This window comes from Labrys sp. 22185, from assembly GCF_052045555.1.
Taxonomy (GTDB): Bacteria; Pseudomonadota; Alphaproteobacteria; order Rhizobiales; family Labraceae; genus Labrys; species Labrys neptuniae.
Genome location: NZ_JBQEPH010000004.1, coordinates 260,667 through 317,098, shown reverse-complemented (window position 1 = coordinate 317,098; position 56,432 = coordinate 260,667). Strand labels below are relative to the sequence as shown.

Sequence of the window (56,432 nt, the reverse complement as noted above, 5' to 3'; positions counted from 1 at the left end):
GGATTCACTGAGCACCCTTGCGTGACGAAAATACGTCGCACCGTCTACTCCAAGGCAACGCCTGCTCGGTTCTTCATCTTGGCGTAATAGGCAAAGAGCAGACGGGCGGCAACACTGCGCCAGGGGCGCCAGGCTTCGGCAATGCGGGCAAGCTCTGCGGCATCCGGGCGTTTTTCGAGGTCGAGCAGCATGCGCGCCGCTTCCTGCAGGGCAAGATCGCCCGAGGCGAAGGCATCGCCGTGGCCGAGGCAGAACATCAGATAGATGTCGGCCGTCCAGGGACCGATGCCCTTGACCCTGGTCAGTTCGAGGCGGGCCGCATCGGCGCCCAGCGCTGCGAGGGCGTCGAGATCGAGCCCTTCCAGCATCGCCTGGCCGAGCGCCCTGAGGGTGCGGATCTTCGGCATGGACAGGCCACCGGCCCGAAAATCCGCTTCGGGGGCGCTGACCAGTCTTTGCGCCGTGAAAGGATCGAACACCGCCTTGGTGCGCGCCCAGATCGCCCGGGCGCTGGCGACGGAGACCTGCTGGGACACGATGATCCATGCCAGTCCCTCCAGACCGCCCTCGTTGCGGCGCAAGGGCGGCTCACCGCACAGGTCATGGATGGCGGCCAGCCTGGGATCGAGCGCGCGCAAGGCCTCGACTCCGGCGAGGATTTCAGTGCGCGAACGGATGATCACGGTCATGCCCGTGTGTTACACCACAGGCGTGACAAATCAATCGATCCGCCCCCTCCTGCGCTTCGCTCCCAGTCCGACCGGCCATCTCCATCTCGGTCATGCGCTTTCGGCCTTCGAGAACGAACGCTGGGCGAAGGCCGCCGGCGGGCGCCTGCTATTGCGCATCGAGGATATCGATACCACCCGCTGCCGCCCGGAATTCGTCGCTGCCCTGCTGGAAGATCTCGCCTGGCTGGGCCTTCCGTTCGAACCCTCGCCGCGACGCCAATCCGAACATTTCGATGACTATCGCCAGGCCCTCGACAGCCTTGCCGGCATGGGGCTGCTCTACCGCTCCTATGCGTCGCGGGCGGAGATTGCCGCGGCCATCGACCGGCCGGGTCATCCCCGCGACCCGGACGGCACCCCGCTCTATCCCCGCGCCGCGCTCGCCCGCGCCGACGATCCTGCCGGGCGCGATCCGGCCGAACCCTTTGCCCTAAGGCTCGACATGACGGCAGCCCTGGCCAAGGCCGGACCTCTGGCGCCTGCCCTGTCCTGGCAGGAGCAGGCAGCGCCCCAAAGCGCGGGCTCCGAGGCGATTCCTGCCGCGCCGGAGCGCTGGGGTGACGTGGTGCTGGGGCGCAAGGAGTTTCCGGCGAGTTATCATCTCGCCGTGGTGGCCGACGATGCCCTGCAGGGCATCACGCATGTCGTGCGCGGGCGGGATCTCTACCATGCCACCGGCCTGCACCGCCTGCTGCAGGCCCTGCTCGGCCTGCCTGAGCCGGTCTACCATCATCATGGCCTGCTTCTCGGCCCCGACGGCGAGAAGCTGTCGAAGTCCGCCCGTTCCACCAGCCTGCGGGCTCTCAGGGCCGACGGCATCACGCCGGCGCAGATACGGGACATGGTGGCGGCGTGAAAGTGTGGCGGAATGGCGGGGGTCTTTCGTCATAAGCGCGATTTTAAGGGATTGGGCGAGATGAACCGGTTGGAGATAGAGCTCGACATATGAGCCCCCTCGCCCCGTTTACGGGGAGAGGATAGAGGTGAGGGGCGGCTCAAGGCCCGGTTTTTCTAGATTTGCGCAGCCCCTCATCCTTACCTCTGGTCAACTCAAGAGAGTTGACGACACCCCGTAAGAACGGGGCGAAGGGGTAGCTGGCGTCGCGCCTCCCGCTTTAACTTTGCGCTTCTGTGGATCGTTCCTCCCCTCACGCCTGCCTGACCACTTCTTCCACCGCCAGCCACCCACCCTCGACGCGCACCACCTTGATGCGCGCGCCGGTGCCCGCGTCAGTTCCCCGGACCTGCCACACCGTGTCGCCGACCCGGATGCGCCCCTCGCCGTTCACGATCGGCTCGGCCAGGGTGAAGCTCTGGCCGACGAGTGCATCGGCCCGGCGATTGAGGAAAGGCTGCTCCTTGTCGGATGCATCGGCCCTGCGAGCGAAATGCCGGCCGATCCAGGCGAAGACCACGCCGAGAGCCGCGAACAGCAGCAGGGCCAGCGGCCAGCCCAAGGGCAGGAAGAAGCTGATGGCACCGACAGCCGCTGCGGCGAGGCCGAGCCAGATCATGAACGCACCGGGCAGGAACACCTCCAGGCCGATCAGCACGGCGGCGAGCACGAACCATCCCCAGACATTGATGGACGCAAGTTCATTCATAGGCGCCTCCGTCTCAATCCTGCCCGGTACGCGGCACGCCGGAGCCGGCGCGCCTGGCCGGCGAGGCTGCGTCCCCGAAAGTGGCCTTGGCGATCTCGCCGATGCCGGCAAGCGAGCCGATCAAGGCCGTCGCTTCCATCGGCAGCACCATCACCTTCTGGTTCGGTGCCGTCGCCATCGCCTGCATCGCCTTCACATATTTGTCGGCGATGAAGTAGTTGAGCGCGGCGACATTGCCGTGTGACAGGGCCTCGGAGACGACCTGCGTCGCCGCGGCTTCGGCCTGGGCCGCGCGCTCGCGCGCCTCGGCATCGCGGAAGGCGGCTTCCTTGCGCCCTTCGGCTTCCAGCACCTGGGCCTGCTTGCGGCCATCGGCCCGCAGGATCTCCGCCCGCTGCTGGCCCTCGGCCTCGAGGATGACCGCCCGCTTCTCCCGCTCCGCCTTCATCTGGCGTCCCATCGAGGCGATCAAATCGGCCGGCGGCACGATATCCTTGATCTCGATGCGGGTGACCTTGATGCCCCAGCTGGTCGCCGCCGCATCGACCACGGTCAGGAGGCGATTGTTGATCTCGTCGCGATGGGAAAGCAGCTGGTCCAGGTCCATCGAGCCCATCACGGTGCGGATATTGGTCATCAGCAGGTTGAGGATCGCGCTGTTGAGATTGGCGACCTCATAGGCAGCCCTGGCGGCATCGATCACCTGGAAGAAGGCGACGCCGTCGACCGCCACCGAAGCGTTGTCGCGGGTGATGATTTCCTGGGTCGGAACATCCAGCACCTGCTCCATCATGTTCATGCGCACGCCGATGCGATGGAAGATCGGCGGTACGATGTTGAGGCCGGGCTGGATGGTATAGGCGTAGCGGCGAAAACGCTCGACCGTGTAGTTGTAACCTTGCGGTACGGTCTTCACCATCTTCATCAGGAAGAACAGCAGGACAATGGCCAAGACGATGACGGCTGTGGTTGCGGTGAGCGGAATATCGGGCATGGCGGTTTCCAGATCAGACTAGATCTCATCATGTCTAGCCGTGGCTGCGGGTGCTGCAAAGCGCTCTCGCGAGCTTGTGCAACCGGAAGATGCGAAAACGCACGATGGCCGCCATCCGCAACGCCATTGCACTTGCTACGCCGCGTGATATTGGATGTATCGAACGAAACGTTCGGCAAATCGAACGTATTTGTCGAACGGGCTTGGGCAACGGGGGAAATGCAGGCGCATGTCGGAAGGTGAGCAGCTGCGGGCAAGCTTCCCGGAACTGGCCCGCAAGCAGGCAGACCAGCCCGATGACAGCCTGGTCGTCGATTTCGGCTCGGAACGCCCGCTCCGCCTCGACAGCGGCATCGATTTCGCGCCGCTGCGCATCGCCTATACAACGGCCGGCAAACTGAACGCCGAGCGGTCCAACGCCGTGCTGGTCTGCCACGCCCTCACCGGCGACCAGCATGTCGCCAGCATCCACCCGGTAACCGGGCGCGCCGGCTGGTGGGACACCCTGGTCGGGCCGGGCAAGCCGATCGACACCGAGCGCTTCTTCGTGATCTGCCCCAATGTAATCGGCAGCTGCATGGGCTCTTCGGGTCCGGCCTCGACCAATCCGGCAACCGGCCGGCCCTATGGCCTCGATTTTCCGGTCGTGACCATCGCGGACATGGTGCGGGCGCAGGCCATGCTGCTCGACCATCTCGGCATCGAGAGCCTGTTCGCGGTGCTTGGCGGCTCGATGGGCGGCATGCTGGTGCTGCAATGGGCCGCCGCCTATCCCGAACGCGTGTTTTCGGCGCTGTGCATCGCCAGCGCCGCCCGCCATACCGCCCAGAACATCGCCTTCAACGAGGTCGGTCGCCAGGCGATCATGGCCGACCCCGACTGGCGCGGCGGCCATTATCTCGAAGCCGACACCCGTCCGGCCAAGGGCCTGGGGGTCGCCCGCATGGCCGCCCACATCACCTATCTCTCCGAAGACGCGCTGCAGCGCAAATTCGGCCGCAACCTGCAGGACCGCGCGGCGCGCACCTTCACCTTCGATGCCGATTTCCAGATCGAAAGCTATCTGCGCTACCAGGGCCTGAGCTTCGTCGAACGCTTCGACGCCAATTCCTATCTCTATGTCACCCGCGCGATGGATTATTTCGACCTCGCCGCCGAGCATGGCGGCTCCCTCGCCGCCGCCTTCAAGGGCACGCATACCCGCTTCTGCGTGGCATCCTTCACCTCCGACTGGCTCTTCCCCACCAGCGCCTCGCGCCAGATCATGCATGCGCTCAACGCGGCCGGCGCGCGCGTCTCCTTCGTCGAGATCGAGACCGACAAGGGCCACGATGCCTTCCTGCTCGACATTCCCGAGTTGTTCGACATGGTTCGCGGCTTCGTCGGCGCCGCCGCCCGCGAGCGAGGCGTGGCATGAACAGGTTCCGCCCGCGCGACACCAGGACGATGACGGCTCAGCGCAGCGCCACGGCCGCACCGGGCAGCCGCCTCGATTTCCTGCAGATCCGCGACATGGTGATCCCCGGTGCCCGCGTGCTCGACGTCGGTTGCGGCGACGGCGAATTGCTGTCCCTGCTGGAGGCGACGCGCGGCGTCGATGGCCGCGGCATCGAGATCAGCCAGCTCGGCGTCAACGCCGCCGTCGGGCGCGGCCTGGCCGTGATCCAGGGCGATGCCGATTCCGACCTCTCCGACTATCCCGACGACAGCTTCGACTATGTGATCCTGTCGCAGACCCTGCAGGCGACCCGCAATCCGCGCCAGGTGGTGGAAGACATGCTGCGCATCGGCCGGCGCGCCATCGTCTCCTTCCCGAATTTCGGGCATTGGCGCATCCGCAGCCAGATCATGTTCCGCGGCCGCATGCCCGTGACCGACAACCTGCCCTATGCCTGGTACGACACGCCCAACATCCATTTCTGCTCGATCCGGGACTTCGTCGAGATGGCGCGCGGCCTCGACGCGGAGATCGAACGGGCCGAGGCGCTGACGCTGTCGGGCCAGCCGGTCCAGGTCAGGGCGCCCTGGTGGTTCTGGAACCTGTTCGGCGAGCAGGCGGTATTCCTGCTGCGAAGGCGCTGAGATGTTGACTTCGCTGACGCCGTAGGCATCGTCGTGCCGCCCCTTACCGCACCCCTCCCGTAAGAACGGGGCGAGGAGGCGCAAGCGTTGCGATCGATCCTCGGACCTCTCATCTCGCCCGTCGGTTGGGCGAGATAGTTTGCTGTCAATATGAAACGCACCGCCGAAGTCCCCTCGCCCCGTTCTTACGGGGAGAGGTAAGGTGAGGGGCAGCGCAACCTGGACGAAGAATCGAGTAAGCGGCAGCGCAGGCTCACGCCCCGTCGGCAACCCGCCCTGCCGCCGGGCTCGGCAGCAGCACCGGCGTGAATTTCGGCGACACCGCCCGCTTGGCGCGCACGGTGATCGGCCGGAATACCTGCTTGGAGGCCTCCACAATGTGCACGCCGGCAAAGGGCGATGCAAAACGAGCCGCGAAGCGCTCATAAGCAGGCGCGGAACGCAGCGCCCAGCCATGGAACATTGGCGGCAGATAAAGGGCTTCCGTCCAGTTCACCGGCGAGAACAGCGCATCGCGCAGCAAGCGGGTCAATTGCGGGCGCGAGAAAGGCCGGCCATTGCCGAAGGGCGTGGCATCGGAGCGGGCCCAGACCCCGCGCCGGTTGGGTGCCACCAGCATCACCGTACCGCCGGGCGCCAGCACCCGCCAGATCTCGCGCAGCGTGTCGAGAGCGGAATCGGCCTCCTCGAGCAGATGGATGGCCAGTACCCGGTCGAGGCAGCCATCCGCCAGGGGCAATTCGGTCTCCTCGACCAGAGCAGCGGCAAGCGGGCCGTTTTCGGGCCATTCCAGCACGCCCTGCGTCGCCGGATTGAAGGAGACGACGCGCTCGGCCTCTTCGCGAAACATGGTGAGATAGGGTGCGGCAAAACCGATGCCGGCAACGCGCTGGCCGCGAAGGTCGCTCCAGCGCGCCCGGATCTTGGTGGCAATCAGGCGGCCGGCCACGATGCCCAGATTGGTCGAGTAGAAGTCGCGGAGATCGACGACATCGAGCGACATGGCATCAAGGATCCAGACGGTGGCGGCGAGATTGATTTTGCAACAGTTGGAGACTGCCTGTCACCCGAGGTGAGGCCGAAGCCTGGATATGGGCATGACGATCAGCCATCGGATCTCGTCACGCCCAATGAATGAGCCCTCTCCCATGCCGGGAAAGGGCTCACGGATCAATCGATCAAGAAAGATCAGGTCAGTTGGTCGCCGTGGCGCCCTGCTCGCCGCCCAGGCCCAGCCAACGCTTGTAGAAAGGCTGCTCGGTCGGAGGATTGGTGATCGCGGGCGGCAGCTCGGCCATCTGGGCGGCCGGCAGCGCCGTCGCTGCCATCATCGGCTTGTCCGGCGTCAGCGTCTTTGCCTTGCCCTGCTTGGGCTTGGTGTCAGGCACCGTGCCGGTCTGGATCGGGTCGACCTTGATCGCCGTAACCGGGGAAGCCGGCTGCTCGGTCGGCGCGAAGCCCAGCCAGCGTGCATAGAAGGGCTGGCCTTCCGGCGCGGCCGAGGCCACCAACTGGCTTGCCGGAGCACTGGACGAGACAGGCGCCGCGGCCACGGCCACCGGCTTCTGCGGTATCGGGGCCGGGAACTTGCTGCCCATCAGCCGGGCATAGACGGCTTCCTGGCGCTTGGCGACAGCCTTCGGATCCGCCCCCCCCTTGATCGGCTTGCGAGCCACGGCAGCTTCCGAATAGAGCAGGCTTTCGGCTGCCGCATAGGTGACGCGATGCGCGGCATCCGCGTCCGCGGCTGTCGCCGGAGCGCCCGCATCGTTGAGGGCAACCTCGGTCACGTCGACGCGCGAATAGCTGAAGGGGCGATCCTTGCCCGGTACCGCCGACTGATCGACGGCCCGCGCGGCGAACACCGGATTGGAACCGCCATCCTGATAGATATAGTTGACGGCCTTGGTGCCGGAGGCGACCAGCGCGGTGATCTTGGCATCGTCGCTGCGCCGCTTCTCGTAGACGGCGGCTGCCACATTCTGGCTGGCGGGAGCGATCCCGCAATCTGTACCGCCATTGCCGTTGAAGACATAGCGGCCCTTGCAGACATCGACCTTCACCGTCTGCTTGGTGACCTCGAAGTTGTCGGTGCCTTCCTTAAGGTTCTGCCAGAAGCCGATATTGGGGTTGCGGCGATTTCGGGCCATGTTCTCGGGCGTCATGCGGAAGGGCAGCGACTGCACCTGGAACGAAGCCTGGCCACCCTGCAGCGCCTCGCGCGCAACGGCATAGATCTCAGCCACCTGCTTGTCGGTCATGGCAAAGCAACCGCGCGAAGAGCAGGAGCCGTGCACCATGATGTTGCCGCCGGCCCGGCCGAGCTGGCGATCGAAGCTGTTGGGGTAGCCGATGTCGAAAGACAGGTAATATTGCGAATTCGGATTGAGGCTGCTCATGCTCACCGCATAGAAGCCTTCGGGCACCTGGCGGTCACCCTCGCTCTTCTTCGGACCGAGTTGGCCGGACCAGCGGCAGACCGGATAGCTCTTGAGCAGGGCATAACGTCCGCTCGAGGTCTGCTTCCAGAGCTCGAGCTCGGACTCCTTCTTGTAGATGCGCACCAGGATGGGCGCGGAACGCGCCATGCCCTTGGCCTGCATTTCGGCAATCAGGGCCTGCGGCACCGGGCTAGTCGAACGAACACTTGCGCCATTCTGATTGGAACAGGCTGCTGCCAGCAAAAGGACCGGCACGGCCATTGCAATCTTGCGCATCAACTTGAAGTGAGCGGTCATGAACCAGTGAACCCGTGCAAAGTCAGCAATACAGACTAAGGGACATTTACAGTCAACGACCACTCGCCGCAAGTCATGGGTCGATCGTGGTTACGCAACAGCGTGAACGAACTCTTAACGGCACAATGCCTGATTCCACGCCCTGCCGATAGAGGCCTTCCACCGGAAACTGGCCGGGGACCCTATAGACTTCCTCGTGGCTCGACAAGCATCGGCCACGACAAAACCCCGGATCGGACAGGACAGCGGGATGCGACATGGAGTCTTCGCCGCTCCCGGTGCCGATCGATCCATCCTCTATACTGCATGCGGAGCAGCCTGATCCTGAACCTGCTGGCTGTCATGGACCTGTCGCACGCGCTGGCTATCCCTAGCGCAAAGCGCGTTCAGGGGGAACGCGTTCTCCTCAAGCTCTTTGTTTGGACGCGTCCTTGCAAGTACGGCAGCTTGGCCACACCGCAAGACGCTTCGGCGACAAAGTCTGCTCGCATCGCGAAAGGATTGCCATGCGCACGCTCCTCGCCGCTCTTGCGGTCACCACCATGCTGATCGGTCCCAGCCAGGCCGCGGGCATCTATCCGCTCGACCGCGCCACCATCCTGGCCGGCTCGCCCTTCGACTTCAAGGCCGAGTTCGCCGGCACCGTGAAGCCGGAGGATGTGCGCGTCACTGTCAACGGGCAGGACTACAAGGGTGTGTTCGGCAAGGACGTCGAGTTCGTCGCCTCCGAAAAGGGCAAGGACAACAAGGATCTCGGCTCGGCAGTGCTGTTGCGCGGCCTCACCCTCAGCGTGCCCGGCAGCTACAAGGTCGAGGTTTCGGCCGGCGGCCAGAGCCGCAGCGTGACCTGGGACGTCTTCGGCACTGCCGCCACGCCCAAGGCCAAGAACATCATCTTCCTGCTGGGTGACGGCCTGACGGTCGCCAACCGCACCGGCGCTCGCATCATGTCCAAGGGCATGACCGAGGGCAAGGCCAATGGCCGCCTCGCCATGGACGATCTCGACCACATGGCCTTCATCGGCACTTCGTCGACGGATGCCATTGCCACCGACAGCGCCAACACGATGTCGGCCTACATGACCGGTCACAAGACGGCGGTGAACGCTCTCGGCGTCTATGCCGATCGCACGCCCGCCAGCCTTGACGATCCGCGCGTCGAGACCATCGCCGAGGCGCTGCGCCGCACGGGCAAGAAGTCCATCGGCGTGGTCTCCACCGCCGAGATCGAGGACGCCACCCCGGCGGCCGTGGTTTCCCATACCCGCAAGCGCGCCGACAAGGCCGAGATCGTCGGCATGTTCTACGACGTGAAGCCCGAAATCATCCTGGGCGGCGGCTCGGCCTATTTCCTGCCGAAATCGACCACCGGCTCCAAGCGCAAGGACGACAAGGACTATATCCAGCTCTTCAAGGATGCCGGCTACACGCTGGCCACCGACAAGGACAGCCTCGCTGCCGCCTCCGGCACCAATACCGGCAAGATCCTCGGCCTGTTCCACACCGGCAACATGGATGTGGCACTCGACCGCAACCTGCTCAAGAAGGGTACGGTGGGCAAGTTCCCCAACCAGCCCGGCCTGGTCGACATGACCCAGTCGGCCCTCGACCAGCTTTCCAAGAATCCGGAAGGCTTCTTCCTGATGGTGGAAGCCGCCTCGGTCGACAAGATGTCGCATGCCCAGGACGGCGAGCGCTCGCTCTATGAGACCATCGAATTCGACAAGGCCGTCGGCGTGGCGCGCGAATTCGCCAAGACCCATCCCGATACGCTGATCGTCGTCACCGGCGACCATACCCACTCCATGTCGGTGATCGGCACCATCGACGACAGCAAGCCCGGCACCGACATGCGCGAAAAGGTCGGCATCTATGCCGAGGCCGGCTTCACCAATTACGAGGACAAGGACGGCGACGGCTATCCCGACAAGATCGATCCCAGCAAGCGCCTGGCGGTCGTCTACGGAAACTATCCCGACCACTACGAAACCTTCAGCCCGAAGCTGGACGGCCCCTATGAGCCGGCCATCCAGAACGAGAAGAAGGAATATGTCGCCAATCCCGCCTACAAGGATGTGCCCGGCGCCGTCTTCGTCCAGGGCAACATCCCACGCAACAACGACAGCACCGCCCACGCCGTCGACGACGTCGTGCTGCAGGCCACGGGACCCGGTGCCGAAGGCTTCAAGGGCTATCTCGAAGAAAGCGACGTCTACCGCGTCCTGGCCGATGCCTTCGCGCTCGGCGCTTCCGGCGCCCAGAAAGCGCAGATGCAGTAAGGCTTTGCCTGAAATAAACGAGTCGAATTGGCTCAACCTTTGTCATTGCCGGGCTTGACCCGGCAATCCAGCCCTCCTCCCGGCACTGAAGACGAGGCGGTTGGATGCCCGGGTCAAGCCCGGGCATGACAATGGCAGCGTTTCAGTTGTTGCCGACAACGCCTAATGATCGGACGGCAACCATCGGGCGGCTAGCCGCCCGATGGCGATGTTTCTCGAGAGCGCCGACCTCGGCCCGCGTAAGAGCTCACCATGACGACCATCCCTTTCCTGTCCCGCCGCCATGTCGTGACCCTGGTCGGTCTGTCGCCGCTCCTTCTCGCGCGGCCGGCTCTTGCTGCCTCGCCGGCGACGCTCGGCTTCCCGGAACTCTATGGCAAAATCAGCGTGCTCGGCCTGGAATTCTCCGCCAAGGTCAAGGAACTCGACGGCAAGGACGTGGTGATGAGCGGCTTCATGGCACCGCCCCTCAAGGCGGAAGCCACCTTCTTCGTGCTCACCGAAATCCCGATGTCGATCTGCCCCTTCTGCTCCTCCGACTCGGACTGGCCCGACAATATCGTGGTAATCTATCTCGACGAGAAGCAGACCTTCGTGCAACCCGGCACCCGGATAGAAGTGTCGGGACGCCTGGAGATGGGATCCTGGACCGATCCGGAAACCGGCTTTCTCAGCCGGCTGCGCCTGCGCGACGCGCGCTACTGGGTGGTCTGATCCGGTGCTGGCACTCGACCTCGAAGATATCGCCGTCTCCTTCCCTGGCCTCGCCGCCCCGGTGCTGCGCATCGACAGGCTCGCCCTCACGGCGGGCAGCCAGCTTGCCGTGACCGGCCCGTCGGGCTCGGGCAAGAGCACCTTCGTCAACGTCGTCACCGGCCTCGAGCGCGTCGGCCAGGGTCGGATACGCTGGGGCGACACCGATATCGCCAGGCTGCCGGAGGGCGCCAGGGACCGCTGGCGCGGGCACAATATCGGCCTGCTCATGCAGGATTTTCATCTCTTTCCCGGCCTGTCGGCCCTGGAGAACGTGCTGCTGCCGCTGCGCCTGTCGGGGCGGGCCGGCAAGAGCGCGATCGAACGCGGCCGCTCCCTGCTCGAACGGGTCGGCCTGTCCAGGCCGGATCAGGCGATCGACGGCATGTCCCGCGGCGAGATGCAGCGTGTCGCCCTCGCCAGGGCCCTGCTGCGCCGGCCGGCCGTGCTGGTGGCGGACGAGCCGACCGCGAGCCTCGATGCCGAGGCCGGCGCCGTCGTGGGCGACCTCCTCATCGAACTCGCCAGCGCGGAAGGCTCCACGCTCATCGTCGTCTCGCACGACACTACTCTGACGGGGCGACTGGCACGACGGCTGACGCTCGCCGCCGGCCGCATCGCGTCGGACGAGGTTGGAAGGGCACAGGCCGCATGATCCGCTTCATCCTCGCCGATCTGCGCCGCGTCTGGCCCGGAGCGCTGGCCGTGGTGCTGCTGGTGGCGCTGGCCACCGCGCTCGGCGTCGGCGTGGTGCTGCAGGAACGGGCGATGCGCCTCGGCAGCGCCCGTGCGGCCGACAAATTCGACCTCGTCATCGGCGCCGCCGGCAGCGAGACCCAGCTGGTGCTGTCCTCCGTCTTCCTGCAGCCTTCACCATTACCGATGATGCCGGTGGAGACGCTGCGCAAACTCGCCGCCGATCCGCGCGTCGCCTGGGTCGCCCCGATCGGCTTCGGCGATTCCTATCAAGGCAAGCCGATCGTCGGCACTACGACAGCCCTGGTGAACGCTCTGTCCGACGGTCTTGCCGAAGGTCGAGCCTTCGCCGCCGAAGGCGAGGCGGTGGTCGGCGCTGCCGCCGGAATCCCCCTCGGCACCCGCATCAAGCCCTCGCACGGCATGGCCGAGGAAGGGGGCCATGCCCATACCGAACTCGCCTACACCGTGGTGGGGCGTCTGAAGCCGAGCCATACCGCCTGGGACAAGGCGGTCCTGGTGCCGATCCAGGCCGTCTGGCACCTGCATGGGCTCGGCCATGCCGAAGAAGCGGCGGATCACGATGTCCATTCCGAGCATGAAGGCTCCAAGCCTGACGATGCCGAGCACGGCGAGGCCGGGCATGAGGAGCATGAGCATGAAGGCGCGATCGATGCGGCGGCGCCGCTCGACGAGAGCTTCGCCAAAACCGCAGCAGGAGTCCCGGCCCTTCTGGTCAAGCCCCGCACGATCGCCGATGCCTACAAGCTGCGCCAGGCCTATCGTGGCGAGGGCACGCTCGCCGTCTTCCCGGCCGAGGTGCTGACGCGGCTCTATGCCACGCTCGGCGACGCCCGCACCGTGCTGGTGGCGGTCGCGGCCGGCGCGCAGTTCCTGGTGGCAGCAGCCCTGATCTTCGTGACGGTGATCCATGTCGGCCAGCGCCGCCGCCAGATCGGCGCACTTCGGGCTCTCGGCACGCCGCGCCTGACAGTGCTCGCCATTGTCTGGTCCGAACTCTTCGTCCTGCTGGCGCTCGGCATCGGAGCAGGCTTCGCGCTCGGCTATCTCGGCGCCCTGACCATATCGGGCTGGGTGACGAGCTGGAGCGGCATGGTCCTGCCGGTGGCCTTCACGCGGGCCGATCTCGGTCTCGCCGCCCTGTTGGCCGGCTTCGCCGCCCTGCTCGGCCTGGCCCCTGCCTTGCTGGCCTATCGGCAATCGCCGGCAGCGGCGCTGAGGGGGTGAGGCAGGCAGACCGGCTGGGAACCGCGGACGTCAGCGACATGCTTGCATGTCGCGATGTCCGCCTCTTGGAAACGCCGGAGCCTTGCGGATAGGAAGAGCGGACGAGACCTCCGCGGTCCCAGCCGCAGCGTTTCCCATGCAAACTCGGTCCGAAATCCTACAGGCTGCGGCCGATCATCAGATATTTGTCCTGACGCGCCCGGATCAGGGCTTCACGGGACTGGTTGAAGAGATCGCGCAGCGAATTCTGGATGAAATCGCCGGTTGTCTCGATCGCCTTCTCGGGCGAGCGATGGGCACCGCCTGTCGGTTCGGGAATGATCGCATCGATCACACCGAACTTCAGGAGGTCCTGCGCCGTGATCTTCATGTTGTTGGCGGCATCCTGCGCCTTGCTGGCCTCGCGCCAGAGGATGGAGGCCGCGCCTTCCGGCGAGATCACCGAATAGATGGAATGCTCCAGCATCAGCACCCGGCTCGCCGCCGCTACCGCGATGGCACCGCCCGAACCGCCTTCGCCTATCACCACGGCGACGCTGGGCGAACCCAGCCCCAGGCAGGCATCGGTCGAGCGGGCGATCGCCTCGGCCTGGCCGCGCTCTTCCGCATCGATGCCCGGATAGGCACCGGCCGTGTCGACGAAGGAAATCACCGGCAATTCGAAGCGGTCGGCCATTTCCATCAGTCGCACGGCCTTGCGATAGCCCTCGGGCCGCGCCATGCCGAAATTGTGCCGGATCCGGCTTTCGGTGTCGGAGCCCTTTTCATGGCCGAGGATGCAGACGGACTCGCCGCGGAAGCGTCCGAAACCACCGATGATGGCCTCGTCGTCGCCGAACTTGCGGTCACCGGCAAGCGGCGTGAAATCCTCGATCAGGGCAGCGATATAATCATTGGCATGCGGGCGCTCGGGATGGCGGGCCACCAGGGTTTTCTGCCAGGGCGTGAGCTGGGCATAGAGGTCGCGCAGCGCCTGGTTTGCCTTGGCCTCGAGCCGCTGGATCTCGTCCCCGATCGCCACTGCGTCACCCGACTCTCCCATCGCGCGCAGTTCCTCGACTTTGGCCTCGAGCTCGGCCACGGGTTTTTCAAAATCGAGATAGCTGCGCATGGGTGTCCAAATGACGACGAAAGGAGCCGGAAACTGGCGTCTCACGCCAGGGAAGTCAAGGAAGGGTTTCGCATATCTCCCCTTCGCACAGACCGTTCACGGCTTCATGACGAAGCGCTCGGCCCGGCGAAAGGCACTATTTCTGCCGTCTCTGCCGCTGGGCGCGGGCGAGAACGGGCAGTACCATCCGAGTCGGTAGGACCGACAGGATAGCAACCATCAGCCTCGGGATCATGCCCGGCACCACGACGGTGCGACGTCCGAAATAACCGGCGAGTCCGATATGGGCAACATCCTTTGCCGAAAGCGGACGCGTGATGGCAATGACACCCGACTTGCCGACCCCTGCCCGGGCGCCGAAGCGGGTCGGTACCGGACCGGGGCAGAGGGCGCAGACGCGGATGCCGCTTTCCCGCTCCTCGAAAGCCAGCGCCCGCGTCAATGACAGCACGAAGGCCTTGCTGGCGTAGTAGACGGCAAGGCCCGGCCCAGGCGTGAAACCGGCGACCGAGGCGACATTGAGCACGCCGCCCTCGTTCTCGCGGATCTCGGGCAGGAAGGCGAGTGTCAGCGCCAACAAGGCACGGCAATTGAGATCGACCATGCCGACCTGGCCAGATACCGGCAGATCCGCCATATCGCCCGCCAGGCCGAAGCCGGCATTGTTGACCAGATGCCGCACGCTGAGGTCCTGGTCACGCAGCACGGCCTTGACGGCCTCGGCCGCATCGGCGCGTTCGAGATCCAAGGCGGCAACCGCCACGAAGCGCCCCGTGGCTGTCGCGATCTCACTCTGGACGCGCAGTAATTCGCTCTGCGTCCGGGCGATCAGCATGAGGTCCTCACCCTGTTCGGCCAGGGCGTGGGCCAATGCTTCGCCGATGCCGCTCGATGCGCCCGTGACCAAGGCGACCGGGCGGCTCACTCGCCGGCTTCCGGCAGAAGCACGTTGTTCCGGGAGGCGGCCTTGCTGCGGATCGTGGTGCGCGCGGCTGACGGGACGTCGAGGGCCTCGGCGACGCGCCAGACGAGATTGTCCTCGAACTCGTGCAGGACGCCATCGGCGAACACGATCTCCCACATCATTTCGACGATGCGCTGGCGCCCGTCGACGTTGTAGGCGCGCTTCACCACGCCGGTGAAATCGTTGAAATCGAGAGCATCGCGATTACGCTCTCCTGCCGCCGCCAGCAGGGCACGGGTCTCGTCCTCATCGAGCGAAAAGCGCTCCTGCAGCAATGCGGCCACACGTGTTTTCTCGGCCGGACTCTCGACCCCATCCACATTCATGGCATAGACGAGCAGCCCGGCGGCGGCGACGCGATGGTCGGTCTCGTCGAAGACGTAGCGTGGCCGGGCCGGCCCGCCCGGCGCAAAACTGCGTATCAACTTTTGCAAGCGAGCCAACATTGCAACATCCCGCCTCAGAACCACAACCGTGCAGACTGCGCGTTCACGGCTGAACGCACCTTGCCCCAACTCTTCATCTCGACGCGTCTTTGCGGTTTCCGGCGATTCCGTCAAACGGCAAAGACCGTTTCCTGCGCTGGTTCCAGCCGCGCCCGCCCGGCATTACCCAGGAGGCGATAAATAGAACCTGAGTTCAATATGCGGGGGTCCGGCATGAGTTCAACCCGCCGACAATAAAAAAGCCGGCGACCCCGCAGGGTCGCCGGCTGATCAGATAAAACCGATCGATTTAGCGCCTATTCGCTCGCGGTTTCCGCGCTCGCCTCGGCCGTTTCACTTGCAGCGGCAGCCTTCTTCGAGACACGGCGCTTGCGCGGACGCGGAGCAGCAGCTTCGGCCTCCGCTTCGGCCGCTGCGGGAGCGGTAGTGGGGGTCGCTTCTACCGGCGCGGCAACAGCCTGAACTGGCGCCGGGGCAGCTGCCGGAGCCGCAGAGGCTACCGCCGGCGTGCCGGTGATGAAGGAAGGCAAGGTGGAAAGGGCATGATCGTCATGCAGATCCGGCTGGGGCTGGTCGACCGGAACCACCGGCGCCGGCTGGAACGCGCCGCGTTCGCCTTGCCCGCGCTCGCTGAAGAGCGGCCCGTCGCCGGCATTGGCGCGGTCACGGAAGGGACGATCGCCACGATCGCCGAAACGGCGGTCACGGCGGCCATGGCGCTGATTGAAGCGCGGCTCGCCACCGCCCTCGCCTTCGGCCGCCTGGCCGTTGGCCTGCCCGTCGAACTGGCGATCGCGCTGGCGCTCCTCGCGGTAGGGCCGGTCCTCGCGGGACTGCCTGTCCTCGCGCGGCTGGCGTTCCTCGCGCGGACCACGCTCGCCGTTGAAACGGTCATTGCGGTCACGGAAGCGGTGCTCACGCTCGCGGTAGGGCTGGCCGCCCTCGCCACGCTCGCCGAAATTGCGGTCACGTCCCGGCTGCACCAGGCGCGGCTGTTCGTCGAAGCCCTGGGAGCCGCCGAACTGATTCGCCGGCGTCCCGAAGCCCTGCGGCATCGAGGGGATCGGGCCCTCGAAATCGGCATCGTCACCATCTTCCTCGTCCTCGGCACCATGGCCGAAGTTCTGGTCGCTGGTGAACTGCGGCTGCGCCGCCGCGATGATGCGGAAATAGTGCTCGGCGTGCTGCAGATAGGACTCGGCCAGGATCGGGTCGCCGGAGGATTGGGCATCGCGCGCCAGCTGAACGTATTTTTCAGCGATATGGGCGGCGGTTCCACGAACCTTCACGTCGGGGCCGTTCGACTCATAGCTCCGGCTCAGCGGGTTCGGACCCTTGCCGCCGCGTGAACGACCACGCATACGCTTTTGCTGTCCCTGCCTCATAGATTGATCTCATTCTCCGCTATAAACATGCGCAATCTCGCGAAGCGACAGCGAACCTTCGTCATGGCCATTGCATCACATCAGTCAATGCACGGGTCAGGAAAACCATAGGTTCCGCCTGCGTCGGGCGCAGCAGCACACTCCGGCAGATCGCCACCTTGGCTCTTGGTACCGGAATAGGCATTTCCATCGTTAGGGCGAACGAGCGCTTCGCTCGATGTTCGACTGAAAGTGCATCTGCACTAGAGCCGGCTCGTACTATCGACGCCAGCCCCGAACGATTTGTGTATCTCTAGATAGTCGCTCGCGCGGCAAAGTCCAAGCCCTTTTTAAAAGGCCCAAATCTTTTTTCAAAAAAATCTTGGCGCTTTTTACAGGAAATATGCCGCCCAATCGAGATTTTGCGGCCTGTGAGGTTTTTTGGCGCCTCCGCTTGTCATTCGCGCGCCGATGGCCCATATACGCGGCGGGAGGTTGGCGGTGGACGCAACACTCGCCAACCGGGTCAGGTCCGGAAGGAAGCAGCCCCAACGAGACCGCTGCGGGTCTTCGTCCAACCTCCTACCTCATGGAACGGCGGATCGCACAGGTGGCCCCTTCGAGGGATTCGGGGGAATTGATGGAAGACGCGAACACGACGCCCTCCGATACCCAGCCCTATCGCGTTCTCGCCCGCAAATACCGTCCCCAGACTTTCGATGACCTGATCGGCCAGGACGCGATGGTGCGCACCCTGTCCAACGCCTTCGAGACGGGGCGTATCCACCAGGCCTATATGCTCACGGGCGTGCGCGGTGTCGGCAAGACCACCACGGCGCGCATCCTGGCGCGCGGGCTCAACTACGAGCCGCCGGAGGGCGGCGGCAAGCCGACCATCAACATGCCGGGCCTCGGCCGACACTGCCAGGCCATCATCGACAGCCGCCACATCGACGTGATGGAGCTCGATGCCGCCTCCCATAACGGCATCGAGAACATTCGCGAGATCACCGACGGCGTGCGCTACGCTCCGGTCTCGGCGCGCTTCAAGGTCCTCATCATGGACGAAGTCCATATGGTGACCACGCAGGCCTTTAACGCCCTTTTAAAGACGCTGGAAGAGCCGCCGCCGCATGTGAAGTTCATCTTCGCTACCACCGAGATCCGCAAGGTACCGATCACCATCCTGTCGCGCTGCCAGCGCTTCGACCTCAGGCGGGTCGACAGCGGCCTGCTCGCCCGCCATCTCGGCGCGATCTGCGAGAAGGAAAGCGTCTCGATCGACGCGGCGGCGCTGGCGATGATCGCGCGGGCGGCCGAGGGCTCGGTGCGTGACTCGCTGTCCCTGCTCGACCAGGCCATCGCCCATGGTGGCGGCACGATCGACGGCGAAAGCGTGCGCGCCATGCTGGGCCTCGCCGACCGTTCGCGCGTGATCGACCTGTTCGAAGCGGTCATGCGCGGCGACGCCGCCTCCGCCCTCGACGAGTTGCGCGCCCAATACGACCAGGGCGCCGATCCGGCGGTGGTGCTGTCGGAACTCGCCGAATTCACCCATTTCGTCACGCGCGTGAAGATCTCGCCGGCCGCCGCCAACGATGCCTCGGCCACCGAAATCGAAAAGGTGCGGGGCACCGAACTCGCCGGCAAGCTCTCGATCAAGGTGCTGACCCGCCAGTGGCAGATGCTGCTCAAGGGCATTCCCGAGACCCAGACCGCCGCCAAGCCGCTGGCCGCCGCCGACATGGTGCTGGCGCGCCTTTGCTATGCGGCCGACCTGCCCTCGCCGGACGACCTCATCCGGCAACTCACGGAAAATGGCGGCTCCCTGCCCTCGCGCGGGCCCGCGGCAGCGCCGCCGGCGCCCCCGCCGGCCGCCCCGCGGGCGCAATTGATCACCGCCGCCACCCAGGCGCAGTTCCAGCCGCAGCCCCAGCACACCCCGATACCGGGGCCGGCCTCGGCCGCGCAGCCGGGCCGCACGCTCGCCAGCTTCGCCGAGATCGTCGGCCTCGCCATGGAAAAGCGCGACCTGCCGCTGAAGCTGGCCCTGGAGCGTTTCGTGCGCCTGGTCGCCTTCGCCGATGGCCGCCTCGACATCGCCCTCGAGCCGGGTTCGCCCCAGGGCCTGGTCAACGATCTCTCGCGCAAATTGTCGGACTGGACCAACAAGCGCTGGCTGGTGGTGCTGTCGTCGGAAAAGGGCGAGGCGACCTTGCGCGAGCTCGCCGAGGCCCGGCAGGCCGCCGTGCTCTCGGGCATCAGGGCCGATCCTTTCGTGCGGGCCGTGATGGAGCGCTTTCCGGGTGCGGAGATCGTCGACATCCGGGATAATGCCCCAGTGGAGACGCAATCCCTGGCACCGGCCCCCGATGATGGCGGCGATCCCGACGACGGCGACGAGGCCGAGCCTTATTCCGCCGACGATATCTGAACACGCAGCAGGAGTTCCCATGAAAGACGTAATGGGCATGATGAAGCAGGTGCAGGCCATGCAGGCCAAGATGCAGACCCTGCAGGCCGAACTGGAACAGACGGAAGTCGAAGGCGTGGCGGGCGGCGGCCTCGTCAAGGTGCGCCTCACCGCCAAGGGCGAGATGAAGGGCGTCGAGATCGACGCCTCGCTGCTCAAGGCCGACGAAAAGGAAATCGTCGAGGACCTCGTCCTCGCCGCCCATAACGACGCCCGTGGCAAGGCCGACCGCCTGACGCAGGAAAAGATGGGCTCGATCACCGCCGGCCTGCCCATCCCGCCCGGCATGAAGCTGCCGTTCTGAAGCGGGCGCGGCGACTATCGAGCGACCACGTTACGGCTGGCCGCCTCCCCTGTCGAAGAGCGCCTCGATATCACGGTGACCTTCGACAATGTTGACGATTTCCAATCGGTCGCTGTGATAGCGCAGGAAGATCACATAGCCTCGAAAAGTGAAACTTCGCAGGTCAGGGCGCAACTCGGGCCGAACCCGGCCAAAGATGCCGGGCAAGGTCGCGAGCTTGCGGCACTGCTGCCGCAGCTGTTCCGCGAACCGGCGTCCCAGCATCAGACTTCCACTTTCACGACTGATGTAGTCCTGGATTGCGATCAAGTCCCTGACCGCAGCGTGTGAATAGACCAGCCGCCTCACTCAGTACCCTTCGGCTGCAAGTTGCGTGGCGGCGGCATCGAGAGCCTTGCCTACCTCGTCATCGGAAAGACTGCCTCCTTCGTCGATGGAGGCATTCACCATGTCGCGGAGCGCTTGCAGCTTGGCTTCACGCTCCTCGACGAGACGGAGGCCCTCCCTGACCACCTCGCTCGCCGAGCCATAGCGGCCTTCCCGAACGATCGTATTGACGAATTCTTCCCACCGCGAGCCGAGTGATACGTTCATGGCGGTTCTCCTTTGCCGCCATGATAACATATTTGGCGCAATTTATGCTATCGCCTTCACCGCGGCCGGCGTGTTGCGGAAGCTGATGGCCAGGCGGTTATAGGCATTCATCAGGCCGATCGCGATGGTGAGGTCGGCGACCTCCTTCTCGGAAAACACCGCCCGCACGGCCTCGAATTCGGCCTCGGGCACAGCCGTCTCGGCGACCCTGGTCACCGTCTCCGCCCAGCGCAGCGCTGCTTTCTCTTGTTGGCTGAACAAGTCGCCGGCCTCATGCCAGACCGGCACCAGCACCAGCTTCTCCTGGGGCAGCCCGTCCTTGGTCAAGTCGCGCGAATGCATGTCGATGCAATAGGCGCAACCATTGAGCAGCGAGATCCTCAGATAGACCAGGTTGACCAGCATTCTGGGCAGGCTCTGGCTGACATAGCCGTAGACGCCGCCGAGGGCCTTCATACCGGCAGGGGCGGCGGCGTTGTAGTCGAGGCGCGGGGCCATTTCACTTCTCCTGATCATAGACGGTGAGGTTGCGGTCGCCGGTATCGGCGACGAAGACGGCGAGCAGCGAGGCGGGCCTAGCCTTGCTGGCATTCTCGCTGACCTGATGGTGGGCGCCCGGCTCTTCGAACCAGCTCTCGCCGGCGCGATAGACCTTGACCGGCCCGCCATTCACCTGGCTGCGGATCGAACCCGACAGCACATAGGCAAAGACGAAAGCCGTCCTGGAGTGGGTATGCGCAGGCGACTTGCCGCCGGGGGCGTAGCGGACGAGGACGCTGGTCATGGTCTTGCCGGGCACGTTGGGCAGGGCCTGCTCGAACACCGGTGCCGCGCTGGCCCCGCCAGCCTTCGATTGCGGCGAATGGGCCAGGGCTGTGGTGGCCGCAAAGGCAATACCCACGCCGAGCAGAAAGGCTCTGGAAATCATCATCTTGGTTCCTGTCTTGCGATGACTGCAGCATGGCTTTCTTTCGGCTCACAAAAAAGCACCAAGAATTGGATGAAATACTGTACCATTCGGATGCATGAACGAGTCCTTCAAGATCAGTATCGATCGCGCCGCCCAGGCTCCGCTGGCCGTGCAGATCCATCGCAGCATCGCCACCGCCATCCTCGACGGCCGGCTGGCCAATGGCGTCCGGCTGCCGTCCTGGCGCGATCTCGCGGCCCAGCTCGGCGTCGCCCGCGGCACGGTGCGCGTGGCCTATGAGAAGCTGGCCGACGAGCAGCTGATCGTCGGCATGGGTGCGGCCGGCACGCGCGTGATCCACAACGCTCCCCGCGCGCCGGCCGCGGGCCGATTGCCGGAGGCTACGCCCCTGCCGGCGCTCTTTCCCGATTTCGAGCGCCCGCCGGCCACCTTCCAGATGGGCGTGCCGGCTCAGGACGCCTTTCCCTTCTCGCTATGGTCGCGCATCATGGCGCGCAGTGCCCGTGCTGCCGCCGCGGCGCCGGTGAGCTATCCCGATCCGCGCGGCCATATCGAGCTCCGGCGCGAGATCGCCGCCTATCTCGCACTGGCGCGGGGCATCCAGTGCGAGCCGAGCCAGATCCTGGTGACGTCGGGCTATGCCGGTGCCCTCGGCCTCGTCCTGCGCGCCCTCGAACTCGACGGCCATAAGGCCTGGCTGGAGGATCCCGCTTTCATCCTCACCCATATCGCCCTGGAGCAGGCTCGCGTGGCGATCACGCCCGTTCCGGTCGACCACGACGGCATCGACGTAGCCGCCGGCATCCGTCTCGCACCGGACGCCGCCTTTGCGGTGGTCACCCCGGGCCAGCAGGCGCCTCTCGGCCTCACTTTGTCGCTCGAACGGCGCCTTGCCTTGCTCGATTGGGCGCAGGCGCGCCAAGCCTGGATCATCGAGGATGATTATCTCAGCGAATTGCAGCTCAGGGGGCGGGCTGCGCCGGCCCTCGCCTCGCTCGACCGGCAGGGCCGGGTTCTGCATGCCGGCACCTTCAGCAAGACCATCACTCCGGCGCTGCGCCTTGGCTTCCTGGTCGTCCCGCCGCAACTGGCGGCCCGTTTCGGCGACGTCGCCGCCGCCCTCGCGCCAGCGCCGGCGGCCTCGATCCAGCGAGCCGTGGCGAGCTTCCTGGCGGAGGGGCATTATCTCAGGCATCTGCGCCGGATGAAACGCCTCTACGCCACCCGGCGCGACGCCCTCGCCTCCTGCCTCGCCGCGCGTATCGGCCCCGGCATGAAGGTCCATGCCAATGGAGGTCTTGCCGTCCTGCTCGACCTGCCCGATACGATCGACGATGTTGCCGTCTCCCATCAGGCCCTGCCTTTCGGACTAGCTCCCGTGCCGCTTTCACCCTGGTACAAGGGAGCGCGGCGAGCCGGCCTGCTGCTGGGCGTCACCAATGTCGACCCCGGGCGCATCGCCACCGATTGCGACCGCCTGCTGGCGCTGATCGCAGCCCATGGCTGACCTCGTAAGGCTCCAAGACGGTTTACATTCGCAGGCACTAGTGCACACTGCGGTGCCCGTGCCTTGGAGGCTGCGAGGTAGAATTCGATCGAGCTGGCGCGTGCCACGCAAGATCCAAGCAAGACGACGTGATTTCTGATCCGGACGGATCAAGAAATATATTTTCCAGGGAGGCTGGCTGCACCTTCTCATGGTTTCGCATGTCGATCATATCCGCGAGATCGAAAGCGTCGGCCTGGGCGCGGCAACCATCCGCGACGCCACGGTGGTGCAAAGCTGGCTGCGCTGCATCAACAAGCACCGATTGGATCCGGCCCAGGCCTGCGAGGCCTATATCGTGCCGGATACCCAATTGCGCGAGCATCGCCAGCAATCGGAAGAACTGATCGCAATCGCTCGCTCCGGTCTCGAAAGCCTGTTCCGCCAGGTGGCAGGGCAAAACTACGTGCTGCTGCTCTCGGACAGAGCCGGGGTAACCGTGGATTTCTACGGAGACCCGCTGTTCGACAACAATCTGCGCAAGGCCGGCCTCTATCTGGGCTCGGAATGGTCGGAATCGCGGGCCGGCACCTGCGCCGTCGGCGCCTGCATAGAGGCCGGCGAGGCCTTGACCATCCATCAGACCGACCATTTCGACAACACCCACACACCCCTCTCCTGCACTGCCGCCCCGATCTACGATATCCAGGGCGGGCTCTCGGCGGTGCTTGACATCTCCCTGCTCTCTTCGCCGATCAAGAAGGCCAGCCAGAACCTGGCGCTGCATCTCGTCTCGGCCACGGTGCGGCGGATCGAGCTGGCCAATCTGATGGCGCAGTCGAGCCGCGAATGGGTGCTGCGCTTCTCGCGTTCCCCGGAATTTCTCGATGTCGATCCCGAAGCCGGCATTGCGATCGACGGTTCCGGCCGCATCATCGGCATGACCAATGGCGGCGCCAAGGTGCTGGCGCGCTCGGGCAATCTCGACTGGCGCGACCCACAAGCCCTGATCGGCCAGCCCCTGTCGCGCTTCTTCGACATGGACATCGACGACCTGCCCGACCTGACGCGCCAGCATCGCCCGCAGGACCGCCTGGTTTTCGCCCGCGACGGCAACGCCCTGTTCGCCCATGCGATCGAGCCCGATATCGCCGTGCGTTCGCCGGTCGGGGCACGCCACGACATTCCCGCCTCGCTGCGCAATCTCAGCGGCGGCGACGGCCAGCTCGCCGCCTTGCAGGCCAAGGTCGCCAAGCTCGCGTCCCGGCCAGTCTCGATCCTCATCCAGGGCGAAACCGGCACGGGCAAGGAATATCTGGCCCGCGCCATCCACGAGGCGAGCGGCCGGACCGGCAAATTCGTGGCCGTGAACTGTGCGGCGATCCCCGAACCGCTGATCGAAAGCGAATTGTTCGGCCATCTGCCGGGGGCCTTCACCGGCGCGGCGCCGAGGGGGCGGATCGGGTTGATCGAGGAGGCCAATGGCGGCACGCTCTTCCTCGACGAGATCGGCGACATGCCGCTGGCGCTCCAGAGCCGGTTCCTGCGGGTGTTGTCGGAGCGGGAGCTGACTCCGGTGGGCGCTTCGCGGTCCAAGCCGCTGGACATAAGGGTGGTCTCCGCCTCCAACCGGCCACTCGAGGCGCTCGCCAGGAACGGCGGCTTTCGCGAGGATCTGCTCTATCGGCTCAATGCCGCGACGCTCGTGCTGCCCGCCTTGCGCGAGCGGTCCGACTTCGTCTGGCTGCTCGACAAGATCCTTGCCAAGCATCGCGTGAACGGCGAGGCGCTGGCGGTCGCGCCGGCAGCCCTGCTCGCGCTCAAGGCCCATCATTGGCCCGGCAATATCCGCGAACTCGACAATATCATCTCGGTCGCCGCCGTTCTGTGCCAGAACGGCGTCATCGAAGTGTGCGACCTGCCCGAAGCCCTGCTGAGGCGGGCGCTACCGCCGAGAACCGAGGAGCCGCACACCCAGAAGGCGGCCCTTGAAGCCGTGCTCGCCAGCTGCAACTGGAACGTCTCGCAGGCGGCACGCAGCCTGGGCGTCGACCGTTCCACGGTGCATCGCCAGATGAAACGCCACGGCCTGAGCCATCGCAACTGATATCGACGCGCCCAACGCTCGACCTGTCATTCCCGGCGCCGCCGCAGGCGGCGGGAAGGGAATCCAGGAACCAAGAGTCGAGCCTACCGCCCCTGGATTCCCTTCCCTCGCCACTTCATGGCTCGCCGGGAATGACAGATCGGCTTTAATGATGCTTGCCCTGACCTGTTGCAACGCCCCTGCCACAGGTGTGGCATCTGTTGCGTGCCATGCAACGGTTGCCTGCGTCCAAGAGGCCTGAAACCGCCCCAGGCCACGGCCTTCCGCCGATTGGCACGGCGATTGCTCTTCCTGCCCAACACCATGCAACAGGGGAGGAAGACAAGGATGAAGGCCCTGCGATTTCATGCCGCCAAGGATCTGCGGCTCGAAGAACTGCCCAAGCCGGGCCAGCCGGCGCCCGGACAGGTTCTGATCCGCAATCGCTTCGTCGGCATCTGCGGCACGGATCTGCACGAATACGCCTATGGTCCCATCTTCATCCCGGTCGAGCCGCATCCTTTCAGCGGCGCCAGCGGCCCGCAGATCCTCGGCCATGAATTCGGCGGGGTGGTCGAAGCGGTCGGCGAAGGCGTCGAGGCGGTGAAGCCCGGCGACCGGGTCTCGGTGCAGCCGCTGATCATGCCGCGTTCGGGCGACTATTTCGCCGATCGCGGCCTCTTCCACCTCAGCCCACAACTCGCCCTCGCCGGATTGAGCTGGGTTTCGGGCGGCATGGCCGACTATGCCCTGCTCAACGACTACAATGTGCAGAAGATCCCAGACGAACTCAGCGACGAAGAAGCTGCCCTGGTCGAGCCAAGTGCGGTAGCCGTCTATGCCTGCGACCGCGGCGGCGTCACCGCCGGCTCGAGCGTGCTGGTGACCGGCGCCGGCCCGATCGGCCTGCTCACCCTCCTCGCAGCCCGGGCCGCCGGCGCCGCACAGCTCTTCGTCTCCGACATCAACGACAAGCGCCTCGCCTTCGCCAAGGCCGCCCTGCCCGATCTCATCACCATCAACCCCAAGCATGACAATCCCGGCGAAGTCGTGCGTGCGCTCAGCGAAGGACAGGTCGGCAGTGACGTGGCGATCGAATGCGTGGGCAACGAGCATGCTCTCAAGGCCTGCCTCGATGCGGTGCGCAAGCAGGGCGTGGTGGTCCAGACCGGCCTGCATCCGCACGAGAACCCGCTTGACTGGTTCCAGGTCACCTTCAAGGATGTCGATATTCGCGGCTCCTGGGCCTATCCCACCCATTACTGGCCGCGCGTCATCCGCCTGATCAGCTCCGGCCTGCTGCCGGCGAACAAGGTCGTGACCCGCAAGATCACGCTCGATAAGGCCGTCACAGACGGCTTCGACGCCCTGCTCGACCCGGCCGGCGAGCAGCTCAAGATCCTGATCGACCTGGCCCGATAACGTCGGATCGCGGTGGCCCGGTTCGAAAAACAGGGAGTTGAAGCAAACAAGCGTTCGTTCTCAGTCCGAAGCAACAGTCTCGACCAACACTATAAAACGGAGGAAACATCATGCTCGATCAAAGCCCGCAGGCCAGGGTGGACGCGGTTCTGGCCAAGTTCGAAAAGGCGCTCGCAAGCGGCGACATCAACGCCGCGGTCAACCTGTTCCAGGAAGATTGCTATTGGCGTGACCTGGTGACCTTCACCTGGAACATCCGCACCCTGGAAGGGCGCGATGCCATCGGCGAGATGCTGAAGGCGCAGCTGGCCGCCATCAAGCCCGGTCATTTCCGCCAGGACGCCAAGGAAGCCGCCAGCGACGGCAATGGCGTGACCGAGGGCTGGTTCGAGTTCGAAACGGAGGCGGCCCGCGGCTATGGCCATATCCGCTTGAAGAACGGCCTGATCTGGACCCTGCTTACCACGATGAGCGAGTTGAAGGGCCATGAGGAACCCAAGGGGTTCCGCCGCCCGATGGGCGCCGAGCACGGCAGCGATCCCACCCGCAAGACCTGGAAGGAGAAGCGCGAATCGGAGGCTTCGGAACTCGGCTTCACCGAGCAGCCCTATGTCGTCATCATCGGCGGCGGCCAGGGCGGCATCGCCCTCGGCGCGCGGCTGCGGCAGCTCGGCGTGCCGACCATCATCGTCGAGAAGAACGAACGACCGGGCGACAGCTGGCGTAAGCGCTATAAATCGCTCTGCCTGCACGACCCGGTCTGGTACGACCACCTGCCCTACATCCCCTTCCCCGACAATTGGCCGGTCTTCGCTCCCAAGGACAAGATCGGCGACTGGCTGGAGATGTATACCAAGGTGATGGAGCTGAACTATTGGAGCTCCACCACCTGCAAATCCGCGAGCTTCGACGAGACCACCAAAGAATGGACGGTGATCGTCGAGCGGGACGGCCGCGAGATCACCTTGAAGCCCAAGCAGCTGGTGCTGGCCACCGGCATGTCCGGCAAGGCCAATGTCCCCAAGATCAAGGGCCAGGATGTCTTCAAGGGCGAGCAGCAGCATTCCTCCCGCCACCCCGGCCCGGACGCCTATCGCGGCAAGAAGGTGGTGGTTGTCGGCTCCAACAATTCGGCCCACGACATCTGCGCGGCCCTGTGGGAAGGCGGCGCCGACGTCACCATGCTGCAGCGTTCCTCCACCCATATCGTGAAGTCGGATTCGCTGATGGAGATCGGGCTGGGTGACCTCTATTCGGAGCGGGCGGTGGCCGCCGGCATGACCACCCGCAAGGCAGACCTGATCTTCGCCTCGCTGCCCTATCGCATCCTGCATGAGTTCCAGGTGCCGGTGTACAACAAGATCCGCGAGAAGGACGCCGAGTTCTACCAGAGGCTGGAGAAGGCCGGCTTCATGCTCGATTTCGGCGACGACGATTCCGGCCTGTTCATGAAATATCTGCGCCGGGGATCGGGCTATTACATCGATGTCGGCGCCTGCGACCTGGTGGCCGACGGCCGGATCAAGCTGGTCAGCGGCGTCGGCATCCGCGAACTGAGCGAAACCGGCGTGGTGCTGGAAGACGGCCGCGAGCTGCCGGCCGATCTCATCGTCTATGCCACCGGCTACGGTTCGATGAATGGCTGGGCGGCCGATCTGATTTCGAAGGAAGTGGCGGACAAGGTCGGCAAATGCTGGGGGCTCGGCTCTGATACCACCAAGGATCCCGGCCCCTGGGAGGGCGAGCAGCGCAACATGTGGAAGCCCACGCAGCAGGAGGCGCTCTGGTTCCACGGTGGCAATTTGCACCAGTCGCGCCATTACTCGCTCTATTTGTCCCTGCAGCTCAAGGCCCGCAAGGAGGCGATCCCGACACCGGTCTACAAGATCCAGGAACGGCATCATCTGTCCTGAGATCGGTGCGGCATCGCCCTGATAGGCATTGTCCAGAAATGACTGAAACGCCGCCTTTGTCATGCCCAGGCTTGACCCGGGCATCCGATGGCTGGTCGGCAATGTCCGGATAGAACCGGATTGTCGGGTCAAGCCCGGCAATGACAAGGCTCCGGCCAATCCGATCCGTTCATGACAGACGAATCCCGAATGCCGGAAGCACAGGGGTGGCCGCAAGCCGCCCCTTTTTCATGGTGTCCCTACTGCCCCCACCCCTCCCGCGCCGACAGGCTGGAGAGGGCGGCCAGGAGATCGGTCTGGGTGACGAGCCCGACAATGTGCTTGTCGGCGTCGACGATCACGACCGCATGAGCGGTGCCGTCGGTAAGGGCGGGCACCAGCCCGAGGGCCGGCGCGTTCGGGGTGGACAAAGTGGGCAGGGTCATGACGTCGCCGACCTGCTTCACCGGACCGGCGAGGTCGCGCAAGCCCACCGTGCCCACCACGCGATCATGGAAGTCGATCACCGGCAGGGTGCGGACATTATGCTCCAGCAAGAGCCTGATGGCGGTCTCGGCACTGGCTTCGGGCTCGATGGTGACGATGTCGCGCGACATGATGTCGGCGCAGGTGAGATCCGCATGCGACCGCGACAGCGCCCGCTGTTCGACCCGCCGCAGCAGGCGGTCGAGGTCCTGCCGGTCGATATCGAAGGTCTCCCCGAGATCGGTCAGCGCCCCCTCGATATCCCCGTCGCGGAAGCCGACACGCAGGGAAGGCGCCGGATCGGCGGTGCCGTGCGTGCTGGCCGGAGCGGGCGCCGGCACATGCGGATAGGGATGGCGGGAGAAGCGGTGGAACAGCCAGCCCAGCGCCACCAGCAGCGCCGAGTTGAGGCAGACCGGGACCAAAGCAAAGCCGAAACCGGCGGCAGCCACGGCTGGCCCGCCGATCACGGCCGTCAGGGCAGCTGCCCCGCCCGGCGGATGCAGGCAGCGCGCCAGCGACATCACCGCAATGGCCAGGCCGACCGCCAGGCCGATGGCCAGCATCGGCTCGTGCACGAATTGGGTGACCGCAATGCCGCACAGCGCCGAGAGCGTATTGCCGCCAATGATGGACCAGGGCTGCGCCAGCGGACTGGCGGGCACGGCAAAAAGCAGCACGGCCGAGGCGCCGACCGGCGCCACGATAAAGGGCAGATGCGGGTCGCGGCCGAAGACCAGCGTGCAGACCAGGCCGGTCAAGGCGATGCCCACGATGGCACCCAGGCTGGCGAACAGCCGGTCACGCAGGGTTGCTCCGGCCAGGATCGGCGAGAACAGTTTGAAGGGAAGAAGCGCCATGGACCCACCCGGCAGACACAGAGGGCGCAGTCCGCCCGCCGCGCGATATATCGCGAAGCGATAGGTGCTTAATAGTTGAGCAGCCGACGTTCAAGGTACGAAAGGACGCAGTGCCCCTGGGAGCGCGCTCAAAATCGATCGAGCCCGCACTCTCCCCTCGCGCAGGCGCTGCAAATCACCTATCTGAGCTGCATGGCATCCGTTACCGGCCCTGAAATCGAACGCCTGATCCAGTTGCTCGCCCGCTTGCCCGGGCTCGGGCCGCGTTCGGCCCGCCGAGCGGCGCTGACGCTGATCAAGAAGCGCGAGCAATTGATGGTGCCGCTGTCCTCGGCCCTGCAGATCGCCTGCGAACGCGTGGTGGTCTGCTCGAACTGCGGCAATATCGACACCTCGGATCCTTGCACCTTGTGTGGTGACCCCCGACGGGAAGACACGCTGTTGGTGGTGGTCGAGGATGTCGCCGATCTCTGGGCCCTGGAGCGGGCCGGTGTGGTCAATGCTCGCTACCACGTGCTCGGCGGCACGCTTTCGCCGCTCGACGGCGTCGGGCCGGAGGATCTCACTATCGACAGGCTGGTCGCGCGCGTTGCCGAGGGCGGCGTGACCGAGGTGATTCTCGCCCTCAACGCCACGGTGGACGGACAGACCACCGCGCACTACGTCACCGACCTTCTGGCCCCAACAGGCGTCAAGGTGACGAAACTGGCGCATGGCGTGCCGGTCGGAGGCGAGCTTGACTATCTCGACGAGGGCACCCTGGCTGCCGCGATCCGGAGCCGGACGCCGTTCTAGACAGGAGCGNCTCATAGCAATGCAATGTTTCCAAGAGCGGACAGGATGTCCGCGCTCCAAGGAGCCACCATGCCCCAGCTCATCGTCACCTACTGGCGCGACATTCCCACCATGGTGGTGGCCAAGCAGGGCCGCACCAGCGCCAAGCGCGAACTGAGCTCGCGCTTCGGCGAGGCCGTCGACATGGCGGCGATGCGCGGCGGTGCTGCCGGTACGGATGATTATCTCGCCGAATTCCATCGCAGCCCCCCGATCGAGTGCGGCGAGGACCTCGAAGCGGAAGTTTCGGCGGCGGCGGCCAAGATCGAGGCGGAATACGACAAGGAACGGTTGGCGGCTCTTGCCAAGAATGGCGGCAAGGAAACTGCCTGATCCGTTCAACGCGAGCTCACGAGCCATGCGCACGCCTGCCGCCTTCGAAGCCACCGGAAAGCCACCGCGCGATGCGAAGAAATTCGCTTTGCGCTTCTGGGCCATCCGCCATTCCGCCGCGATGGAGCGGATCTATGACGGCGTCGAGTGGACGCTGGTCAAGCTCTCGCCCCTGTTCACGGCAATCGGCTGGGAACGGCTGGAAAAACCAGTGGCCAAGGTGGAGAAGCTGGTCAAGTCCAGCCTGTTCGACTGCAAGATGTGCGGCCAGTGCGCCCTGTCCTCCACCGGCATGTCCTGCCCGATGAACTGCCCCAAGGGCCTGCGCAACGGCCCCTGCGGCGGCGTGAGGGCCAATGGTAATTGCGAGGTCTATGCCGACATGCCCTGCGTCTGGGTCAAGGCCTATGAGGGCTCGCGCAACATGGCTGCCGGCAACGCGATCGAGATGCCGCAGGGACCGGTGGATCACCGCCTGAAGGGGCAGTCTTCCTGGCTTTCCGTCGCTCGCGAGAAATCGGGCTACAATGCCCGGATCGCAGCGGAGAAGGCGGCAGCGGCCGCCGCTGCCAAAGCCAAGGCTGCTGCTGAAAAAACTGCCGCGGCAGCCAAATCCACTGCGACAGCAGCCGGCGGAGGCAAGCCATGAGCATCGATACCAGGCGGCCCCATCCCGACGATTTTGGCCCGCATCCGGCCGCGCCCCTGCCCGAACTGCCGGGCCATAGTTCACGCGGGCGTCTCGAGCGCGTGCTGCGCCGCGGTGAATTCGCCGTCACGGCCGAACTCAACCCGCCCGATTCGGCCAATCCCGACGATGTGCTCGAGCGCGTGAAGCCGTTCGAGGGCTGGGTCGACGCCATCAACGCCACCGACGGCTCCGGCGCCAATTGCCACATGTCCTCGGTGGCGATCTGCGCCCTTCTGACCCGGGTCGGTTACTCGCCGGTGTTCCAGATCTCCTGCCGCGACTACAACCGCATCGCCATCCAGGGCAATGTCCTCGGCGCGGCGGCGCTGGGCGTATGCAACGTGCTGTGCCTGTCGGGCGACGGCGTGCAGAGCGGTGACCATCCCGAGGCCAAGCCGGTCTTCGACCTCGATTCGACCGCCTTGCTCTCCACCATCCGCACCATGCGCGACGAGCAGCGCTTCCTGTCGGGCCGCAAGATCACCACGCCACCTGCCGTGTTCATGGGCGCGGCGGCCAATCCCTTCGTGCCGCCCTATGATTTCCGCCCGATCAACCTGGCCAAGAAGATCCAGGCCGGGGCGCAGTTCATCCAGACGCAATATTGCTTCGATGTTCCCCTGCTCGAGCGCTTCATGGCCCGGATCCGCGACATGGGCCTGCACGAGAAATGCTTCATCCTGGTCGGCGTCGGTCCGCTCGCCTCTGCCCGTACCGCCAAGTGGATGCGCTCCAACGTGCCCGGCGTGCATGTGCCCGACGACGTGATCAAGCGCCTGGAAGGCGCGCAGGATCAGAAGGAGGAAGGCAAGCGGCTGTGCATCGACATCATCCAGCAGGTCCGCGAGATCAAGGGCGTCGCCGGCGTGCATGTGATGGCCTATCGCCAGGAAGAATATGTCGCGGAGATCGTGCACGAATCCGGCGTTCTGGCCGGCCGCACGCCCTGGCGCCGCGACATGGAGCCAAGCCCGATCCCGCATGAGGAGATCGTGGCTGCGCAGTAGATCCGCCCCCCAGATACGCGGGCATCACAGCGACATGGTTGCATGTCGCGATGCCCGCGCTCCCGGGAAGAACCGTTATGCCTCCGGCGTCGAGAAGACGCGCAGCCGGTGGCCATCGGGATCGAGCGCGACGAAGGTGCGGCCGAAATCGAGATCGACCGGCTTTTGGGCAACGCGCACATCGCGCGTCTCGATCCATTTGTCGTAGACGGTGTCGACGACCGCAGCATCCGCGACCTTGAAGCCGATCTCGACGCCGCCGGCCGCCGCACCCGGTGCGGGCTCGGCGGTGTGCTTCGACCATAGGCCGAACATCAGGCCGGTTTCGAGGGCGAACAGGGCGAAGGTAGTCTGTGCCTCGATGGGCTCGAGGCCGAGCAGGTCGCGATAGAAGGCGGCGCTGCGCAGCGGGTTGTCGACCATCAGCAGGGCATAGCTGGACTTGAAGGAAGTGGGCATCGTCTGGTTCCTCGGTTGCGGTGAGGAAAGACTAAGGGTTCGCCCTGCCAGTTTTTGTCAGGAGTGAAGGCGATCAGAAGGCGGACGTCGCGACATGCAAGCATGTCGCTGTGACGTCCGCGGTCCCAGCCCTGGCGTTACCAATGCGAACCTTGCGGGGATCACGCGGGACGCATCGCGGCTGGGACCGCGGACGTCTCGTCCGCCTCTTGACCCTTTTCGGCCTGGCCCACCAGCCGCATCAGCCCGTCCCAGGCCCCCGGGGCCGCACCGATCACCCTGCCGCCACGGGCGAGATCACCGTTGACGAGGAAGTTCTCGATCCGGCCACCCGCCTCGCTGATCAGGCAGAGGCCCGCCAGGCAGTCCCAGGCATTCATATGCGGCTCGTAATAGCCGACCAGGCGACCTGCTGCGACATAGGCCAGCATCAACGCGCCCGACCCGTTGCGGATGAACATGCCGCCCTCGTGCAGGAGGGCATTGAGGAAGCCGGTGATGATTTCCGGCGCCACGCGATGGTTGGCCCCTACCCCGAGCACGCCGTCGACCAGACTTCGCTTGTCGGAAAGCCGCAAAATAGTGCCGTTGAGGCTGGCGCCCTGGCCAAGAGCGGCGGCATAGAGCTCGTCGCGCACCGGCGCATAGATCACCCCGACCACGGTCTCTGTACTATGGGTGACCGCGACCGAGACGCACCAGGACGGCAAGCCGAAAACGAAGGGGCTGGTGCCGTCGACCGGGTCCATCACCCAGCAATAGCCGGAGGTGCCTTCAGTGAGGCCATATTCCTCGCCGAGCAGGCTGTCATGCGGGAAAACGGCCGCAATGCGCTCGCGCAATAGCCTTTCGCTGGCCTTGTCGGCTGCCGAGACCACGTCCTGCGCATTGGCCTTGGTCTCGACCGCGAGCGTATCGCGGTCGTTGAAGAAAGACAGCGCCAGCAGGCCGGCCTCCCGGATGATGTCCCTGGCAAGGTCGAGGCGGGCGGCGATGTCGGCGGCGGCAGGCGATGTCATGGGCAATCCGGTATCAACATTCAACAACAAAGGAGAGAGCGCGTCAGCCGCTCATTCAGGCACCAGGGCGAGGCCTCGATCATGCAGGTCGACGCCGATCGGCGTACCCGGCGCAAGCATGCGATCCGTGCCGGAATCGATGAGGAAGATCGGGCCGGCCTTGGTCTCGATCTCATATTCGACATGGTCGCCGAGATAGGCGGCGTGCAGCACCTTGCCCGACAGCATGGCCCCCGCCACCTCACGCAAGGTCATGGCGTTGGGGCGGATGGCGAGTTTGGCAGGGCCGACCGTGAGACCTCGCGCAGCCAGAGCATGCCCTCCCTCGCCGACCCGGATCTCGGCCCGGCCCTCGGCCACGCGCGTCACCTCGCAAGGTACCACATTGGCCTCGCCGATAAAGTCGGCGATGAAGGCGGAAGCCGGTGCCTCGTAGAGCTCGCGCGGCGTTCCGGCCTGGGCGATCCGGCCCTGATGCATGACGATCACCGTATCGGAGACGGCCAGGGCCTCTTCCTGGTCATGGGTAACGTAGACGGCGGTGAAACCCAGGCGCTGCTGCAATTCGCGGATCTCGGTGCGCACCCGCCGGCGCAGCCGGGCATCGAGATTGGAGAGCGGTTCATCAAGCAGCAGCACCTGCGGCTCGACCACCAGGGCACGCGCCACGGCAACGCGCTGCTGCTGACCGCCCGACAACTCGCTCGGCAGGCGCTCGCCATAGCCGGCCAGTCCCACCAATGCGAGGCCATCGGCCGCCTTCTCGCGTGCCTCGGCCTTGCGCAGGCCGGACGATATCAGGCCGTATGCGACATTATCGGCCACGCTCATATGCGGGAACAGCGCATAGGACTGGAACACCATCGAGACGTCGCGCTCATTGGCCGGCAGCGCAGTGACGTCCTTGCCGCCAATGCTGATGCGGCCGGCGCTGGGATGCTCCAGCCCGGCGATCATACGCAAGGTGGTGGTCTTGCCGCAGCCTGATGGGCCGAGCAAGGTCACCAGCGTTCCCGGTTCGATCGTGAGCGACAGATCGGCGATGGCGGTCACCGTACCGAAGCTTTTGCGCACATTCTGAAAGGTGACCGAGCCCGGCCTGATATCGATAGTCATGCCGCCTTCTCCCGGGGTCTGGCTGCGGATTTGGTGGACAGGCCGGCGACACGATCATCGCGGCGCAGCCTGCGCTCGCCGACCAGGGCTTGGAAGCCGCCGATCACGGCGATCATCACCACGATCAGCACGCTGGAATAAGCGATGGCTACGCCATAGCTGCCATTCTCGACGAGACCAACGATATAGGCGGTCGCCATGTTGTACTGGGCGCTGACCAGGAAAATCACGGCGCTGATCGAGGTGATCGAACGCACGAAGCTGTAGACCAGGGCAGCGACGATGGCCGGCCGCAGCAGCGGCAGGATCACCCGCCGTGCCGTGGTGAAGGAGTTCGCCCCCAGCGTCAGCGAGGCCTCGTCGAGGCTGCGGTCGATCTGGCTCATCGCCGCCACGCCGCCGCGCACGCCGACCGGCATGTTGCGGAAGACGAAGCATACGATCAGGATCAGCGCCGTGCCGGTCATCTCCACCGGCGGCAGATTGAAGGCGAAGACATAGGAAACGCCGATGATGGTGCCGGGGATGGCGAAGCTCATCATCAGGGCGAATTCGAACACGGAGCGCCCGGCGAAGTTCTGGCGCACGATCAGGTAGGCGGTGATGAGGCCGACCACCGCTGTCAGCGGCGCCGAGATCAGGGCGATCTCCATCGTGGTCCAGAACGAGCCCCAGGCGACGCCGCTCCACAGTATCGAGCCCTGGTCGAAGGTCACCGCAAAGGCGCGGATGTAGTGCTCCAGCGTGAGGCTGTGGTCGAGCCCCCAGGTCTTCACGAAGCCGCCGAACAGGATCATGGCATAGACCACCAGCGTGAAGGCGCCCCAGGCGCAGACCACGCCGATGGAAAGCGTGGCGACGCCGCGGCTGAGGCCGGCATGCTGGCCGGAATCGCCCTTGCCGGTGACGGTGGTGAAATTCCTGCCGCCGAGCCAGAGCCGTTGGGCGACGAAGGCGGTGAGGGTGAAGGAGAGCAGGATCAGGGCAAGCACCGCCGCCCGCGCCGGATCGGTCTGCGCGCCGACCACGGCGAAGAAGATCTCGGTGGAGAGCACGCCATGGCTGCCGCCCAGCACCATCGGATTGCCGAAATCGGCCAGGCTCTCGATGAAGCCGACCAGGAAGGCATTGGCGAGGCCCGGCCGCATCAGCGGCAGTGACACCGTGACGAAAGTGCGCCAGCGGTCGGCCTTGAGCGTCTGGGCGGCCTCCTCCATGGCGGGGCTGACGCCCTGTACCACGCCGATCAGCACCAGGAAGGCGATCGGCGTGAAGGAGAGCACCTGCGCGATCCAGATGCCGGTGAGGCCGTAGAGCCAGCGGCCGGGCGGAATGTCGAAGAGGTAGGCGAGGCCCTGGGTCACCACGCCCGAGCGCCCGAACAGCAGGATCAGAGCGAGGCCCACCACGAAGGGCGGCGTGATGATCGGCAGGATGGTGAGCAGCCGCAGCGCCCGCTTGAAGGGAAAGCGGGTCCGCGTCGCCACCAGGGCGAAGGCGAGGCCCAGCAAAGTGGAGCCGGCGCCGGTCGCGATGGCCAACGTCAAAGTGGACCAGGCGACACCGCAGCGCCCGCTACCGGTGAGGCAGCGCAGGGTCCAAATCGAGGGATCGGTCAGCGTCTTGAGGAAGCCGGCGGGATCGAAACTGCCATCGATGCCCTGGAAGGCACCGGCTAGCACCATGCCGACCGGATAGAACACGAAGGTGGCGACCAGAGCGATCAGGATGGTGATCGCCGATACCACGAAGGCATCGCCCCTGAGAACGCCGCGCTCGGCGAGGCCGAAGCTGAACAGCAGCAGGAAGGCCGTCAGCAGCGTGGCCGCGCCGGCACCGAACGCCTCCTGCCCCGAGCCGAGCGCGCCGAACCAGGTTTCGAAACCCGGCCAGCGCCAGCCCGAATAGGCGATGGCAAAGCCCTGCAGGACCATGATGGCGGCACCGGCAAGGCCAGAGGCGACGAGCAGCCGGGCTCGTGCTAGCGGCTGGGTGGTAAAACGGGCCAGCACGGCCGGCGCCAACGCCAGCAGCGGCAAAGCGAGCCACCAGCGTCCGTGCAGCACCAATTGCAGCAGGCCGGGAGCCGCCTTGGCGCCGGCCGGGTAGTCACTCAGGCCTGCGATCGAGAACAGGCCGGCTTCGAGCCTGTACCAGGGCAGGATCGCCAGGCCGAGAACGGCCAAGGCGAGCACCCAGTCGAGGCGGCGATTGCGCCTGTTCATGGCGAGACCTTTCGGGAAGGGGAATTCCTGGGACCGCTGGCGATGTGCACAAATAACTCCATCGCGACCTTTGTCATTGCCGGGCTTGACCCGGCAATCCAGACCCTTCCGGCTATGGCGTTTTTGCGATTTGAGGGCGTCATCAAGAATCGCAAAAACGTGTCCAAACAAAGAGTTAGAGTAAGCGTTCACACATGAACGCGTTTTGCTCTAGGGAAGCGGGACCATTGGATGCCCGGGTCAAGCCCGGGCATGACAAAGGCAGCGCTTTAAGTCATTTCGCGCCGCCCCTTAGACGAAAAGCCTAGTTGGCGTTGGCGCCGATCTCGCGGTCCCAGCGTTCCAGGAGCGCCTTGCGGGTCACGGGCTCGCCGAACTTCTTGAAATCGTAGTCGATCAGCTTGATGTCCTCGAAGCGCGGGGCCTGGGGTGGCAGTTCGGCATTCTTGTTGGACGGAATCTGGAAGGACTTGGCATCCTTCATCAGCGACTGGATCTCCGGCTTGAGGGCCCAGTCATAGAATTTCTTGGCATTGTCGAGATTGCGCGCGCCCTTGATGATGCTCATCGAGCCGATCTCGTAGCCGGTGCCCTCGCAGGGCGCCACGGTCTTCACCGGGAAGCCCTCGGCCGTCATGGTCACCGCGTCATGCATGAAGACGATGCCGACGGTGGTCTCGCCGCGTGCCGCCGCCTTCACCGGGGCCGAGCCCGACTTGGTGTATTGCGAGACATTGGCATTGAGCTTGGTCAGGTACTCGAAGGCCTTGTCCTCGCCCATGATCTGCACCAGCGAGGCCAGCGCCGTATAGGCCGTGCCCGAGGAGTTGGGATTGGCCATCTGGATTTCGCCCTTGAAAGAAGGATCGGCGAGATCGGCCCAGCACCCCGGCGCCTTCAGCTTCTTCTGGGCAAGGAGGTCGGAATTGTAACCCCAGCCGAGTGCGCCGGCATAGACGCCTACGGTGCGGTAGCCGGACTGCTCGGCCTGGCGCTTGGCCCAATCCTGGAGCTGATCGAGCAGCGGGGACTTGTATTCGAGGGTGAGGCCTTCCTGGGCAGCCTGCAGATGCGGGTCGCCGGTACCGGCCCACCAGATATCGGTCTTGGGATTGGCGGCCTCGGCCCGAATCTTGGCATAGGTCTCGCCCGAGGACAGGCGCACCATGTTGACGCCGATGCTGCTGTCCTTCTCGAACCTGTTCTTGAGCAATTCGCAAACGGCGACATCCGCCGCGCAGATCAGGTTCAGCGAGCCCTCCGCCTGGGCAGCGGCCGGGAGCATGGCGGCAAGGATCGCGACGGCAGCGAGTGTCTTCTTCATGGGTTTCCTCCGGACGGCATGCTGTTCTGCTTGTTTTGCACGCGTGTGCAAAAGCTGCATCAGCGCGATCGCCCTGTCAATCCCGAATACAGCATCGAAATTTGCCGGCATATGCACATGAACCGGGAAAAGCCAGCGGCAGCGCTTGCACGTGACTGCAAGGGCGTGCAACCTCCTCGTCCCTATTCGACCGGCTCCTGTCATGAAACCAGCCCGCTCCTTCGTCAGTGCCGAGGAAGTCGCCAGACTGGCCGGCGTTTCCCGTTCGGCCGTGTCCCGCGCTTTCACGCCGGGCGCCAGCGTCTCGGACGAAACACGCAAGCGCGTGATGGAGGCGGCCCAGAATTTGGGCTACCACGTCAACCATCTCGCCCGCGGGCTGATGCGCCAGCAAAGCGGCATCGTCTGCCTGATCGTCTCCGACGTCGACACACCGTTCCAGTCGCGCCTGGCCCGGAACCTGATCGGCCGGCTGCAGCAGGCGGGCAAGGTTGCCATGGTGATCAATTCCTCCGGTTCGCCCGAAGCCGTGGCCGGCGCGGTGCGCCAGACCCTGAACTACCGGGCCGACGCCACGGTGGTGCTTTCGGGCACGCCGGACAGGGCCATCGCCCGTACCTGCCTCGACCACGGCCAGGAACTGATCCTGATCAACCGTGACCAGGATTTCGACGAGGCGCATACCATTACCGTCGGCAACCAGGACGCCGCCCGGCAGGCCGTGCTGGCCTTCCAGCGCGCCGGTTGCCGGCGCCTGGCCTGCGTCACCTCGCAGGCAGGCACCCCCAGCCTCGCCGAACGCGAGCAGGCCTTCCTCGACGCTGCCCGCCAGGCCGGCTTCGAGCCGATCCATTGGCGCCAGGGCCGTACCAGCTACGAAGCCGGCGCCGAAGCGGCACGCGCCTTGTTCACCCGGCAGGTCACGCCCGACGCTACCTTCTGCATCAACGACCTGATGGCATGCGGCTTCGTCGATGCCGCCCGCAAGGAATTCGGCCTGCGCGTGCCCGAGGATCTATGCGTCATCGGCTTCGACGACATCGAGCAGGCCGGCTGGCGAGCCTATGACCTCACCACCTTCGCCCAGCCCATCGATCGCATCGCCGACAAGGTCGCCGAACTGGTGCGCGACGGCGTTGGCGGCCGCTCCGGCGGCACGATCGGTCAGGGTACGCGAACCTGCCTCGACGTGCCGTTGATCTGGCGCGGCACCGTGCGGGCGCCCGATCTGTCGCAACAGGACGGCTGACCACTGTCATCCCGTGCGCGCTGCGGCGCGAAGCGCTGCCGCACAGTCGGACCAAACCGAAGGTTCGGTTCGGGGATCGCATCCGGAAGGCGGTTCGTTCCGATCACGCTCCCGCACCCGCAGCGCACCACTCCGTGCTGTACTGCGTGCGATATGACCTAGAAAGCCAGGGGATTGTCGGTCAGGGCCGCACGATCGGGAGCATCCAGGCGCGGTTCGTCGCAGAAGGCCGCGAAGAGGTCCTCGATACCCCGCCGATCGAGGTCGCGGCCAATCACCACGATGCGGGTGCGCCGGTCGAGGCTCGGCCAGGCATCGAGGCGTTCCGGCGGCGCGAACCAATGCTGGACCCCATGCAGGACCACCGGCCGCCCGGGATCGTCGGCAAGCTTCACCAGCGCCTTGAAACGCAACAGGCCTTCGCCGAAACGCTCGCGCAACTCGTCGATGAAGGCGATGAAACGCCCCGGCTCCAGGACCTTGTCCGTCTCCAGTGTGAAGGAAGCGATCGAGGCATCATGGGCCGAAAAGACGGGACGGGTGCCGACGGCGGCTCCCCCGCTCGGAAATTCGGGCTCATCGAGCAGTTCCGCGGCGCCGGCATCCGGCATGAGGTCGATGGCGGCACGCGGATTGAGCGCCTGCAGCCTCGCCATGAAAGCCGTGGCGTCGCCGGCGAGGTCGGTCTTGCTGACCAGGATCCGGTCCGCAACCGCAAGCTGGGCGACGGCCTCGGCATGCTGGTCGAGCAACGCCTCCCCTCTCAGTGCATCGGCCACCGCGATGACACCGGCGAGGACATAGCCCGCCGCCGCCAGTTGCGGCGCCATCAGCGTCTGCAGCACGGGTGTGGGATGGGCAAGCCCCGTCGTCTCGATCACCACACGCGCGAAAGGCGGCAGCTCGCCCGATGCCCGCCGCGCCGCGAGATCGGCCAGCGTGTCGAGAAGATCGCCGCGCAGGCTGCAGCACAGGCAGCCGGAGGACAGCAGCACGACGCCATCGCCCGATTTTTCGACCAGCAGGTGGTCGAGCCCGGCCTCGCCATATTCGTTGATCACCACGGCCGTGTCGGCCAGGGCAGGATCTTTCAGGAGGCGATTGAGCAGCGTCGTCTTGCCGGCCCCAAGAAAACCCGTGAGCACGAAGGCGGGGATGCGGGGCGACGTCATGCCGAAACGACCTTTCTGCGACTTTCCATCAGCACCGATGCCACCACGGCGATGAGCACCAGCGTGCCGCCACTGACTTGCTGAGGCGTCAGATGCTCGTCGAGCACCTGTGTCGCCAGCAGGATCGAGGCGACGGGCTCGGCGCAGAACACCAAGCCCAGCGCTGCCGGTGGCGTCAACCGTGCCGCCGTCAAATGGACCACAAAAGCCAGGACGAACAGGCCGATATGCAGGCCGACCGGCACCGCAGCCGCAACCAGCACGGACGGCGAGGCGAGGCTGCCGCTGGCCAGGCAGGCGGCGAGCGCCACCGGAATCAGGATCAGCTGCGTCCAGAACCCGGCAATGGCGGGGCTGACGCCGCGCGTCGCCCGAGCGGCGCAGAAGAACTGCAAGGCGGCGGCCGCCGCACCCGTCAGGGCCAGCGCCAGGCCCCGCCAGTCCAGCGCGCCGAAATCGGCGCCGAGCGCGATGACGAGTCCGACAAAGGCAAGGGCGAAGATGGCGAGACGCGCCAGCGTCAGCCTTTCGCCGTCCACCAGCGGGCTGGCGACCAGGATGAGCAGGGGATAGGTGTAATAGAGGATGGTGGCGATCCCGACCGGGATGAAGGCGACCGAGGAAATATAGCAAAGGCCGACGAAACTGGTGGCGATGCCCAGACCCAAAACCGGCAGGCGCCAGGGCCGGGCCACGGCCAGCGTGCCGCTTTGGGCGAGGCCCAGGCCGCCAAGCAGCGCCACCAGCAGAAAGGCCCGGTAGAACACCACCGTCGGCCCGCTGGCACCGGCCTCCGCGGCGAGTTTGGCGTAGGGTACATTGGCGCCATAGCACAGCGCCGCAAGCAGCCCGAGGCTCAATCCGGTCAGGATGGTGTTGTTCGACATTGAGAGGCGGTCCGGCGCGTACCCGCCCAGCGCGGGTTTTCGGTCAAGCTCTGAACAGGCACGTTCTCGTCCCGACTCGGGTCATCCAGGCGAGAAACGCTCCAGCTTGTCATAGCCGGGCTTGACCCGGCTATCCAGGGGCCGCACCGGGCTGAAGCGTTTTGCGATTTGGCGGAACCACCAAGAATCGCAAAGACACATCGGAACAGGGGGTTAGAGCAAATGAGCGTTCACGCTTGAACACACTTTGCTCCAATGTCGGTGGTCGCGATGTTTGACTTATGTGTCATTGCGAGCGCAGCGAAGCAATCCAGGAGCCATGGCTACCGCCTGTTCGGGCTGTGGATTGCTTCGGTGCGCTCGCGATGACGATACCTGATCGGTCAATCATCAATACCGTTGGTATAGGGCTGGATTGCCGGCTCAAACCCAGCCATGGCAAAGGTCGTGTGAACTCGAAGACGCTGAATTGAGCTGCACGGGGCCTCGCCCCCTACCCCTCGTGATGCGCCTTGCGCTTGGGCGGTTTGGCAGGAGTCTTGGGCAGCGTCTTCGGCTTGCTGTCGGCGGCCTTCTTCAGGTTCTTGCGCCCCTTGTTGAGCTTGGAGTCGGTGAGCTGATCGGGCACCGCCAGGGACTTTCCGGGGTCGGCATAGCCGGCGGCCGTCACGCCCTTCTTGCTGGCGAGTTTGCTGGCCGGCAGTGCTTTCGCAGGCTTGGGCGGCAGATCGGCGAGAATGGGCGTATTGGGCAGGCTGTAGATCGGGCGCCGGGGGCCGAGATAGGGGCCGACCGCAATGGGCGGTGCCGTCACCCAGCTCGCCAGCAGCGGGCTGGGTTCCGGCGCGGGTGCAGGCGCTGCCGGACTGCCGGGCTGCACTTCGGCGGTGTCGGCACTCTCCGCCGCTCCCGAACCGCCCTTCTTGCGCGAGCAGGCAATGTCGCGGATGTCGGTCGGGCCGGGATAGGCCGAGGCCGGGAGTTGGGTGGCGAGCGGCGCCTTGGTGAAGAAGCCGCCGCCCGAATTGGTGTAGTTGGCCTCGAACAGAGCCACCGCCTGGTTGGTGCGCTCCTTGGGCGTCGGCGCACCCATGATCACCGTGATCAGCTTGCGGCCATTGCGGGTGGCCGTCGCCACCACATTGAAACCGGCGGCGCAGATGAAGCCCGTCTTCATGCCGTCGGTGCCGGGATAGCGATAGACCAGCGCATTGTGGGTGCGCATGACCCGGCTGCCGGACTGGATGGTCTGGATCTGGAACAGCGAGGCATATTGCGGAAATTGCGTGATGATGGCGTCGGCCATCACCGCCATGTCGCGCGCCGAGGTGATCTGGCGCGGATCGGGCAGGCCGTTGGGATTGACCCATTGGCTCTGGGCCATGCCCAGCGCCCGCGAATTGGCGTTCATTTCGGCGGCGAAGGCATCCACCGAGCCGGATACCCCTTCGGCCAGGGCCACCGCGATGTCATTGGCCGAATGCACCACCAGCATTTTGAGGGCATCGTCGATGGTGATCATCGTGCCGACCGGATAGCCCATCTTGGAAGGCGCCTGCCTGGCGGCGAGCGGTGAAATCGCGATCGGCGTTCCCAGATCGACGCGCCCGGCCTTGATGGCCTTGAACACCGTATAGGCTGTCATCAGCTTGGTGAGGGAGGCCGGATACCAGGGCCGGGTTGCATCCTGCTGCTGCAGGACCCGCCCGCTCGCGGCATCGACGACGATGGTGGGGTTTGCCATGGGATTGGAACGCGCAACGCTTGCGGCGAGTCCGAGGGCCAAGCTGGCCACGAGCGTGGTTGTGATTGCGCGATTCGTAATACCCATCAGTTCCTCTTTCGGCTGCAGCGGCGGCGACACATCGACCTCAAGGGGGGCAATTTAATGACCGCCGGGTGATTTGGCATGCAGGCATTGGCAGGCGCGCAGTATCGCGGCAAAGCCTTAACGGATCAATGCGGGCAGGAAGACAGGTCGGCTGCGTCGTTTCGGCAGGAAAGATGGCTCGTTCGGCGGGTATAGTCCCGGGAGCACGGACGGAGGCGGTCCGCGCTCCCGGCTGGTCTCGTCCCTTCAGGCGTCCTGCTGCCGGAGAACGGCTTGCAACACGTCCTTGACGCCGATGGCGCCGACAAAGCGCTCTTGGTCGTCGAACAGGGCGACAGGGGCCGTGTTGGATCGATGCATGGCCAGCATCACCGTCTTGAGCGAGGTACCGGGGCTGGCCCAGTAGCAGGGGTGTTCCCCGTCAGCCACCGGTTTTTCGCATTCGGAGCAATGCACCCAGGCGCCATGCACGCCGTCGCGCTCGGCTTCCACGACATGGCCGCCGTCATCGAGCCGGAAGCGCGTGGTCTGGCGGGTATCGAGCCAGATCCAGCCATCCTCGCCGCGATGGAGATCGCGTGCGTCCTGCATGACATGCCAGGCGGTGAGCACGCTGAGCGGGTTCACATTGGCGATGAATTCCTGGACATAGTCGTTGGCCGGGCGCAGCACGATATCCTCGGGCCGGCCCGACTGCACGATGCGCCCGCTCTCCAGGATCGTGATGGTGTTGCCGATCTTGAGGGCTTCCTCGAGATCGTGGCTGACGAAGATGATGGTCTTCTTCAGTTCCTTCTGCAGCTGCAGCAGCTCGTCCTGCAGCTTCGTGCGGATCAGGGGGTCGAGCGCCGAGAAGGGCTCGTCCATCAACAGGATCGGCGCCTCGGTGGCGAAGGCACGGGCAAGGCCGACGCGCTGCTGCATGCCGCCCGACAGCTCATGGGCGAACTTCTTTTCCCATTGCTTGAGGTGGACCAGCTCCAGCTGCTTGTCGACCTTGGCCTTGCGCTCGGCCTCGGGCACGCCGGCCAATTCCAGACCGAAGCCGACATTCTCCGCCACTGTCCGCCAGGGCAGGAGGCCGAACTGCTGGAACACCATGGCGACGGAATGCTGGCGGACATGGCGCAGGGTCTGCTCGCTGCAGCTGACCACGTCGACCATCTTGTTGTCGGACTTCACCAGCACCTGGCCGCGTGTCACCTTGTTGAGGCCGTTGACGGCGCGCATCAAGGTCGATTTGCCGGAACCCGACAGGCCCATCAGCACGCTGATCTCGCCTTCCTGAACGGTGAGGTTGCCATCGGCGCACCCCAGCACCGCGCCGGTCTTTTCCAGGATCTGGGCGCGGGTGGCACCGGCGTCGAGCAGCTTGATGGCTTCGGCCTGACGGGATCCGAAGATGATATCGACATTCTTGAAATCGACGGCGACGCTCATCAATGCGCTCCCTTCACTCGGCACAGACGATCCAGCACGATCGCCAGGATAACGATGCAGGCACCCGCTTCGAAGCCACGCGGAATGTTGAACTGGCCCATGGCGCGCACGACGTCGACGCCGAGGCCTTCGGCACCGACCAGGCCGGCGATGACCACCATCGACAGGCTGAGCATGATGCATTGGGTGACACCGGCCATGATGGTGGGCATGGCATGCGGCAGTTCCACCTTCCACAACAGCTGGCGCTTGGTGGAACCGAAGGACTCGCCGGCCTCCTTAAGTGCGACCGGCGTGGAGGTGATGCCCAGATAGGTCAACCGGATCGGCGCAGGCAGGGCGAAGATCAGCGTGGCGATCAGGCCTGGGGCGGCGCCGAGGCGGAACAGCGCCACCATTGGGATGAGATAGACCAGGGTGGGCAGGGTCTGCATCATGTCGAGGACGGGATGCAGCACGGTATAGAGCTTGGGACGGTGCGCCGCCATCACGCCGAGCGGGATGCCAATGGCCATGGCGACGGCGGCCGACCAGAACACCAGTGAGACCGTCTTCATGGTCGCGGCCCAATAGCCCTGGTTCCAGATGAACAGGCAGCCCAGCACGATGAACAGGCACAATTGCCAGGAACGGTGCCGCCACCACGCCAGGGCAACGACGAGCACGATGACGACGATGGGCGGCGGGTAGACCAGCAGCGCGGAGGTGCCGTTGACGATGAACTCGATGCTCAGGCGCAGCGGATCGAACAGCCAGGTGGTGCAGTATTTCTGCAGGAACTCGATGACGAGCTGCATGAACTTGCCGAATGGCAGCTTCGTATCCGTCACCCAATCGAACATCATATCCCCCGCGCTATGGCGTTTTGCGATTTGACGGAATCGGCAGGGATCGCAAAGACGCGTCGAACCAAAGAGTACGAGCAAAAGGGTGTTCACACCGAACGCGCTTTGCTCCGGGTCGCGGGCCGTCCGGTGCCCTGGCTGTGAAGCCACGACGATCCGCATTGCCCGTCGACGTCATGACTGCCGGCCCAAGAGAGGACATGACATCATTGAAGGCCGATCTGTGTCGGCTTCGTCGAGCCACCCAGCGAGTTGCCCCGCCGGGCGATTCCTATACGTTCAGTGGAATGGCGCGTGCGCTCAGAGGCCGAGGCTCTTCTTCACGGCATCGAGGCCAGGCTGCCCGTCGAAGGTGGTGACGCCGGCAAGCCAGGCATCCAGAACACCCGGGTTGGCCTTGAGATATTCGGTGGCGGCCGTCGGGCCATCCTTGCCGTCGCCGGTGATCGCCTGCATCACCTTGTTCTCGAGGTCCACGGTGAATTTGAGGTTGGCGATGAACTTGCCCGCATTGGGGCATTCCTCGCTCCAGCCGGCGCGCTCGTTGGTATAGACCTTGGCGGCGCCGAAATTCGGGCCGAACGTATCGTCGCCCCCCGTCAGATACTGGATCTTGAAATTGACGTTCATCGGGTGCGGCGCCCAGCCGAGGAAGACGATGTCCTCGCCGCGCGCCACGGCACCCTGGACCTGGGCGAGCATGCCCTGCTCGGATGACTCGACGAGCTGGAAGTCCTTCAGGCCGTTCTTGTTGCCGTCGATCAGGCTCTGCACCAGGCGGTTGCCGTCATTGCCGGGCTCGATGCCGTAGATCTTGCCCTGGAGCGAATCCTTGAACTTGGCGATGTCGCCGAAGTCCTTCAGGCCCTTGTCATAGGTCGCCTGCGGCACGGCCAGCGTGTATTTTGCACCTTCGGGCAGATTGGCACCCACTTCGATCACCGATTTGTCGGCGATATAGGCCTTGCGATCATTCTCCATGCTCGGCTGCCAATTGCCGAGGAAGACGTCGATATCCTTGCTCTTCATCGAGGCATAGGTGACGGGGACGGCCAGAACCGTGGTCTTGGGGGTGTAGCCGAGACCTTCGAGAACGCGGGAGGCGATCGCCGTGGTCGCGGTGATGTCGGTCCAGCCCACATCGGAGAACTTGACCGTCTTGCAGGCTTCCGCATCGCCCGCCAGCGCGGCGCCCGTGCCGAGGCCGATGGCCAGGGCGACGCCTGCAATCATTCTACCAATACCCGTCATTTCATTTCTCCCGGAAAACACCGAAGGCCGAATCTGGGATAGACCCAGTCCGTCTTGTCTTTGTTAACCCCTCTCGACCCCAGATGGGATCGAACTCTTGCCACGGAGCCCTTTCCCCTATGGCAATTCAGCACGAAAGACAGTGCTTGTCCCGCGATTTTCCGGCGCTGGATGACGCCAACGGCACAAAGCCGCCCATCCGCGCCAGAACCGGTTTGCATCGATTTCTTGGCGTTGCCGTATGGGCATTCTATTGATTGAACATATAATCAATTAAACCTGGAACCAGCCGATCTTGGATGCGTGCAGGCGACACTCTGTGTCATAGTCGCGCCACTTTCCCAATCCGGGATGCGACGAGAATTCGAGTGATTTGCCTCAAGCAGAATTTCCGGATGTTGCAAGAATGGGCAGCATCCGGAAATTCTGCAGGCATCCGAGATCCTGCAGCAACCAAGGCAGCCCATACCGGCCTTCAACTCTTCCAAAGGACCCAACATGCTCAAGACCAAGGCAGCCGTCGTCACCGGTTCGACATCGGGCATCGGCCTCGGCATCGCGCGCGCTCTGGCCCGCGAAGGCGCCAATGTCATGCTCAACGGACTGGGCGATGCCGCCGAGATCGAGAAGACCCGGGCCGGCATCGAGGCCGAATTCGGCGTCAAGGCCCTGTTCTCGCCGGCCAACCTGATGGAGCCGGCCGCGGTGAAGGGCCTGATCGGCGAGGCCGAGACCGCCTTCGGCGCGGTCGACATCCTGGTCAACAATGCCGGCATCCAGTTCGTCTCGCCGATCGACGAATTCCCCGACGACAAGTGGGAAGCGATCATCAGGCTCAACCTGCTCGCTTCCTTCTATGCCATCAAGGCGGCCCTGCCCGGCATGAAGAGGAAGGGCTGGGGACGGATCATCAACACCGCCTCGGCCCATTCCCTGGTCGCCTCGCCCTTCAAGTCCGCCTATGTCGCCGCCAAGCACGGCATTGCCGGCCTGACCAAGACGGTAGCGCTGGAGGTGGCGCAGCAGAAGATCACCTGCAACGCCATTTCCCCGGGCTATGTCTGGACACCGCTGGTCGAGGCGCAGATCCCCGACACCATGAAGGCGCGCAACATGACGGCGGAGCAGGTCAAGAATGACGTGATGCTGGGAGGTCAGCCGACCAAGGAGTTCGTCACCATCGACCAGGTCGCCTCGCTCGCGGTGTATCTGTGCTCGGATGCGGCAGCGAGCATCACCGGCGCCAATCTGTCGATGGATGGCGGCTGGACTGCCGCATGAGCACCGCCGCCAAACCCGTAAATCTGGCGTTGCAGGGCGGCGGTGCCCATGGCGCCTTCACCTGGGGCGTGCTCGATGGCCTGCTGGAGGACGGCCGCCTCGAGGTCAAGGCGATCACCGGCACCAGCGCCGGGGCCATGAATGCCGTGGTCTTCGCCGAAGGTTACCTCGAAGGCGGGGCGCCAGGCGCCCGCCGCCAGCTCGAGACATTCTGGCGTGAGATCAGCCGCAAGGGGCGGCTGTCGCCCATGCGCCGCCCGTTGCTGGAACGCTTCATGGCCGGTTGGTCGCTGGAAGATTCGCCCGGCATGGCCCTGTTCGAGAATTGGAGCCGGCTGTTCAGCCCCTATGACAGCAATCCGCTCAATCTCAACCCGCTGCGCGATCTCATCGCCGAACTGATCTGCTTCGACAAGCTCAAGGCGAGCGAGGCGATCAGGCTGTTCGTCTCCGCCACCAATGTACGCAGCGGCCATATCCGCATTTTCGAGAATGCCGAACTGAGCGCCGATGTGGTGATGGCCTCTGCCTGCCTGCCCCAGATCTTCCAGGCCGTCGAGATCGGCGGGCAGGCCTATTGGGACGGCGGCTATCTCGGCAACCCGGCCCTGTTTCCGCTGCTCGACGAGCGTACACCCGATGATACCATCCTGGTGCAGATCAACCCCGTGCTGGTGCGGGAGGTGCCGCAGACGGCCGGCGGTATCGCCAACCGCCTCAATGAGATCACCTTCAACGCCTCCCTCCTCGGCGAATTGCGCGCCCTCGCCATGATGCAGCGCCGCGCCCGGGGCGCCGACCGTTTCGGCGACATCCGCCTGCATCGCATCGCGCTGGGCCAGAAGGAGGGTCTCGACGCCACCTCCAAGCTCAATACCGAATGGGATTTCCTCACCTTCCTGCGCGACCAGGGCCGCCGGGCGGCGAAGACCTTCCTCACCCGGCATTTCGACGCGATCGGCACGACGGCAACGCTCGACATCGAAGCCATGCTGAGGTGAGCCGAACCGATTGACCGCCGCAACGGCTGCTGGAACGCAGCCCTGACATGCCGATCCGCCCCTTGATTTCGGGAAAGAGTCCGGCACAATGCCACTCGTTCGTGGCCTCCATGTCGCGATCGAGGAGGCCACGCCCTCCCCCATGATGGGTTTGATGTCCGGGACGGCCCGGGCCCTTTTTAGAGGAGGGCCTGATGGCCTGGATCTATCTCGTTATCGCCGGCATCTTCGAAGTGGTGTGGGCCTTCTACATGAAACAGTCGGAAGGCTTTTCGAAGCTGGTGCCGACCATCGTCACCTTCGTCACCATGGCCATCAGCTTCGGCCTGCTCTCGATCTCGATGCGCAGCCTGCCGCTCGGCACCGCCTATACGATCTGGACCGGCATCGGCGCCGTGGGCGCCTTCATCGTCGGCGTGCTGGTGCTCGGCGAACAGGCCAACGCCATGCGCATCATCGCCGCAGCCCTGATCGTCTCCGGCCTGACCATGATGAAACTGTCGACGCCGGCCTGAGGATCCATCCCGGGATCGCAGGCATCCAGCCTGCCCTTCCTCGTCTGCAAGCGCAGCGCTTCCAAGAGCAGGCTGGATGCCTGCGATCCAGGAAAAGCCTCAGATCAGGACCTGCGTGCCGATCTCCACCACCCGGTTGGAAGGGATGGAGAAATAGTCGCTGGCGTCGTCGGCATTGCGGGCGAGGATCATGTAGAGCCGGCGCTGCCAGCGCCACATCAGGGGCTGCGCCCCGCCGCGCAGGTGGCGGCGCGACAGGAAGAAGGAGGTGTCCATGATGTCGAAGGACCAGCCGGCCCTGCGGCTGAGCGCCAGCGCCTTCGGCACGTTCGGGCTTTCCATATAGCCGAACTGCACCCGCATCTTGGTGAAGGAGGCCGAGACCTCTTCGAGCGTGATGCGGCCTCCTCCCGGCACGATCGGATCATCGGTGGTCTCGATGGTCAGGATCGCGACCTTCTCATGCAGCGCCTTGTAGTGCTTGAGGCTATGCAGCAGCGCCGTGGGCGTATAGTCGGGATCGCTGGTCAGGAAGATTGCCGTACCCGGCACGCGGGCAACCGAGCCCTTTTCCAGGCTCTTGACGATGGTCATCAGCGGCACCTCGGTGCGTCGCGTCTTCTCCAGCACCAGCCGCGTGCCACGCCGCCAGGTGATCATCAGGATCATCAGGGCAGCCGCGATCATCAGGGGCACCCAGCCACCATCATGCACCTTGAGCAGGTTGGCGGAGAGGAAGACGAGGTCGATCAGCAGGAACGGCACGATGATCAGCGCCGCCGTCAGCGCCGACCAGCGCCAGACCTTCCAGATCACCAGGAAGGCCATCATCGCCGTCACCACCATGGTGGTGGTCACCGCGATGCCATAGGCCGAAGCCAGGCGAGAGGAACTCTCGAAGGCCAACACCAGGATCAGCACGCCGACCAGCAGGATGCCGTTGACCTGGGCAATATAGATCTGGCCCGACTGGTGCTCAGAGGTATGGGCCACCTTCATGCGCGGCAGAAGGCCGAGCTGGATGGCCTGGCGCGTCAGGGAATAGGCGCCGGTAATCACGGCCTGGCTGGCGATGATGGTGGCGACCGTCGCCAGGACCACCATCGGCACCAGGAAGATCGGATTCTGGGGCACCAGCATGTAGAAAGGATTGTCGAGGATTTGGGGTGCCGGGTTGTTCAAGACCAGCGCGCCCTGGCCGAGATAGTTCAACGCCAGCGAAGGCAGAACCAGGGTCATCCAGGCCATCTGGATCGGCTTGCGGCCGAAATGGCCGAGATCGGCATAGAGCGCCTCGGCCCCGGTGACCGCCAGGAACACTGCGCCGAGCGCCACGAAGCCGATATGACCATGGCTGAGCATGAAGGCGACGGCGTGCCAGGGATTGAAGGCTGCGAGCACCACCGGTGCATCCTTGATGTGCCACAGGCCCGCCAGACCCATCACCACGAACCACAGTGCCATGATCGGCCCGAAGAAGGCGCCGACCCGCGCCGTGCCGTGGCTCTGGACGGCGAACAGCGCCACGATGATCGCCACGGTGATCGGCACCACGAAGGGATCGAAAGCCGGCGTCACCAGCTTCATGCCTTCCACTGCCGAGAGCACCGACACGGCCGGCGTGATGATGGCGTCGCCATAGAACATGGCAGCCCCGATGGTGCCGAGCAGCAGGAGCACGGTGCCCGAGCGCCCCAGGGCCCGCTGGGCCAGCGCCATCAAGGTAAGGGTACCACCCTCGCCCTTGTTGTCGGCCCGGAGCAGCAACAGCACATATTTCAGCGTGACGATGACGATGAGCGCCCACAGGATCAGCGAGATCACGCCGAGCACCGCTTCCTGGCTCATCAGCCTGCCACCCTCGGTCGCCGCATGCAGCGCCTCGCGGAAGGCGTAGAGCGGGCTGGTACCGATATCGCCGTAGACGACGCCGATGGAGCCGAGCGTCAGCGCCCAGAAGCCACCACCATGGCCACTGGTTTCCTCGCCGGTGTCGGCGCTATGCGTAAGCCCCATACGGGCCTCCGTTGGATATGTTGAAGTCGGGCAGAATGAAGATGAAAAGCGCGGCTGCCATCGCCAGGCAAGCCCGTCCCCTGTTTGTGCAGCGCAGCAAGCCCGCTCTCTTACACCTTTCCGATTTCACGGCAAAGGGCTCCCGACGAGGCCGGGCCGGCTTGCGGATGCGCAAAAGCCGGCCGCCGGAACCGTTTCCCGGGAGCATGACTGTTTCAGATCAGCCTGGTCTCAGATCAGGACCTGCGTGCCGATCTCCACCACGCGGTTGGAGGGGATGGAGAAATAGTCGCTGGCATCGTCGGCGTTGCGGGCGAGGATCATGTAGAGCCGGCGCTGCCAGCGCCACATGGTGGGCTGCTTGCCACCCCTCAGATGGCGGCGCGACAGGAAGAAGGAGGTCGACATGATGTCGAAGGACCAGCCGGCCTTGCGGCACAGCGCCAGCGCCTTCGGCACGTTCGGGCTTTCCATATAGCCGAACTGCACCTTCATCTTGGTGAAGGACGCCGAGATCTCCTCGATCGAGACCCGTCCGCCTCCCGGCACGATCGGATCGTCGGTGGTCTCGATGGTCAGGATGGCCACCTTCTCATGCAGCGCCTTGTAGTGCTTGAGGCTGTGCAGCATGGCCGTGGGCGCGTAATCGGGATCGCTGGTCAGGAAGATCGCCGTGCCCGGCACGCGGGCGACCGAGCCCTTTTCCAGGCTCTTGACGATGGTCATCAGCGGCACCTCTGTGCGCCGGGACTTCTCCAGTACCAGGCGCGTGCCGCGCCGCCAGGTGACCATCAGCGTGATCAGGCCGAGGGCGATCAGGATCGGCAGCCAGGCGCCGTCGAACAGCTTGAGCAGGTTGGCGCCGAGGAAGATCGAATCGATGAGGAGGAAGGGCACGATGATCGCCGCGGCGGCCCAGGGCTTCCACAGCCAGACCCGCCAGATCACCACGAAGGCGAGGATGGCATCCACCACCATGGTGGTGGTCACGGCGATGCCATAGGCCGAAGCCAGGCGCGAGGAACTCTCGAACACCAAGACCAGCAGCACCACGCCGGCAAGCAGCATGCCGTTGACCTGGGCGATGAAGATCTGGCCGGACTGGTGCTCCGATGTGTGCGAGATGCGCATGCGCGGCACCAGGCCGAGTTGCACGGCCTGCCGCGTCAGCGAGAAGGTGCCTGTGATCACCGCCTGGCTGGCGATGATGGTGGCGCTGGTGGCCATGATCACCATCGGTACCAGGAACAGGGGCGAGGCCGGCACCAGGCGGTAGAACGGGTTCTCCAGGGCACTGAAATCATTGAGCACCAGGGCGCCCTGGCCGAGATAATTGAGGGTCAGGGCCGGCAGCACCAGGCCGAGCCAGGCCGTTTGAATCGGCTTGCGGCCGAAATGGCCGAGATCGGCATAGAGCGCCTCGCCGCCGGTGACGGCCAGGAACACCGCGCCCAGCGTGACGAAGCCGATATGGCCATGGGTGAGCAGGAATTCGGCGGCATACCAGGGATTGATCGCCGCGATGATGCCGGGATGCTGCAGGAAATTGACGAAGCCGATCACGCCGACAAGCGTGAACCAGATCGCCATGACCGGGCCGAAAAAGGCACCGACCCGCGCCGTGCCGTGGCTCTGCACCAGAAAGAGGGCGACGATGATCACCAGCGTCAACGGCACCACGAAGACGTCGAAGCCGGGCGCCACCAGCTTGAGGCCTTCCACAGCCGACAGCACGGAGACAGCCGGGGTGATCATGGCGTCGCCATAGAACATCGAAGCGCCGACGATGCCGAGCAGTACGATGGGTGCCCCGGTGCGCCCGAGGGCCCGCTGGGCCAGCGCCATCAGGGTCAGGGTGCCACCCTCGCCCTTGTTGTCGGCCCGAAGCAGCAGCAGCACATATTTGAGCGTGACGATGATGATCAGCGCCCACAGGATCAGGGAAATCACGCCGAGCACGGCGGTGGGCGTGACGTTCTTGCCGCCATCGGTGGCGGCATGGGCGGCCTCGCGAAAGGCATAGAGCGGGCTGGTACCGATATCGCCATAGACGACGCCGATGGAGCCAAGCGTCAACGCGGCAAACCCGCCGCTATGCTTGTGTTCGGTGGTGTCTTCGCCGTTCTCGACGGCGTTCGCGAGCCCCATGCGGGCAACTCCGTTCTGACCTGTTGGGATTGTTTCGATCGGTCGATCGCGAGATGCGATCTTCGCTCTCCAAAATGCGGCTCAAGGCGCCGCCGGTCGCATCAGGGCCGGACGGCAAGTGGCGGCACGCCGGTCGAACCCGGGGTTTCCTGCCCTCGGGGTTGGGCCTCTTACACTCTTCTGCCGGTCGGGCATAGAGGCCCGCAACCCTTTTGACCAACAACTCCCCAGCCAATCGGTCCCGAAACCATGCATAGCCCACATTCAACCCGAGCGCATCATCGCGAAGGCGACACATCCTGTGACGGTTTCGGACAAGCCGATTCGATTGCAATCGGCTACCTATCTTTCATGCGACGCCGCGTCGTATTCGGAACAGTCTTTCTCTTATTTTTTCCGTAATCGTCGCAATACAAGCCCCTACTGCCAAGAAAGATATTTTCATTTCCGTGAAAATATGTCTCAACTGCGCAGAACAACCGCCCCAGAGGGAACCAGCATGGCCCAAGACCCGAAAAAGCCACTGAGCGACATCGAAATCGCGCGTCAAGCCAAGATGCAGCGCATCGAGGCGATTGCCGAGAAAGCCGGCATTCCCGATGAGGCCTTCGAGCCCTACGGCAAACATATCGCCAAGATCGATCTCGACAAGATCCCCGGCCTGCAGGATCGCCCCGACGGCAAGCTGATCCTGGTCACCGCCATCAACCCGACTCCGGCCGGCGAAGGCAAGACCACCACCACCGTCGGCCTCGGTGACGGCCTGGCCGCGATCGGCAAGAAGACCATGATCTGCCTGCGCGAACCCTCGCTCGGCCCCTGCTTCGGCGTCAAGGGCGGCGCGGCCGGCGGCGGCTATGCCCAGATCGTGCCGATGGAGCAGATCAACCTGCACTTCACCGGCGACTTCCACGCCATCACCTCGGCGCATAACCTGTTGTCGGCGATGATCGACAACCACATCTATTGGGGCAATGCGCTCGGCATCGACACCCGCCGCGTCACCTGGCGCCGCGTCCTCGACATGAACGACCGCTCGCTGCGCGCCATCAACTCCTCGCTCGGCGGCGTCTCCAACGGCTTCCCGCGCGAAGACGGCTTCGACATCACCGTGGCTTCCGAAGTCATGGCCGTGTTCTGCCTCGCCAAGGACCTCGCCGATCTCGAGGAACGCCTCGGCAAGATGATCATCGGCTACACCCGCGACAAGAAGGCGATCACCGCCGCCGACATCAAGGCTTCCAGTGCCATGACGGTGCTGCTCAAGGACGCCCTGAAGCCCAATCTGGTGCAGACGCTGGAAGGCAACCCCGCCTTCGTGCATGGCGGCCCCTTCGCCAACATCGCCCATGGCTGCAACTCGGTGACCGCGACCCGCGCCGGCCTCAAGCTCGCCGACTACGTGGTGACGGAAGCCGGCTTCGGCGCCGACCTCGGTGCCGAGAAGTTCTTCGACATCAAGTGCCGCAAGGCGGGCCTCACCCCGGCAGCCGTGGTGATCGTCGCCACCGTGCGCGCCCTCAAGATGCATGGCGGCGTGCCGAAGGACCAGCTCGGCAAGGAGAATCTGGAAGCCTTGCGCAAGGGCCTGGCCAATCTCGGCCGCCATGTCGAGAACGTGCGCAAGTTCGGTGTCTCCGCCATCGTCGGCATCAACCACTTCATTGCCGACACGCCGGCCGAGCATGAGCTCATCGCCCAGGTCTGCAAGGAGCAGTTCGGCGTCGACGCCGTGGTCTGCAGCCATTGGGCCGAAGGTTCGAAGGGCACCGAGGAACTCGCCCGCCGCGTGGTCGCGCTGGCCGAGGCACCGCATCCGCTCGACGGCCGCGGATTCCGCACCCTCTACCCGGACGAGATGCCGCTCTGGGACAAGATGAAGCTGATCGCCAAGGAGATCTATCGCGCCGCCGATATCATCGCCGACCAGAAGGTCCGCGACCAGTTCAGGGACATCGAGGCTGCCGGCTTTGGCCATCTGCCGATCTGCGTGGCCAAGACGCAATATTCCTTCTCGACCGATCCGAACCATCGCGGCGCGCCGGTCGACCACGTCGTGCCGATCCGTGAAGTGCGCCTGTCGGCCGGCGCAGGCTTCCTGGTGGTGGTCTGCGGCGAGATCATGACCATGCCGGGCCTGCCCCGCGTGCCCTCGGCGGAGTTCATCCGTCTCGACACCAAGGGCCAGATCGAAGGTCTGTTCTGATCCTGGGTCTGCCATGCCGGTCCGGTGCGACCGGCATG

General features: G+C 64.9%; 49 protein-coding genes and 1 other RNA gene. 23 read left to right on the top strand and 27 right to left on the bottom strand.

Going from position 1 to position 56,432, the window contains the following annotated elements; genetic code table 11:
• Nucleotides 1-44: 44 nt before the first annotated feature.
• A complete protein-coding gene (locus tag ACTJKX_RS11440) occupies nucleotides 45-689 on the bottom strand; it encodes a DNA-3-methyladenine glycosylase family protein (RefSeq protein WP_394311141.1) in 645 nt (214 codons plus the stop codon).
• Between ACTJKX_RS11440 and gluQRS the strand changes: the two genes are divergently transcribed.
• A complete protein-coding gene (gene gluQRS, locus ACTJKX_RS11435; RefSeq protein WP_440725329.1) occupies nucleotides 688-1,587 on the top strand; it encodes a tRNA glutamyl-Q(34) synthetase GluQRS in 900 nt (299 codons plus the stop codon). The two genes, ACTJKX_RS11440 and gluQRS, sit on opposite strands and share 2 nt — an antisense overlap.
• A gap of 292 nt (nucleotides 1,588-1,879) precedes the next feature.
• On the opposite strand, the gene ACTJKX_RS11430 is transcribed toward gluQRS, so the two are convergent.
• Both ACTJKX_RS11430 and ACTJKX_RS11425 read right to left on the bottom strand, forming a co-directional pair.
• Nucleotides 1,880-2,335, bottom strand: a complete 456-nt coding sequence (locus tag ACTJKX_RS11430; protein ID WP_311937713.1) for an NfeD family protein — start codon at nucleotides 2,333-2,335, stop codon at nucleotides 1,880-1,882.
• A 13-nt stretch (nucleotides 2,336-2,348) separates the two neighbouring features.
• Nucleotides 2,349-3,329 carry an SPFH domain-containing protein gene (locus tag ACTJKX_RS11425; protein ID WP_311937714.1) on the bottom strand — a complete coding sequence of 327 codons (981 nt, stop codon included), beginning with the start codon at nucleotides 3,327-3,329 and terminating at the stop codon, nucleotides 2,349-2,351.
• Nucleotides 3,330-3,558: 229 nt separating this feature from the next.
• On the opposite strand from ACTJKX_RS11425, the gene metX reads away from it, so the two are divergent.
• Both metX and metW read left to right on the top strand, forming a co-directional pair.
• On the top strand, nucleotides 3,559-4,746 hold the full coding sequence (gene metX / locus ACTJKX_RS11420; protein ID WP_440725328.1) for a homoserine O-acetyltransferase MetX: 1,188 nt from the start codon (nucleotides 3,559-3,561) through the stop codon (nucleotides 4,744-4,746).
• Nucleotides 4,743-5,411, top strand: a complete 669-nt coding sequence (metW, locus tag ACTJKX_RS11415; protein ID WP_440725327.1) for a methionine biosynthesis protein MetW — start codon at nucleotides 4,743-4,745, stop codon at nucleotides 5,409-5,411. Before metX ends, metW begins: the two co-directional genes overlap by 4 nt.
• A 253-nt stretch (nucleotides 5,412-5,664) precedes the next feature.
• Here the strand turns inward: metW and ACTJKX_RS11410 are convergent, their stop codons facing one another.
• Together ACTJKX_RS11410 and ACTJKX_RS11405 are read right to left on the bottom strand one after the other, a co-directional pair.
• Entirely contained in the window at nucleotides 5,665-6,414 is a 750-nt protein-coding gene (locus ACTJKX_RS11410; protein WP_311937718.1) for a methyltransferase domain-containing protein, read from the bottom strand.
• 190 nt (nucleotides 6,415-6,604) lie between these two features.
• Nucleotides 6,605-8,149 (bottom strand): L,D-transpeptidase family protein, encoded by a 1,545-nt coding sequence (locus tag ACTJKX_RS11405; protein WP_394311132.1) that lies wholly within the window; start codon nucleotides 8,147-8,149, stop codon nucleotides 6,605-6,607.
• A gap of 506 nt (nucleotides 8,150-8,655) precedes the next feature.
• Between ACTJKX_RS11405 and ACTJKX_RS11400 the strand changes: the two genes are divergently transcribed.
• From ACTJKX_RS11400 to ACTJKX_RS11385, 4 genes are all read left to right on the top strand, one after another.
• On the top strand, nucleotides 8,656-10,428 hold the full coding sequence (locus ACTJKX_RS11400) for an alkaline phosphatase (RefSeq protein WP_440725326.1): 1,773 nt from the start codon (nucleotides 8,656-8,658) through the stop codon (nucleotides 10,426-10,428).
• 252 nt (nucleotides 10,429-10,680) lie between these two features.
• Nucleotides 10,681-11,142 carry a hypothetical protein gene (locus ACTJKX_RS11395; protein ID WP_068284184.1) on the top strand — a complete coding sequence of 154 codons (462 nt, stop codon included), beginning with the start codon at nucleotides 10,681-10,683 and terminating at the stop codon, nucleotides 11,140-11,142.
• 4 nt (nucleotides 11,143-11,146) lie between these two features.
• On the top strand, nucleotides 11,147-11,836 hold the full coding sequence (locus tag ACTJKX_RS11390; RefSeq protein WP_440725325.1) for an ABC transporter ATP-binding protein: 690 nt from the start codon (nucleotides 11,147-11,149) through the stop codon (nucleotides 11,834-11,836).
• Nucleotides 11,833-13,125, top strand: a complete 1,293-nt coding sequence (locus tag ACTJKX_RS11385; protein WP_440725324.1) for an FtsX-like permease family protein — start codon at nucleotides 11,833-11,835, stop codon at nucleotides 13,123-13,125. Before ACTJKX_RS11390 ends, ACTJKX_RS11385 begins: the two co-directional genes overlap by 4 nt.
• 157 nt (nucleotides 13,126-13,282) lie before the next feature.
• On the opposite strand, the gene ACTJKX_RS11380 is transcribed toward ACTJKX_RS11385, so the two are convergent.
• From ACTJKX_RS11380 to ACTJKX_RS11365, 4 genes are all read right to left on the bottom strand, one after another.
• The gene (locus ACTJKX_RS11380; protein WP_367626116.1) at nucleotides 13,283-14,236 is read right to left on the bottom strand and encodes an acetyl-CoA carboxylase carboxyltransferase subunit alpha; all 954 of its coding nucleotides are present in this window, start codon (nucleotides 14,234-14,236) and stop codon (nucleotides 13,283-13,285) included.
• Nucleotides 14,237-14,372: 136 nt separating this feature from the next.
• On the bottom strand, nucleotides 14,373-15,161 hold the full coding sequence (locus tag ACTJKX_RS11375) for an SDR family NAD(P)-dependent oxidoreductase (RefSeq protein WP_440725323.1): 789 nt from the start codon (nucleotides 15,159-15,161) through the stop codon (nucleotides 14,373-14,375).
• A complete protein-coding gene (locus ACTJKX_RS11370; protein WP_440725322.1) occupies nucleotides 15,158-15,646 on the bottom strand; it encodes a TerB family tellurite resistance protein in 489 nt (162 codons plus the stop codon). The genes ACTJKX_RS11375 and ACTJKX_RS11370 overlap by 4 nt, the downstream gene beginning before the upstream one ends.
• Nucleotides 15,647-15,942: 296 nt before the next feature.
• The gene (locus ACTJKX_RS11365; RefSeq protein ID WP_440725321.1) at nucleotides 15,943-17,007 is read right to left on the bottom strand and encodes a DUF4167 domain-containing protein; all 1,065 of its coding nucleotides are present in this window, start codon (nucleotides 17,005-17,007) and stop codon (nucleotides 15,943-15,945) included.
• A gap of 492 nt (nucleotides 17,008-17,499) precedes the next feature.
• Between ACTJKX_RS11365 and ffs the strand changes: the two genes are divergently transcribed.
• The 3 genes from ffs to ACTJKX_RS11350 all read left to right on the top strand — a co-directional run bounded on the left by ffs (nucleotide 17,500) and on the right by ACTJKX_RS11350 (nucleotide 19,787).
• An RNA gene (ffs, locus tag ACTJKX_RS11360) (signal recognition particle sRNA small type) lies at nucleotides 17,500-17,597 on the top strand.
• Nucleotides 17,598-17,650: 53 nt separating this feature from the next.
• A complete protein-coding gene (locus ACTJKX_RS11355; protein ID WP_440725320.1) occupies nucleotides 17,651-19,444 on the top strand; it encodes a DNA polymerase III subunit gamma/tau in 1,794 nt (597 codons plus the stop codon).
• Between the two features lie 19 nt (nucleotides 19,445-19,463).
• Complete coding sequence (locus tag ACTJKX_RS11350) at nucleotides 19,464-19,787, top strand: YbaB/EbfC family nucleoid-associated protein (RefSeq protein ID WP_311937739.1); 324 nt, start codon at nucleotides 19,464-19,466, stop codon at nucleotides 19,785-19,787.
• A 30-nt stretch (nucleotides 19,788-19,817) separates the two neighbouring features.
• On the opposite strand, the gene ACTJKX_RS11345 is transcribed toward ACTJKX_RS11350, so the two are convergent.
• From ACTJKX_RS11345 to ACTJKX_RS11330, 4 genes are read right to left on the bottom strand one after another with little or no spacing between them, the layout of a single operon-like run.
• The gene (locus tag ACTJKX_RS11345; protein WP_440725319.1) at nucleotides 19,818-20,135 is read right to left on the bottom strand and encodes a type II toxin-antitoxin system RelE/ParE family toxin; all 318 of its coding nucleotides are present in this window, start codon (nucleotides 20,133-20,135) and stop codon (nucleotides 19,818-19,820) included.
• Nucleotides 20,136-20,381, bottom strand: coding sequence for a type II toxin-antitoxin system ParD family antitoxin (locus ACTJKX_RS11340; RefSeq protein ID WP_394311114.1), 246 nt, complete (start codon nucleotides 20,379-20,381; stop codon nucleotides 20,136-20,138).
• A 42-nt stretch (nucleotides 20,382-20,423) separates the two neighbouring features.
• Nucleotides 20,424-20,879 (bottom strand): carboxymuconolactone decarboxylase family protein, encoded by a 456-nt coding sequence (locus ACTJKX_RS11335; protein ID WP_440725318.1) that lies wholly within the window; start codon nucleotides 20,877-20,879, stop codon nucleotides 20,424-20,426.
• Between the two features lies 1 nt (nucleotide 20,880).
• Nucleotides 20,881-21,312, bottom strand: coding sequence for a cupin domain-containing protein (locus ACTJKX_RS11330; RefSeq protein WP_394311111.1), 432 nt, complete (start codon nucleotides 21,310-21,312; stop codon nucleotides 20,881-20,883).
• A gap of 94 nt (nucleotides 21,313-21,406) precedes the next feature.
• Here ACTJKX_RS11330 and pdxR point away from each other — a divergent pair, with 94 nt between their 5' ends.
• From pdxR to ACTJKX_RS11310, 4 genes are all read left to right on the top strand, one after another.
• Nucleotides 21,407-22,819: a MocR-like pyridoxine biosynthesis transcription factor PdxR gene (gene pdxR, locus ACTJKX_RS11325; protein WP_440725317.1), complete on the top strand. Its 1,413-nt coding sequence runs from the start codon at nucleotides 21,407-21,409 to the stop codon at nucleotides 22,817-22,819.
• Nucleotides 22,820-23,009: 190 nt separating this feature from the next.
• Nucleotides 23,010-24,905, top strand: coding sequence for a sigma-54-dependent Fis family transcriptional regulator (locus ACTJKX_RS11320; RefSeq protein WP_440725316.1), 1,896 nt, complete (start codon nucleotides 23,010-23,012; stop codon nucleotides 24,903-24,905).
• A gap of 327 nt (nucleotides 24,906-25,232) precedes the next feature.
• Nucleotides 25,233-26,306, top strand: a complete 1,074-nt coding sequence (locus ACTJKX_RS11315; protein WP_440725315.1) for a 2,3-butanediol dehydrogenase — start codon at nucleotides 25,233-25,235, stop codon at nucleotides 26,304-26,306.
• 110 nt (nucleotides 26,307-26,416) lie between these two features.
• The gene (locus tag ACTJKX_RS11310) at nucleotides 26,417-28,219 is read left to right on the top strand and encodes an NAD(P)-binding domain-containing protein (protein ID WP_440725314.1); all 1,803 of its coding nucleotides are present in this window, start codon (nucleotides 26,417-26,419) and stop codon (nucleotides 28,217-28,219) included.
• Nucleotides 28,220-28,458: 239 nt separating this feature from the next.
• Here ACTJKX_RS11310 and ACTJKX_RS11305 read toward each other — a convergent pair whose 3' ends face one another.
• Nucleotides 28,459-29,544 (bottom strand): HPP family protein, encoded by a 1,086-nt coding sequence (locus ACTJKX_RS11305; protein WP_440725313.1) that lies wholly within the window; start codon nucleotides 29,542-29,544, stop codon nucleotides 28,459-28,461.
• Between the two features lie 192 nt (nucleotides 29,545-29,736).
• Here ACTJKX_RS11305 and recR point away from each other — a divergent pair, with 192 nt between their 5' ends.
• The 4 genes from recR (at nucleotide 29,737) to ACTJKX_RS11285 (ending at nucleotide 32,409) form a co-directional block, all read left to right on the top strand.
• Complete coding sequence (gene recR / locus ACTJKX_RS11300; protein WP_311934669.1) at nucleotides 29,737-30,339, top strand: recombination mediator RecR; 603 nt, start codon at nucleotides 29,737-29,739, stop codon at nucleotides 30,337-30,339.
• Between the two features lie 69 nt (nucleotides 30,340-30,408).
• A complete protein-coding gene (locus tag ACTJKX_RS11295; protein WP_311934668.1) occupies nucleotides 30,409-30,711 on the top strand; it encodes a virulence factor in 303 nt (100 codons plus the stop codon).
• Complete coding sequence (locus ACTJKX_RS11290) at nucleotides 30,704-31,360, top strand: methylenetetrahydrofolate reductase C-terminal domain-containing protein (protein ID WP_440725375.1); 657 nt, start codon at nucleotides 30,704-30,706, stop codon at nucleotides 31,358-31,360. Before ACTJKX_RS11295 ends, ACTJKX_RS11290 begins: the two co-directional genes overlap by 8 nt.
• Complete coding sequence (locus ACTJKX_RS11285) at nucleotides 31,357-32,409, top strand: methylenetetrahydrofolate reductase (protein ID WP_367626107.1); 1,053 nt, start codon at nucleotides 31,357-31,359, stop codon at nucleotides 32,407-32,409. Before ACTJKX_RS11290 ends, ACTJKX_RS11285 begins: the two co-directional genes overlap by 4 nt.
• Before the next feature lie 75 nt (nucleotides 32,410-32,484).
• On the opposite strand, the gene ACTJKX_RS11280 is transcribed toward ACTJKX_RS11285, so the two are convergent.
• The 5 genes from ACTJKX_RS11280 to ACTJKX_RS11260 form a co-directional block, all read right to left on the bottom strand.
• Nucleotides 32,485-32,868: a VOC family protein gene (locus ACTJKX_RS11280; RefSeq protein ID WP_440725312.1), complete on the bottom strand. Its 384-nt coding sequence runs from the start codon at nucleotides 32,866-32,868 to the stop codon at nucleotides 32,485-32,487.
• Nucleotides 32,869-33,029: 161 nt separating this feature from the next.
• The gene (locus ACTJKX_RS11275; protein ID WP_440725311.1) at nucleotides 33,030-33,887 is read right to left on the bottom strand and encodes an inositol monophosphatase family protein; all 858 of its coding nucleotides are present in this window, start codon (nucleotides 33,885-33,887) and stop codon (nucleotides 33,030-33,032) included.
• Between the two features lie 51 nt (nucleotides 33,888-33,938).
• Complete coding sequence (locus tag ACTJKX_RS11270; protein WP_440725310.1) at nucleotides 33,939-35,003, bottom strand: ABC transporter ATP-binding protein; 1,065 nt, start codon at nucleotides 35,001-35,003, stop codon at nucleotides 33,939-33,941.
• Nucleotides 35,000-37,228: an ABC transporter permease gene (locus ACTJKX_RS11265; RefSeq protein ID WP_440725309.1), complete on the bottom strand. Its 2,229-nt coding sequence runs from the start codon at nucleotides 37,226-37,228 to the stop codon at nucleotides 35,000-35,002. The genes ACTJKX_RS11270 and ACTJKX_RS11265 overlap by 4 nt, the downstream gene beginning before the upstream one ends.
• Before the next feature lie 304 nt (nucleotides 37,229-37,532).
• The gene (locus ACTJKX_RS11260; RefSeq protein WP_440725308.1) at nucleotides 37,533-38,552 is read right to left on the bottom strand and encodes an ABC transporter substrate-binding protein; all 1,020 of its coding nucleotides are present in this window, start codon (nucleotides 38,550-38,552) and stop codon (nucleotides 37,533-37,535) included.
• A gap of 202 nt (nucleotides 38,553-38,754) precedes the next feature.
• Between ACTJKX_RS11260 and ACTJKX_RS11255 the strand changes: the two genes are divergently transcribed.
• Nucleotides 38,755-39,801 (top strand): LacI family DNA-binding transcriptional regulator, encoded by a 1,047-nt coding sequence (locus ACTJKX_RS11255; protein WP_440725307.1) that lies wholly within the window; start codon nucleotides 38,755-38,757, stop codon nucleotides 39,799-39,801.
• A 158-nt stretch (nucleotides 39,802-39,959) separates the two neighbouring features.
• On the opposite strand, the gene ACTJKX_RS11250 is transcribed toward ACTJKX_RS11255, so the two are convergent.
• The 6 genes from ACTJKX_RS11250 to ACTJKX_RS11225 all read right to left on the bottom strand — a co-directional run bounded on the left by ACTJKX_RS11250 (nucleotide 39,960) and on the right by ACTJKX_RS11225 (nucleotide 47,227).
• Nucleotides 39,960-40,973, bottom strand: a complete 1,014-nt coding sequence (locus ACTJKX_RS11250; protein WP_440725306.1) for a CobW family GTP-binding protein — start codon at nucleotides 40,971-40,973, stop codon at nucleotides 39,960-39,962.
• Nucleotides 40,970-41,860, bottom strand: a complete 891-nt coding sequence (locus tag ACTJKX_RS11245; protein WP_394311093.1) for a DMT family transporter — start codon at nucleotides 41,858-41,860, stop codon at nucleotides 40,970-40,972. Before ACTJKX_RS11245 ends, ACTJKX_RS11250 begins: the two co-directional genes overlap by 4 nt.
• 493 nt (nucleotides 41,861-42,353) lie before the next feature.
• On the bottom strand, nucleotides 42,354-43,691 hold the full coding sequence (locus ACTJKX_RS11240; RefSeq protein WP_440725305.1) for a D-alanyl-D-alanine carboxypeptidase family protein: 1,338 nt from the start codon (nucleotides 43,689-43,691) through the stop codon (nucleotides 42,354-42,356).
• Between the two features lie 246 nt (nucleotides 43,692-43,937).
• Entirely contained in the window at nucleotides 43,938-45,131 is a 1,194-nt protein-coding gene (choV, locus tag ACTJKX_RS11235; protein WP_311934656.1) for a choline ABC transporter ATP-binding protein, read from the bottom strand.
• On the bottom strand, nucleotides 45,131-45,961 hold the full coding sequence (gene choW, locus ACTJKX_RS11230) for a choline ABC transporter permease subunit (protein WP_311934655.1): 831 nt from the start codon (nucleotides 45,959-45,961) through the stop codon (nucleotides 45,131-45,133). Before choW ends, choV begins: the two co-directional genes overlap by 1 nt.
• Before the next feature lie 315 nt (nucleotides 45,962-46,276).
• Entirely contained in the window at nucleotides 46,277-47,227 is a 951-nt protein-coding gene (locus ACTJKX_RS11225; RefSeq protein WP_311934654.1) for a choline ABC transporter substrate-binding protein, read from the bottom strand.
• 498 nt (nucleotides 47,228-47,725) lie between these two features.
• Between ACTJKX_RS11225 and ACTJKX_RS11220 the strand changes: the two genes are divergently transcribed.
• The 3 genes from ACTJKX_RS11220 (at nucleotide 47,726) to sugE (ending at nucleotide 50,024) form a co-directional block, all read left to right on the top strand.
• Entirely contained in the window at nucleotides 47,726-48,508 is a 783-nt protein-coding gene (locus tag ACTJKX_RS11220; protein ID WP_311934653.1) for a 3-hydroxybutyrate dehydrogenase, read from the top strand.
• Entirely contained in the window at nucleotides 48,505-49,509 is a 1,005-nt protein-coding gene (locus ACTJKX_RS11215; RefSeq protein ID WP_440725304.1) for a patatin-like phospholipase family protein, read from the top strand. The genes ACTJKX_RS11220 and ACTJKX_RS11215 overlap by 4 nt, the downstream gene beginning before the upstream one ends.
• Before the next feature lie 194 nt (nucleotides 49,510-49,703).
• Nucleotides 49,704-50,024, top strand: coding sequence for a quaternary ammonium compound efflux SMR transporter SugE (sugE, locus tag ACTJKX_RS11210; RefSeq protein WP_311934651.1), 321 nt, complete (start codon nucleotides 49,704-49,706; stop codon nucleotides 50,022-50,024).
• Between the two features lie 99 nt (nucleotides 50,025-50,123).
• On the opposite strand, the gene ACTJKX_RS11205 is transcribed toward sugE, so the two are convergent.
• Both ACTJKX_RS11205 and ACTJKX_RS11200 read right to left on the bottom strand, forming a co-directional pair.
• Complete coding sequence (locus ACTJKX_RS11205; RefSeq protein ID WP_440725303.1) at nucleotides 50,124-52,040, bottom strand: potassium transporter Kup; 1,917 nt, start codon at nucleotides 52,038-52,040, stop codon at nucleotides 50,124-50,126.
• A 231-nt stretch (nucleotides 52,041-52,271) separates the two neighbouring features.
• Complete coding sequence (locus tag ACTJKX_RS11200; protein WP_367626639.1) at nucleotides 52,272-54,188, bottom strand: potassium transporter Kup; 1,917 nt, start codon at nucleotides 54,186-54,188, stop codon at nucleotides 52,272-52,274.
• 499 nt (nucleotides 54,189-54,687) lie between these two features.
• Between ACTJKX_RS11200 and ACTJKX_RS11195 the strand changes: the two genes are divergently transcribed.
• The gene (locus ACTJKX_RS11195; RefSeq protein ID WP_149252641.1) at nucleotides 54,688-56,394 is read left to right on the top strand and encodes a formate--tetrahydrofolate ligase; all 1,707 of its coding nucleotides are present in this window, start codon (nucleotides 54,688-54,690) and stop codon (nucleotides 56,392-56,394) included.
• Nucleotides 56,395-56,432: the final 38 nt, after the last annotated feature.

Bases quoted from the DNA above. Each gene is read 5' to 3' on its own strand.
- gluQRS (WP_440725329.1), top strand. From the start codon at position 688: ATGCCCGTGTGTTACACCACAGGCGTGACAAATCAATCGATCCGCCCC.
- ACTJKX_RS11440 (WP_394311141.1), bottom strand. From the start codon at position 689: ATGACCGTGATCATCCGTTCGCGCACTGAAATCCTCGCCGGAGTCGAG.
- ACTJKX_RS11430 (WP_311937713.1), bottom strand. From the start codon at position 2,335: ATGAATGAACTTGCGTCCATCAATGTCTGGGGATGGTTCGTGCTCGCC.
- ACTJKX_RS11425 (WP_311937714.1), bottom strand. From the start codon at position 3,329: ATGCCCGATATTCCGCTCACCGCAACCACAGCCGTCATCGTCTTGGCC.
- metX (WP_440725328.1), top strand. From the start codon at position 3,559: ATGTCGGAAGGTGAGCAGCTGCGGGCAAGCTTCCCGGAACTGGCCCGC.
- metW (WP_440725327.1), top strand. From the start codon at position 4,743: ATGAACAGGTTCCGCCCGCGCGACACCAGGACGATGACGGCTCAGCGC.
- ACTJKX_RS11410 (WP_311937718.1), bottom strand. From the start codon at position 6,414: ATGTCGCTCGATGTCGTCGATCTCCGCGACTTCTACTCGACCAATCTG.
- ACTJKX_RS11405 (WP_394311132.1), bottom strand. From the start codon at position 8,149: ATGACCGCTCACTTCAAGTTGATGCGCAAGATTGCAATGGCCGTGCCG.
- ACTJKX_RS11400 (WP_440725326.1), top strand. From the start codon at position 8,656: ATGCGCACGCTCCTCGCCGCTCTTGCGGTCACCACCATGCTGATCGGT.
- ACTJKX_RS11395 (WP_068284184.1), top strand. From the start codon at position 10,681: ATGACGACCATCCCTTTCCTGTCCCGCCGCCATGTCGTGACCCTGGTC.
- ACTJKX_RS11385 (WP_440725324.1), top strand. From the start codon at position 11,833: ATGATCCGCTTCATCCTCGCCGATCTGCGCCGCGTCTGGCCCGGAGCG.
- ACTJKX_RS11380 (WP_367626116.1), bottom strand. From the start codon at position 14,236: ATGCGCAGCTATCTCGATTTTGAAAAACCCGTGGCCGAGCTCGAGGCC.
- ACTJKX_RS11370 (WP_440725322.1), bottom strand. From the start codon at position 15,646: ATGTTGGCTCGCTTGCAAAAGTTGATACGCAGTTTTGCGCCGGGCGGG.
- ACTJKX_RS11365 (WP_440725321.1), bottom strand. From the start codon at position 17,007: ATGCGTGGTCGTTCACGCGGCGGCAAGGGTCCGAACCCGCTGAGCCGG.
- ACTJKX_RS11355 (WP_440725320.1), top strand. From the start codon at position 17,651: ATGGAAGACGCGAACACGACGCCCTCCGATACCCAGCCCTATCGCGTT.
- ACTJKX_RS11350 (WP_311937739.1), top strand. From the start codon at position 19,464: ATGAAAGACGTAATGGGCATGATGAAGCAGGTGCAGGCCATGCAGGCC.
- ACTJKX_RS11340 (WP_394311114.1), bottom strand. From the start codon at position 20,381: ATGAACGTATCACTCGGCTCGCGGTGGGAAGAATTCGTCAATACGATC.
- ACTJKX_RS11335 (WP_440725318.1), bottom strand. From the start codon at position 20,879: ATGGCCCCGCGCCTCGACTACAACGCCGCCGCCCCTGCCGGTATGAAG.
- ACTJKX_RS11330 (WP_394311111.1), bottom strand. From the start codon at position 21,312: ATGATGATTTCCAGAGCCTTTCTGCTCGGCGTGGGTATTGCCTTTGCG.
- pdxR (WP_440725317.1), top strand. From the start codon at position 21,407: ATGAACGAGTCCTTCAAGATCAGTATCGATCGCGCCGCCCAGGCTCCG.
- ACTJKX_RS11320 (WP_440725316.1), top strand. From the start codon at position 23,010: ATGGTTTCGCATGTCGATCATATCCGCGAGATCGAAAGCGTCGGCCTG.
- ACTJKX_RS11315 (WP_440725315.1), top strand. From the start codon at position 25,233: ATGAAGGCCCTGCGATTTCATGCCGCCAAGGATCTGCGGCTCGAAGAA.
- ACTJKX_RS11310 (WP_440725314.1), top strand. From the start codon at position 26,417: ATGCTCGATCAAAGCCCGCAGGCCAGGGTGGACGCGGTTCTGGCCAAG.
- ACTJKX_RS11305 (WP_440725313.1), bottom strand. From the start codon at position 29,544: ATGGCGCTTCTTCCCTTCAAACTGTTCTCGCCGATCCTGGCCGGAGCA.
- recR (WP_311934669.1), top strand. From the start codon at position 29,737: ATGGCATCCGTTACCGGCCCTGAAATCGAACGCCTGATCCAGTTGCTC.
- ACTJKX_RS11295 (WP_311934668.1), top strand. From the start codon at position 30,409: ATGCCCCAGCTCATCGTCACCTACTGGCGCGACATTCCCACCATGGTG.
- ACTJKX_RS11285 (WP_367626107.1), top strand. From the start codon at position 31,357: ATGAGCATCGATACCAGGCGGCCCCATCCCGACGATTTTGGCCCGCAT.
- ACTJKX_RS11280 (WP_440725312.1), bottom strand. From the start codon at position 32,868: ATGCCCACTTCCTTCAAGTCCAGCTATGCCCTGCTGATGGTCGACAAC.
- ACTJKX_RS11275 (WP_440725311.1), bottom strand. From the start codon at position 33,887: ATGACATCGCCTGCCGCCGCCGACATCGCCGCCCGCCTCGACCTTGCC.
- ACTJKX_RS11270 (WP_440725310.1), bottom strand. From the start codon at position 35,003: ATGACTATCGATATCAGGCCGGGCTCGGTCACCTTTCAGAATGTGCGC.
- ACTJKX_RS11265 (WP_440725309.1), bottom strand. From the start codon at position 37,228: ATGAACAGGCGCAATCGCCGCCTCGACTGGGTGCTCGCCTTGGCCGTT.
- ACTJKX_RS11260 (WP_440725308.1), bottom strand. From the start codon at position 38,552: ATGAAGAAGACACTCGCTGCCGTCGCGATCCTTGCCGCCATGCTCCCG.
- ACTJKX_RS11255 (WP_440725307.1), top strand. From the start codon at position 38,755: ATGAAACCAGCCCGCTCCTTCGTCAGTGCCGAGGAAGTCGCCAGACTG.
- ACTJKX_RS11250 (WP_440725306.1), bottom strand. From the start codon at position 40,973: ATGACGTCGCCCCGCATCCCCGCCTTCGTGCTCACGGGTTTTCTTGGG.
- ACTJKX_RS11245 (WP_394311093.1), bottom strand. From the start codon at position 41,860: ATGTCGAACAACACCATCCTGACCGGATTGAGCCTCGGGCTGCTTGCG.
- ACTJKX_RS11240 (WP_440725305.1), bottom strand. From the start codon at position 43,691: ATGGGTATTACGAATCGCGCAATCACAACCACGCTCGTGGCCAGCTTG.
- choV (WP_311934656.1), bottom strand. From the start codon at position 45,131: ATGAGCGTCGCCGTCGATTTCAAGAATGTCGATATCATCTTCGGATCC.
- ACTJKX_RS11225 (WP_311934654.1), bottom strand. From the start codon at position 47,227: ATGACGGGTATTGGTAGAATGATTGCAGGCGTCGCCCTGGCCATCGGC.
- ACTJKX_RS11220 (WP_311934653.1), top strand. From the start codon at position 47,726: ATGCTCAAGACCAAGGCAGCCGTCGTCACCGGTTCGACATCGGGCATC.
- ACTJKX_RS11215 (WP_440725304.1), top strand. From the start codon at position 48,505: ATGAGCACCGCCGCCAAACCCGTAAATCTGGCGTTGCAGGGCGGCGGT.
- sugE (WP_311934651.1), top strand. From the start codon at position 49,704: ATGGCCTGGATCTATCTCGTTATCGCCGGCATCTTCGAAGTGGTGTGG.
- ACTJKX_RS11205 (WP_440725303.1), bottom strand. From the start codon at position 52,040: ATGGGGCTTACGCATAGCGCCGACACCGGCGAGGAAACCAGTGGCCAT.
- ACTJKX_RS11200 (WP_367626639.1), bottom strand. From the start codon at position 54,188: ATGGGGCTCGCGAACGCCGTCGAGAACGGCGAAGACACCACCGAACAC.
- ACTJKX_RS11195 (WP_149252641.1), top strand. From the start codon at position 54,688: ATGGCCCAAGACCCGAAAAAGCCACTGAGCGACATCGAAATCGCGCGT.